Origin of the sequence: Mycolicibacterium wolinskyi str. Jessa 2025 (genome assembly GCF_049241375.1) — a bacterium.
Taxonomy (GTDB): domain Bacteria; phylum Actinomycetota; class Actinomycetes; order Mycobacteriales; family Mycobacteriaceae; genus Mycobacterium; species Mycobacterium wolinskyi.
The window spans coordinates 2,139,733-2,195,025 of the sequence record NZ_CP185960.1 but is presented as its reverse complement, the minus strand read 5'-3'; the positions used below and the strand labels follow the sequence as shown (position 1 = coordinate 2,195,025).

Genomic DNA, 55,293 nt, shown 5'->3' with positions numbered 1-55,293 from the left:
CGCGGCGGAAGGTGAACGGCTTGGACAGCATCCGGCGGAACCGGGTGTGCTCCTCGGCATCTGAGGTGAACACCGAACGCGGCCGTTTGTCGACCGTGGCGAGCATGTGTTCGTTCCAGTGCGGGAATCCCGAGCGACGGTCGTCGACGCTGACCCTGGAGTCGGAGAACAGCGTGCGGGCCTCTTCGTGTCCGGTGATGAGCCACGGGGTGTCGCCGTTCCAGATCCGCACGCGGAACAGGCCTTTGGGGTTACCGAGCATCGGCTGCGGCGGCGCGAACGGGCACCGCGCGTCGCGCTCCATCGGGTAGTCGGGGATCTCGGTGTGTGTCAGCGTTTCGGTCATCGTGTCGTTCATTCCTCGATGTCTATGGCCAGGGCTGGGCAGGCCGCCGCGGCGCGACGGGCGTTGTCGGCTTGGTCGGGCCCGGGGCTGTCGTCGAGCAGCACCACGACGCCGTCCTCGTCACGCTGGTCGAACAGGTCGCCGGCATTGAGCACGCATTGCCCGGACGAGACGCACTTTTCCTGGTCGACGGTGACTTTCATGGCAGATCGCCTTGTTCGGTGACGGGCGCCAACCAGAGACCGACGATCGCGTCGATCAGGCCGGAGGCCGCGCCCTGCCACGATGCCCTCGGCACGCTCGAGCCTTGGGCCAGCGCACGTTCCCGGTCGGCGCAGCTGTGCATCAACAAATTTCGGGCCATGATGTTGCGTTCGGCGCGGATCTCGGCGGGCAGATCCGGCAGGCAGTTGTTCATCCCGTCGATGACCTGCACCAGCGACGGCGAGCTGAGCGCGTCGCGGACCACGATGTTGTGATACGCCGGGTCGGTCATCACCTGCGCGGCGAACCGCGCGTACCACGTCGGATTCCCCAGTGCGGCAAGGTGATCGGTCAGTGGCTGGACTAGGCAGCTGACCCAGTCCCGCAAGTCGGCCGAGTCACCGATGGTGTCGACCATCCGTTCGCGCAGAAACTCTATGGGTCCGCGATGTTTGTGTTCGATCGCGCGCACCAGATCGGTCTTGGTGCCGAAGTGGTAGCCCACCGCGGCGTTGTTGCCCTGCCCGGCCGCCTCGCTGACCTGCCGGTTGGACACCGCGAATACGCCGTGCTCGGCGTAGAGCCGTTCCGCCGCCTTGAGAATCGCCTCCTGGGTACTGCTGGCCCGGTCGGCCCGAGCCATCCGGCTGGCTGTCGTCACCGTTCCAGTGAACCGTGTCACACCCTTTAAGTCAAGCGACTGATTTAAGTGAGATGCGCGCTTGGCCGGTTTCTCGTCGAGACTGCGTCGAGGGTCGCTCCGATGCGCGGATCGCGACCGTGGACGCAGTCTCACCCGGTCAGCGCGCGGGCTTCTCTTTCCGGACGAGAACCTTGCCCGCAACGGTGCCCCCGTCGATCGGCAGCACTGTTCCGGTGACGTAGCGCGAGCGGTCGGTGGCGAAATACAGCGCCGCCTCCGCCACATCCTCGACCGTCCCTTCGCGTTTGAGCGGGCGATCATTGCGCATCTGGGCGCGAATCCCTTCCTCGAACTCCTCGAGGCGTTGCCGGTCTTCCGCAGAGGCCGATTTGGCGACGATCGCGGTCCGGATGTTGCCGGGGGCGATCGCGTTGACCCGGATCTCGTAGTGCGCGAGTTCGATCGCCGCAGACTTGGTGAACTGTATGACGGCGGCCTTGGACGCGCGATACGTCATCACTCCCCCGCCGGCCTGGATTCCGCCGATCGAGGTGAGATTGAGGATCGAGCCCCCGCCGTGTTCGGCCATGTGCCGTGCGGCATCGCGGGTACCCGCCATCACACCGAGCACGTTGACTCCCATGACCCGATGAAAATCGGCGAGGTCGTCATCGAGGAAGCGACGATGCATCGTGCCGGAGATGCCGGCATTGTTCACCATGACGTGCAGGCCGCCGAATCTTTCGACCGCGGCGTCTACGAGCGCGGTGACCTGTTCGGGATCCGATACGTCGGTCGGCAGGAACGCCGTGTCACCGCCCAGCTCCTCGACGAGGGCCGCGCCCCGGTCCTTTTCGACGTCACCGATCAACACCGCGGCCCCCTCGGCGACGAACCTCCGCACGAGGCCTTCACCCAGGCCGGCCGAACCGCCGGTGATCACCGCGACTTTTCCTGCCAGTTCATTGCTCATGTAGGCCGCAAGCCCTTTCTCATCGGCCGCACCGGGGGCGACGCTTCGACTCAACCCCCTCGAAGGAGTTCAGTCAAGCGACTGATTTAACCGAGAAAGATTGGCCCTCTTGCCTCTTGACGCCGGGCACGAGCCGGGGTCAGAATTCCTACACCGTGTAGGAAATGGGGGAAACATGAGAAAGTTCCGCGATAGGGCATTGAGCGCGTTTGCCGGCAGGTTCGACTGGCTGTCACTACCCACCGCAGAACCCGCCGAGGACTACGGGTTCTTCGGGCCGGGCTCGGTGACCTGGAAGGTCTGGAGCTACCCGACCTCACTGTCGATCGGCTTCCAGCGCGCCGTCGTCATCGAGGAACTCGACCCCGCGCTCGTCGCCGCGGTCGACCGGACCCAGGGCATCTACCAACGACCCCGAACTCGATATGACCGCACGTTGCGCTACTTCGCCATGGTCGCCTTCGACGACGGCGTCTCGACGACGCAGGCCGCCGACGTGCTGGTGAAGATCCACTCGAAGGCCGTCGGCACCGATCCGGTGACCGGACAGGCCTACGACGCCAACAATCCGGCCTCACAGCTGTGGATCCACCTGACGGCATGGCATTCGATCCTGTGCGCGTACGAGAAGTTCGGTCCCGGAAGGCTTTCGCCCGAGGAAGAAGAGCGGTACTGGGCCGAGTGCGCACGTGCCGCCGAGCTGCAGACTTTCGACCCGGCCGACGTGCCCCGCACTCGCGAGGGTGTCCGGGAGTACTTCGAGCAGATGCGCCCGCAGCTCATCGGCTCCGACATCGCCCAGAAGGCCATGCGCCATCTGCTGCGTGCGGACGTGATGTTGCCGCAGATGCCCCTCCTGCTCCGGCCGGCCACCCTGGTGATCACGGCGATGCTGCGCCGCGCGACGTTGTCGACGATGCCGCGCTGGATGCGAAAGATGGGTGGGCTGAGCACTTCCCGGCTGCTGGACGCCGCGATCGTACCGCCGATGAGTGCGGCATTCACGGTCATCTCGATGAGCACGCGGCTTCAGCTGATCCTGCTGCGGCTGATCTCCCCGGCAACACTGCCCATCGGCACGCGGGTGCTGCGCGAGATCCCGCCGCACTGCCGTGTCACCCTGACGCCACGCGAAGCCCAGCAGCAGTACGGCTACAAGATTCCCGCCCAGGCCCACCTCGAATTCCGGGAGCGGCAGCTGGCCCGGGTGTTCGGCGAGGGGCGGCCGCCAAGCGAGCAGGGCCTCATCGAATCCGAGCCCATCCTGGGTGCGATCGGGTGATGTCGCTGCTGCGCAGGGTTCTCGACCACCACCTCAGTGTCCGCCAGCTCACCTATGTGGCCACGACGCTGGCGGTGCCGTACCTGGCGGTCGGGGTGGTCTGGGCGTTCGGCCGGCACGAGCATCTGGAAAGGCTCACCGGCCTGGACCGGTTCTTCTCTATCCTCGGAGAGATAGTGGCCTGGCCGGTGCTGGTCATAGCCGATGTCCACCTGACCTGAGGATCACCCTGACCACCGAGACCGCCAAACGCACCCGCGCCGAGCACCTCGGGCCGGATCGTCGCCGCCCGCAAGTACTCGACGCCGCGCTCGAGATCGCCGCGAGCGACGGCGTCGCCAACGTGACCATGGGTGCGGTGGCAGCACGGCTGGGTGTCACGCGGCCGGTCGTCTACGCGTGCTACGGCGGGCGTGGCGAACTGCTCGCCGCGCTGCTGGAGCGCGAAACCGAGGTCACGCTGGCGAATCTGCTCGCCATGCTCCCGCCGGAACGCACGGGTTCGGTTGAGCAGATGTTCGTCGACGGGTTCTGCGCGCTGCTCACCACGGTCCGCGAGCGTCCCAGTGCGTGGCAGATCATGTTCACCGTTGACCTCGACCCGGTGCTCGACGCCGCGATCGTGCGTGGCCGGGCCCAGATCGGCGAACAGGTGGCCGCGGTGATGCGCCCACTGATGCAGCGCTGGCAGGTCGAAGACATCGACGTCGTGCTACCGCCGCTGTCCGAGGTGTTCCTCGCGATCTGCGAGTCGGCAATCCGCATGTTGCTCAATGACCCCGACCATTGGACACCCGAGCGGCTGGCCGCGATCGTCGGCCCGGCCGCCTATCGCGCGATGCGGGCGCGTTGACCGGCCAGGAATTCCGACAGCAGGCCGTTGACGGCATGAGGCTGCTCGATCTGCGGGCAGTGGCCCGCGTTCTCGATGACCGCTGATCGCGCACCGGTGATCTGCGCTGCGATCTCGGCGGCCCAGCCGGCGGGCAGCAGCTTGTCGGACGCGCCCTCCACGATCAACGTCGGCACACCGATGCGTTCGTAGGCACGGGCCGACGACGGGGCCGGCGGCGGATCCAGCCCGGGACGGCGGAAGCGGGCTGCTGCCAACGCTTCCCACGCACCCGGTGCGATGCTCGACTCGTATCGCCTGCGCACGTACTCGTCGTCGGCGGGATACGCCGGGTCGGCGAACAACGCCGCGACGATGCGCCGCATCCCGTCGAACGTCGCGTCGTAGTCGTAGAGGGCGGCCATGTGCTCGTTGCGCTGGATCTCGCCGCCACCGCAGATCGCGACGAGCGATCGCACCGGAAGCCGGGGAGCGTCCGAGGTCGCGTCGACGAGCAGGTTGATCGCGCCCATCGAGTTGCCGACGAAATGTGCCGTGTCCACGTCCAGCTCGGCGCAGAACCGGGCGATGTGGCGGATCCGCATCCCCCGGCCGTCGTTGAAGTCGACGACCTTGGCGCTGCCGCCGAAGCCCAGCATGTCCGGCGCCAGCACCCGGTAGTCCTCGGCCAGGGCGTCGATGGTGCGCTCCCAGCCGAGTTCGGCGTTCACCCCGAACTCACCGCCGTGCAACAGGATCACGGTGTCGCCGGCACCGGCTTCCAGGTAACTGGTCGCCAGGCCGTCGATGTCGACGATGTGACGCCGGTACGTCACGTGGTCGCCCCGCTCGACCGCGCGAACGTGAGCACCTGGTTGGCCAGCATGTCGAGCTGGTCGCGCACCGGCCCGTCCGCCAATTCACCGGTGTCGGACCAGATCTTGTCCGCGGAGTTGATCGCCACCCCGAGCGGGGTCGGCCACGCCCGCAACGCATGTCCGATCGAGCGCAGCTGGCCCAGGGTGCCCACCGCGGCCTGCCACCCGTACGCACAACTGATGCAGCCCCACGGTGTGTTGTCGAGATAGACGCGCGGATCCTCGCGAAGATCCTCGATGTAGTCGAGTGCGTTCTTCACAAGCCCGGAGATCGCGCCGTGGTAGCCCGGCGAACCCACGACCACCGCGTCGGCGTCTCGCAGCGCCTTGACCAACTCGAGGGCCGCCGGGGTGCGGTCCAGCGAATGTGGCGCGTACATCGGCAGATCGAGATCGGGTCCGGCGAACATGCGGGTCGTGCCACCCTGACGCTCGACCGACGACAGGCAGTACCGGACCGCGCGCTCGGTCGACGAATCGGCGCGCAGTGTGCCGCCGAGGCCGACGACGAACGGAACCTTCTCAGTTGACGTCATGGTCTCCTCATTTGATCGCAATGGGATTCACCGGTGAACCGACCGCGCCGATCACGCGCAGGGGCGGTGCGATGAGCTGGAATTCGTACACGCCGTCGGTTGCGCAATCGGCCGCCAACGCGGTCAGGTCCCAGTATTCACCGAACATCAGCCCCATGTCCCGCAGGCACAGCATGTGCATGGGCAGAAACGTTCCCTCCACCCCGTTGGCCGGATCGGGATCCTCGACCATGAGGTTGTCGGCGGCGACGGCCGCGACCTCGTGGTCGTGCAGCCACGACGCACATGTCCAGTCCAGGCCGGAGCCGGGTTCGGTGCCGTCGCCGGTCGACAGGAAGCGCGTCCACCACCCGGTGTGCACCACCACGATGTCGCCGCACCCGATCGTGACGCCTTGCGCGGCGGCCACCTCGTCGAGTTCGCCCGGAGTCACGGGCTTTCCGGGTTCCAGGTATACGTCGGCTCCCCGGTGACGCACCACGTCGAGCAGCACACCCCGGCTCGTGATGCCCTTGCCGTCCACCTTGTCGATGCCGCAGCGGTAGGCACCGAAACTCGTCACCGAGTCGGCGGGAAATCCGTTGTAGAGCTTGTCCTCGTAGTACACGTGCGACAACGCGTCCCACTGGGTGGCGGCCTGCAACGGCATCACGATCATGTCGTCGTTGAACCGGAACGGATTGTCGGCGAAGTACGCGCTGACCTGGTTGGCCACCGAGTTGCGCAGCCACTGCGGGCCATACTCGGCCAGCGTGTTGGCGTCACCGCCGTCGACGGTCATCACGTGGGTCGGGTTCTGCCGGAACTGGAAGGCGCCCTGCGGGCCGCCGGAGCCGAAATCGCCGCCGAGCGCAAACACCTTGCCCTGCTTGACCAGTGCGGCGGCCCCGGCGACCTTGTCGGCGGTGATGAAGTTCAGCGTTCCGAGCTCGTCGTCGTCACCCCAGCGGCCCCAATTGCGCACGTCATCGGCGACGCGGCGGAACTCGCTCATGCTTGCGGGCACACTCAGCTCCTCTGCGTAGCGTCGGCGGCGGCGATCACGTCGGCCTCGCGCTTGGCGAGGATTCCGCCGTCGGCCCAGATCACTTGGCCGGTGACGTAACTGGCGGCCGCGCTGCCCAGGAACAGCAGCACCGCAGCCTGCTCCCCGGCCTCGGAGTTGCGGCCCAGCGGAGTGGTGAACGAGTCGAGATACTGCTGCCCGTATGCCGACCGCAATTGGTCGAGGATGGGCGTCTCCGTCACGCCCGGTGCGGTGCAGTTGACCCGGACACCCCGGGCACCGAGTTCGACGGCCTTGGACATCACGTAGAGAATCGTCGCCTCCTTGGAGAGTCGGTAGCCGCCATCGGCCAGCGCCTCGGGGTGCTCGCCACACCAGCGCAGACCCTCGTCCACCGAGGCGGTGTGCAGCAACCCCGCTGTGGTTGAGCGGTTTTCGCGGTATGCCGACGCCGCGAGCGAGGACACCATGGTGATCGACCCGTCGTGGGCAACGCGGTCGACCATCGCCTCGGTGAACTGTCGCGTGCCGAGGAAATTGATCCGCACCACCAGCAGCGGGTCACCGATGCCCGACGACACGCCCGCGACGTTGAACAGTGCGTCCACCGGTCCGTCGACCGCGCCCGCCGCGCGGTCGACCGCCACCGGATCGGCGAGGTCCAGCTCGATGAACGTGTCGGGCATCTGTTCGGGCGCACGGACATCCAGGCCCGTCACCCGCGCCCCGAGGCCACGCACCTGCCGCGTGACCTCGGCTCCGATACCCGACGCGCAGCCGGTGACCACGACGTGCTTGCCGTCGTAGCGCACGAGCTCGCTGAGTGGGGTCACGCTCAGCCGGCCTGCTCGCGCGCGACCTTCTCTTGCTGGGCGGCCTTGACACGGCCCTCGTTGATCTCGGCCATGGCCTCGGGGATCTCGCCCGCGGTGAACTTGCCGCCGCGGCCGGTCGGCAGGCCGCCGAACGCATACGTCTCGTCGAACAGCGGGGCGTCCGACCGCTGCCTGCGCGCCTCGACCTTCTCGATCACCGGTTCGAGCCGCTTCGCTTTGTCCGCAACCGCTTTCGCGTCGCGCTCGATGAACTCCGGCAGGATCTCCTTGCCCATGATCTCGATGGATTCCATGGTGCCTTCGTGGCTGCGCGGGTTGAGCAGCAGGATGATCTCGTCGACACCGCTGGCCTCATAGCCGCGCAGGAACTCGCGGACGGTGTCGGGTGACCCGATGGCGCCGCGCCCGGGGCCGTAGGCCAGCGTCGGATCGTCGGCGACCGCCTGCTCGTAGCGCTCCCACACCTTGGTGCGGCCGGGGGTGTGCATACCGGTCAGGTAGTAGTGCATGATGCCGAACGAGAAGAACCCGCCGCCGATGCCGAGCCGCTTGAGCGCCTCGTCGTCGGACTTCGCCACCATCATCGACAGGTCACCGCCGATGGCCAGGATGTTGGGGTTGATGACGGGGGTGACCGGCGTGCCCTGCTCCTCGAATTCCTTGTAGTAACCGTCGACGCGGTCCTTGAGCGCCTCAGGCCCGGTGTAGGCGAAACTCAATGCGCCGATGGCCTTCTGGGCGGCCATCTGCACCGATGACGGGCGGGTGCAGGCCACCCAGACGGGCGGATGTGGCTTCTGCAGCGGCTTGGGGATGACGTTGCGGGCCGGCATCTCGACGTGCTCACCCTTGAAACCGCTGAACGGCTCCTCGACCATGCAGCGGATCGCGACCTCAAGGGCCTCCTCCCACTGCGCACGCTTGTCGGCCGGATCGATGTTGAAGCCACCCAGCTCGGCAACCGAAGACCCTTCGCCGGTACCGAATTCCACGCGTCCGTTGGACAGGTGGTCGAGTGTCGCGATGCGTTCGGCGATGCGCGCCGGGTGGTTGATCGGCGGCGGCAGATGCATGACACCGAAGCCGAGGCGGATGTCCTTGGTGCGCTGGCTCGCCGCCGCCAGGAACATCTCCGGTGCGGTCGAGTGGCAGTACTCCTCGAGGAAGTGATGCTCGGTCAGCCAAACCGTCGAGAAGCCGGCCTTGTCGGCGGCCTCCACCTCGGTGAGCCCGTGCTGGAACAGCTGATGTTCGTCGTCTTCCGACCACGGCCGAGGCAGCGGGAACTCGTAGAACAGCGAAATCTTCATGCGTTAACCCTCCTAGGAAATCCGGTGCTGAAGTGAGTCGGTCTCGTGCGACTTGTGGCTCACGGCCTGCGCCGCAGCGTGTTTGGCAGCGATGTAGCCGAACGTCATGGCCGGGCCGATGGTCGCCCCCGCTCCCGCATAGCTGCGGCCCATGACCGCCGCCGACACGTTCCCGACGGCGTAGAGGCCATCGATCGCGGTCTCGTCGGCACGCAGGACCCTGGCGTGCTCGTCGGTGCGCAAACCGCCCGACGTGCCGAGATCGCCGAGAATGATCTGGAATGCGTAATACGGCGGCTTGCCGAGCGGGCGCAGGTTCGGGTTCGGCAGCGTCGGATCGCCGTAGTAGTTGTCATACGCGCTGTCACCGCGGTTGAAATCGTCGTCGTGCCCCGCGTGCGCCAACTGGTTGAACCGTTCGGCGGTGGCCCGCAGGTTCTCGGCTGGCACGCCGATCTGGCGAGCCAGCTCCTCCCAGCTGTGGGCCTCTTTGACGACACCGGATTCCAGCCATGCCTTGGGCACCTTGCGCCCGGTCGGAACGGGGGCGAACGGGATCTTGGGGATGGGCAGGTGACCGGCCACGACGTACCGGTGGAACGAGTCGATGTCGGTGATCAGCCAACACGGAATGTGGGTCACCCCGGACTGCTGGCCCTCGATCATCGCGTGCGCGAAATCCATGTACGGGGCGGCCTCGTTGATGAACCGCCTGCCCGCACCGTTGACCACGAACTGCGACGGCATCATCCGCTCGTTGAGCATGAACTGCAGGCGGCCGTCGGGCCAGCAGATGGCCGGGAACCACCATGCCTCGTCGAGCAGATCGGTCGACCCGCCGACTTTTTCACCGGCCCGGATGCCGTCGCCGGTGGCCGCCGGGTTGCCGAAACTCCAGTCTTTTTCCAGCACCGGCAGATGTTCCTTGCGCCACGCCATGTCGTGGTCGAAGCCGCCGGAGGCCAGGATGACACCGTGCCGGGCCCGGATCCGCAGCGGCCTACCGTCGCGCTCGACGACAGCGCCGAGCACGGCGCCGTTGTCCCCCGTGATCAACTCGGTCATGGGGGCGTTGAGCCACAGTGGAATTCCGTGTTGCTTGAGCGCCAGCCGCATCCGCGCGGCCAGTGACTGCCCGATGGCGGCCATGCGGTCCCCGAAGACCCTGGCCCGGAACATCCGCCAGATGAGCTTCACCAGTACGGCCTTGCCGCGCCAGTTCTGCCTGATCTGGTAGAACAACCGAAGGTCTTTGGGCGCGAACCAGATTCCCCTCGGCGCCAGGGCCAGCGGCGTCAACAGGTTGCGTTCTTCGTCGCCGAGCTTGCGCAGGTCGATCGCCGGGACGTTGATCGTGCTGCCCTGCGCTGACCCGCCGGGCAGCTCCGGGTAGTAGTCGGCGTACCCGGGCTTCCAGACGAACTCGAACCAGTCGCTGGTGCGCTCCAGGAAGTCCATCATCTCCGGGGCCGTGTCGACGTAGGCGCGCAGCCGCGCGTCACTGACCGTGCCTTCGGTGATCGACTTGAGGTAGGTGAACACGCCGTCGGGTGACGGCACGTATCCGGCTCGGCGCTGTGCGGGCGCCCCCGGTACCCAGATGCCGCCGCCGGACAGGGCGGTGGAACCGCCGAACTGTGGTGACTTCTCGACGACGAGGGTGTCGAGCCCGGAAGCGTCGGCGGTCAGGGCGGCGGTCATGCCGCCACCGCCCGAGCCGACCACGAGCAGGTCGACGGTCTGGTCGTACGTATCGGTCATGCGTTGGATACCGCCGTTCTGATTGCGAAGCCTGCGATCAATTCCGGTGCTGCGCGGTAGAAGTGGTCGGCGGTCCGATACGGCCCATTGGCGGCGAGTGCCGCGAACGCCGCGACCCAGGTTCGGATCTCGTGCGCCGAGTTGCCGCCTTCCCCGGCGATGAACTCGTTGGACCACCCGTCGAGCTCGGCGAGCCTGCCCTCGTCGAGAATCTCCAGCAGGCTGTGGTCCCAGTCCGGGTTCAGCGGGCGTAGCGAACTGTCGCCGTGCGCGAAGTCATGCGCGGCCTGGCTGACCGCCGCCTGCCGCGCCATCCGCTGTTCGGGCGTCATCGGCACGCCGTGCACGATCCGGTCCAGTGCCGCGGGCGGCGCGGTGGCCAGGGTGGGGACCGGTGGGTCGTGGGATAGTCCACCGGATCCCAGCACAAGCACCCGCTTGTTCAGCGTGGCCAGGTAGGACCCGACCGCGGCGCCCAGCGCGCGCGACCGGGCGAGCGGCCCGAGCGGCGTGGCGACGGAGTTGATGAAGATCGGCACGATGGGGCGCGCGGTCGCGTCGCCGAAAAGCTCCTGCAGCGGCTGCACGGTGCCGTGGTCGACGTCCATGCTGGACGAGATCGCGATGTCGACACCGGATTCCCACACCGCCCGTGCGCATTGGTCGGCGATGTCGGCGTCGACGTTGAGCGGCCCGGCGTGGGTTCCGTAGTCACCGACTCCCGATGCCGCGGTGCCGATGCAGAACGGCGGCATGAGCCGGTAGAAGAAGCCGTTGTAGTGGTCGGGTGAGAACGTGACGACGAGTTCGGGATCGAAGTCCGCCACGAACTTTCGCGCGCCGTCCAGTGCCGTCGTGATCTCGTCAAGGAGTTCGGCCGACGGTCCCGGAAGATTCAGCAGTGGGCTGTGGGACATACAGCACAGGGCTACTGGCACCGTTATCTCCTCCCTTGGTCAGATGCAGAACGTCGAACAGCGCGGTGCTCAGTTCCGGTGCCCGCTGGGCGATGTCGGCCCCCGCGATACACCGGTCGGGACGAAGCACCAGAACGGATTCGGTGTGGGCGTCGAACCAGCCTTTCAGCGCGCCGGTGCGGTCACCGACGATGACGACCTCCGGGTCGTCGTGCCCGGGCCAGTGCAGCTGCGTCGACGGCCGCGCGGCGATGAAGCTCGCCCCCAGCGCTTTCCAGCGGTCGAAGGCCTCGGCACCGAGCAGCGTGCGTGGATTGTTGTTCCAGCACAGCACCGCGAACCCGGGGCCGATCACGTCGTCGAGCAGCACGTTGGACTGTGTTCGGGTGTCCACGCGCGGCTGGATGAACAGCGTGCCTGCGGGTGCGGTCGGGGTCGGCGGTTTCGCGTGGTAGACCGCGCCCTGGTCGTAGCGGGGCATCGGCTTGAACCGCATCTCCAGCACGTAGCGCTTGAGCGTCGGCACGACCGACGCACCTCGAATGACCTTGTCCCGCAGGGCCGCGACGCGGCGGTTGGTCGGCGAGATCACCCGGCCGACCATGGTGGACAGGTCGATCATCGCGCGCGCGTGCTTGCGACGCTCGGTGTCGTAGCTGTCGAGCAGCGCATCTCCGGCGTGCCCGTTGACCACCGCGGCGAGCTTCCAGCCGAGGTTGGCCGCGTCCCGGATACCGCTGTTGTACCCCTGGCCCTGCCATACCGGCATGAGGTGCGCGGCATCGCCGGCCAGCATCATCCGGCCCTTGCGGAATGCGCCCGCGATCCGGGAATGGTGCGTGTAGACGCGGCGGCGGATCACGTCCACCTTGTCGGGGTGCGGGACGAACGGGGCCAGAAGCCGCGCGACGAACTCGGGATCCTCGGCCTGCTCGTCGGTCTCGTCGGCGTGAATCATGAACTCGAAACGCCGGATACCGTGCGCGATGGAAATCGAGGCATACGGCCGCTCCGGATCGGCGCCCACCTCGCTGTTCGGATGGCCGAGCGGGTCGTTGGCGAGGTCGATGACCACCCAGCGGGTGGCCGAGGTGGTGCCGTCGAACGACACCCCCATCAGGTGGCGCGTCGCACTGCGGCCACCGTCGCACCCGACCAAGTAGCGCGCGCGGACGGCGGGGACGGCGCCGGCGAACTCCACCGTGACCCCGTCATCGCATTCCCCGGCAGACTCCATCCGCCGGCCCCAGGCCACCTCGACATGGCCGAACCGGTCGAGCCCGGCCAGGAGTTCGGCGTCGACCATCGGCTGGACGAACCCATTGCGTTTGGGCCAGCCGAACCGTGCGTCCGGGGGCGCCATTTCGGCGAGCAGACGCCGATTGCGGTCATAGAAACGCAGAATCTGATTCGGCACGGTGTGGGGCAGGATCGCGTCCACCAGACCGATCGACTGGAACGTGCGCAGGGATTCGTCGTCGAGACCCACGCCGCGCGGATAGTCGATGAGGCTGTCGCGCTCCTCGACCACGAGCGTCGAGACGCCCTGCAGGCCAAGAATGTTCGCGAGCGTCAGGCCGACCGGGCCGGCGCCGACGATCACGACATCGACTTGAGTTGCGGTCACGCGCGCCCCAGCAGGAAGTCGAGGTGCAGCCGGTTGAACGTCGCGGGGTCCTCGTACTGGGGCCAGTGACCGCATCCGGGCATCACCTCGAACCTGGCACCGGGGATCATCGACGCGATCCGGCGTCCCTCCGCGACGTCGGCGGTCGGGTCGTCACTCGTCCACACCACCAGGGTCGGTGCGGTGATGGACCCGTACTCCTTCTCCCCCAGTAGATTTCGCGCCCTGATCTCGGGATCCTGCAAGGCCATGATGTCGCTCATCGCCGAGACGAACCCGGGCTGGCGGTAGACGCGCTGACGGCTCGCGACGATGTCGTCATAGTCCTTGCTCTTGTCGGCCATCAGCCATTTGATGCGTGCCTGCACGGTCTCCCAGGTCGGGTTCTCGGCCGCGGCCATCGACAGGGTGATGATGCGTTTCATCACCTCGGGGTCGGCCTGCGACCCGCCCGCGGTATTGAGCACGAGCCGGTCGATCCGGTCGGGATGGTCGGCCGCGGCGCGGGCCGCCACCCAACCACCGAGCGATTCGCCCGAAATATGAGCGCGCGGTGCGCCGATCGCGTCGAGAAAGCCCACCAGATGCGCGACGTAGTGCGCCACTTCCAAGGGATGCCCCGGCTTGTCGGTGTAGCCGTGTCCGAGCATGTCGATCGACCACGTCGAGAAGTGCTCGGCATGGGATTCGAGATTGCGCACGTATGCCTCGGCGTGACCGCCGGATCCGTGCAACAACACCAGCGCGGGAAGATTCGGATCACCGGCATGGAGGTACCGCGTGCGCACCCCGCCAACGTCCAGGTAGCCCTGCGAGAACGCGACGCCTTGCAGATCACTCCACACGCTCTCGAACTCGACGGCAGTGCTTGTCATGGTCCCCTCTCTGGAGATCGACAGGAGAATTTCATTCTCCAATTTTGTAAGCACTTTGCTCATTTATCGCACAACTGCGTGCATTATTATCAGAGCATCACTCTCGTAGATCTATCTGTCAAGGAGGGGCGCGATGCCGGCGAAGGCCAGCCAGTCGAGCACTGACGGCGCACCCAACGGCGCTCCGGGTTCACAGACCCTGGCGCGTGGGTTGAGCGCACTTTCGGCCATTGCCAGCGCACCAACCGGTTTGACCGTCCAACAGGTTGCCGACCACCTCGGGGCACACCGGACGATCGCGTATCGGCTGCTCGCCACGTTGAGCCAATTCCGTTACGTGGCAAAGGGCGAGGACGGCCGCTACCGGCCGGCGGCGGCACTGGCCGTACTGGGCTCGTCGTACGACAACAACCTGCGCCAGCTCAGCGTGCCGCGGCTGCGGGCCCTCGCCGATGAACTCGGCACGACGGTCTCGCTGTTGGTCGCCGAGGGCGACCAACAGGTGGCGATCGCGGTCATCGTGCCGACCCAGGTGTTCTACCAACTGTCGTTCCACGAGGGCAGCCGCCATCCGCTCGACCGCGGTGCAGCGGGGGTCGCGTTGCTGGCGAGCATGCCGCCGCGGCCCGGTGAGCGCGACCTCGTCCGTCAGACGCGGGAACAGGGTTGGGTGATCACCCACGGCGAGATCGAGCCGAACACCTACGGTCTGGCGGTGCCGGTGCGGAGACGCCCGCCGTCACCGCCCACATGCATCAATCTCATCTCGCACCGCGAAGACGTCGTACTCGACGGCAAGGACGCGGTGGTCCGGGCCGCACACGAACTCTCGGCAATCCTGCACTGAAAGGCTATGCGCACATGACCGATCGGGACGTCTCGTTCGATGACGAAGTCGACGTCGTAGTACTCGGCAGCGGCGGAGCCGGGCTCACCGCCGCGCTGACCGCCGCAGTCAGCGGCGCGTCGGTCGCGGTGTACGAAAAAGCGCCGACCGTCGGCGGGACGACCGCCGTGTCGGGCGGAATCGTCTGGATCCCGGCACACGACCGCGCCGACGAACCGCTGCCAGTCGACGATGCGCTCGCCTACCTACGCGCCCAATCACTCGGCTACATGGATGCCGAACTGGTCGAGACCTTCGTCCGCACGGGTCCGGCCATGCTCGACTTCGTCGAGGCACACAGCGAGCTGCGGTTCGCCGTCGCCGAAGGATTCCCCGATTACAAGCCCGAGCTTCCCGGCGGACGGCCCGGTGGCGGTCGTTCGTTGAGCGCAGGCCCGGTCGATCTGGCGCGGCTCGAGGAATGGCGAGACCGGATCACCTCGTTCCCAGCGGATTTCAGCAATGTCGGCATCGACGCGGAGACCAGGGCCCGCATTCACGCGGCGTTCGACGATCCCAACGCCGACCTGTGCGTCGCGGGCACCGCGCTGATCGCCGGGCTGTTGCGCGGGCTGCTCGATCGTGGGGTCAAGCCGGTCACCGGAGCGCGGGCGATCGAACTGCTCGCGGACTCGACGGGAATCACCGGCGTGCGAATCAGCGTTGACGGCACCGACATTCGCGTGCGGGCCCGCAGTGGCGTCGTGTTGGCGACCGGTGGCTTCGAATGGGATCCCAAGCTCGTCGAGGCGTACCTGCGCGGACCCATGCACGGGCCGGTATCGCCGCCGAACAACACCGGGGACGGGCTGCGCATGGCGATGGCGCACGGGGCCGACCTCGCGAACATGGGTGAGGCGTGGTGGGTTCCGGTCGTGCAGATTCCCGGCGACACCATCGGCGGCCATCCCCGCAGCCGCAGTGTGCGACTGGAGCGCACCCGCCCGCGCAGCATCATCGTCAACCGGGCCGGTAAACGGTTCGTCAACGAGGCCGGTGAATACAACTCGATGGCCGGCCCGTTCCAGTACCTCGACCCGAAAGCCGGTTACGCCAACGATCCGGCCTGGATCGTGTTCGACTCCGTGCACCTGCAGCGCTACGGGTTCCTGGGAGTCGAACCGGGCGAGCCTGCACCGGAGTGGTTCTGCGAATCGGCCGATCTCACCGAGCTCGAGGCCAAGACGGGTATCGACGCCGAGGGGCTCGCCGCCACGCTGCGGCAGTGGAACGCCAACGTCGCGGCCGAGGTGGATCCCGACTTCGGGCGCGGCTCGAGCGCCTACGACGGGTACTGGGGTGACACGACGGCGGCCACCCCGGCCGGTCAGACGCTCGGGCCGATCGACACCGCGCCGTACTACGCGGTGCCGGTCAAGGTGGGCGCGATGGGCACCAAGGGTGGCCCGCGTACCGACCGCGACGGCCGTGTCCTGCACGTGAGCGGCGCTCCGATACCGGGTCTGTTCGCCGCGGGCAACGCCATGGCCGGGGTGACCGGCAAGGCTTACGGCGGCGCGGGTGGCACGCTCGGGCCCGCGATGGTGTTCGGCTATCGCAGCGGCTTCGCCGCGGCCACCGGCAAGTCGGTGAGCTGAACGGTTACTGTCGTGTCGTGATCTGGACGCCGCGCAGCCCCGCGCAGACCCGCATTCTCGATGCGGCGCTCGAGCTCATCGCCGAGCACGGGGTGGGCGGTACCTCGCTGCAGATGATCGCCGATGCGATCGGGGTCACGAAAGCCGCTGTCTACCACCAGTTCAAAACCAAAGAAGCGATCGTCATCGCGCTGACCGAGCGCGAACTCGGGCAACTGGAGGAAGCACTCGAAGCCGCCGAGGCCGAAGGTTCGCCGACCCGCGCCCGTGAGGTGTTGCTGACCCGCGTGATCGACATGGCCGTGCAGCGGCGCCGCGCGGCGAGCACGCTGCAGTTCGACCCCGTCGTGGTGCGCCTGCTGGCCGAACACGAACCGTTCCAGCAGTTCATCGACCGGTTGTACGCCGCGATGCTCGGCGATCAGTCGGGCAGCACAGCGCGCGTCCACGCCGCGATGTTGTCCGGCGTCATCAGCGTCGCCGTCATGCACCCACTCGTGGCCGATATCGACGACGACACGCTGCGCACCGAACTGGTGCAGACGATGCGGCGTATCCTCGCGCTTCCGGAATCATCCGACTGAGCCGGCAAACAACTGCTCTGCGGCGGTATAGGCGTCGCTGGAACCATCGGCGACGGCCGCCGCAAGCCGGTCCAGTTCGGTGTGGTTGCTCAGCAATGTCTGCGCGAGCGAGAGGATCTGGCTGCGGGCCCGGGCCTGACGCCGCTGCGCGGTGTCGGCTCGGTGGTGGGCATCGATCGCCTCGACCAGTTCGGTCAGCCCCTCCCCCTGTGCCGCAACGAGTTTGAGGACCGGGGCACTGGTCTCGGCGCGCAGATCGCGAACGGTCTGGTCGGCACCGTCCCGATCGGCTTTGTTGACCACCACCAGATCGGCGACTTCAAGCAGACCGGCCTTGGCGGCCTGCACTGCGTCACCGGCGCCGGGGTTGAGGATCACGACGGTCGGGTCGGCGATCGCGGCGATCTCGATTTCCGACTGCCCCACACCCACCGTCTCCAACACGATGACGTCGTAGGACAACGCGGCCAACAGCCGGATCGCGGCAGGCACCGCGGCGGCCAGCCCGCCGAGGTGCCCGCGCGTGGCCATCGAGCGGATCAGGACGTCGGGATCGTTGATGTGCGCGGCCATCCGAATGCGATCACCGAGCAGCGCGCCGCCGCTGTACGGCGATGACGGGTCGACCGCGAGCACCGCCACCCGCAGCCCGCGCGCGCGATACGCCCCGACCATCGCCCCGACCGTGGTCGACTTTCCGGCACCGGGCGGGCCGGTCACGCCGATGACACGTGGCGCCGCCGGCTCGAGGTGGGTGAGAACCTCAGCGCGACGGTCACTTTCGACCAGGCTGAGCAATCGCCCGACGGCGCGCATCGATCCGTCTCGTGCCGCGCTGATGAGCTCTTCGATGGTCATGCGGCCTGACTCTACGGAGCAGTGCCCCACGCCGCCGCTCCGTCCACCTCGATGACCGTCGCCGATCCCATCCCCCCGCCCGCACACATCGCGGCAACGCCGATGCCACCGCCGCGGCGACGCAACTCGTGCACGAGGGTCACCAGCATGCGGGCCCCGGTCGCGGCCACCGGATGGCCGAGCGAGCAACCGCTGCCGCTGACATTGACGATCGCGGGATCGATGTCGAGCAGCTTGATCGTGGCCACACACATCGACGCGAACGCCTCGTTGATCTCGAACAGGGTCACGTCCGACAGTGAAAGCCGCGCGCGGCCAAGCGCTTTGGTGATGGCCTCGACCGGGGCGAGGCCGGTCGAAGCCGGGTCGACGCCTACGGACGCCCACGCCTTGATCGTGGCCAGTGCCGGAAGGCCGAGCTTGTCGCTCGCGACGGTCAACAGCGCCGCCCCGTCGTTGGCGCCGCACGCGTTGCCCGCGGTGATGGAGAAGCCCTCGATCTCGGGATGCAGGGGTTTGAGGGCGGCAAGCTTCTCCAGGGTGGTGTCGCGGCGCGGATGTTCGTCGGTGTCGAAGAGCCCGTGCGGGGTTTCGATCGCGACGATCTCCTCCTTGAACCGGCCCTCGTCGATCGCCGCGATGGCTTTCTGGTGAGAGCCAAGCGCCCACTCGTCCATATCCTCGCGGCTGACACCGGCCTTGACCGCTGCGTTCCAGCCCACCGTGATCGACATGTCCATGTTCGGCGCGTCCGGCCGGTCGGGATGGGTCGGCGGGAACCACCCCGCCCATTCGGCATCTTTGGCGCTGCTCGTCGCACGCATGAACCGCGGCGAGGTCGACGCCGAGTTCACGCCGCCGGCCAGGATCAACTGGTCCATCCCGGCCCGGATGCTCGCGGCCGCGCTCTGCACGGCAGCCTGCCCGGCCGCGCAGTGCCGGTTGTTCGACAGGCCCGGCACCGACGTCAAGCCCGCGGTGATCGCGGCGTGCCGGGCGATCACCCCGCCGCCGTAGAGACCTTCGCCCAGGATCACGTCGTCGATCGGCGCGGTGATGTCGGCAGCCGCGGCGCGCACCACGTGATCGGCCAGCGCGTAGGCGTCCGTATCGCGCAGCGTGCCCTTCTTGGCGGTGCCGATGGGCGTGCGCAGCGCGGACACGATGACGGCTTCAGGCATTGATCACTCCCTGGTTCACCCGGTATGAGAATGATATTCTCTCAGTCCGAGAGTCCGCGTTGCAAGAAGGGGAACCATATGCAGATCACCGGTAGCTCCGCGCTCGTCGTCGGTGGCGCAGGTGGCCTTGGCGAGGCGACCGTCCGCCGTTTGCACGGTGCGGGCGCGAAGGTGGTCGTCGCCGATGTCGCCGACGAGAAGGGCGCCGAACTCGAAAAAGAGCTCGGCATCCGTTATGTCCGCACCGACGCCACCTCGGAAGAGTCGGTGCTCGCCGCGATCGCCGAGGCCGAATCGCTCGGCCCACTGCGCATTTCGGTCGACACACACGGCGGCCCGGCCAGCGGCGGCCGGCTGGTCGGCAAGGACGGCTCGCCACTCGACCTCGACGGTTTCAAGAAGACCATCGAGTTCTACCTCACCGCGGTGTTCAACGTGATGCGGTTGTCGGCCGCCGCGATCGCCAAGACCGAGCCGCTCGACGAGGGCGGGCGCGGCGTGATCATCAACACCGCGTCGATCGCCGGGTACGAGGGGCAGATCGGTCAGCTGCCGTACTCGGCGGCCAAGGGCGGTGTGCTGGGTATGACTCTCGTTGCCGCGCGCGATCTTTCGCCGCTGGGCATCCGGGTCGTGACGATCGCGCCGGGCACGATCAACACCCCGGCGTACGGCAAGGCGGCCGACCAGCTGGAGCAGTACTGGGGTCCGCAGGTGCCCTTCCCGAAGCGCATGGGCCGCTCGGTCGAGTACGCACAACTGGCGCAGAGCATCGTCGAAAACGACTACCTCAACGGCGAAGTCATCCGCCTCGACGGGGCGCTCCGGTTCCCGCCGAAGTGATCCGGGCGTGACGTCGCTCGCCGGCAAGGTCGCATTCGTCGCGGGCGCCAGCCGTGGCATCGGCGCGACGGTCGCGGCCGCGCTCGCGGCCGAGGGCGCCGCTGTCGCGGTGGCCGCACGTTCCGAGGAGCGAGGCAAGCTGCCCGGCACGATCGGGTCGGTAGCGTCGGCGATCAACGACGCCGGCGGGCGTGCGCTACCGGTGGCATGCGATGTCACCGACGAGGATTCGGTGAACAAGGCTGTCGCCGCGACGGTTTCGGCGTTCGGCGGCATCGACATCCTGGTGGCCAACGCCGGGGTGCTGTGGCTCGGACCGATCGAGACCACGCCGCTCAAACGCTGGCAGCTGTGCCTCGACGTCAACCTCACCGGGGTGTTCCTGGTGACCAAGGCCGTGATCCCGCACGTGCGGGCCCGCGGTGGCGGGTCGCTCATCGCGATCACCACCACCGGCGTCGACATGATCGAACACGGTGCCAACGCCTACTGGGTGTCCAAGGCCGCCGCCGAGCGGCTCTACCTCGGGCTCGCGGCCGACCTGCGCGCCGACAACATCGCAGTCAACTGCCTCAGCCCGTCCCGCGTCGTCCTCACCGAAGGCTGGCAAGCCGGCGGCGGCGGGCTTCAGATCCCACCCGAGATGGTCGAACCGCCCGAAGCCATGGCGCACGCCGCGGTACTGCTGGCCCGCCAGAACGCCGCCGGCGTGACCGGAACCGTGCAGCGTTCCGAGTCCCTCACCCTCTGATCACTTTGCGGGTTGCCTTGCACCGCGAGCGACCGTGTTTGTACACCGACACGCCGCCAAATGCACCGAGACGCGGTCGCTCACCCGCCACGAGCGACCGCGCAATGCCACGCCGCCTCGGTGTGTCGGTGTACAAACACGGTCGCTCGCGGTGCAAAAGGACCACCCAAAAAACAGTCAGGACTGGGGGGCGATGAGGCCGTCGACGATCTTGTTGAAGTCGGCTGTGCCGAAGGACACGTACTCCGCGAGGTTGGCGTAGTCGAGCGAGGCCATCACCCTCTGTTCGAGTTGGATGTTCATCAACCGCTTGGTCGCCTCGACCGCCTGCTTCGGCAGGTCCATGAGCTTCTTGGCGCATGCGATCGCCTCGGCCAGCGGGTCGGCGACGACGTGGTTGGCCAGCCCGAGCTCGACCGCGCGCTCGGCCTTGATCCGCACCCCGGTGAGCGCGAACTCCTTGGCTTGCAACAGGCTGATCTGCGAACCCCACACGAGCGGGCCGCCGTCGGCGGCCACCAACCCGATCTGCACATGCGGATCGGCGAAGTGTGCCGTCTCGGCCATGTAGACGATGTCGGAGAGCGCGGCAAGGCTGCAGCCGAGCCCGACCGCCGGACCGTTGACCGCGGCGATAACCGGGATGCGGCACCGCAGCATGCCGATCACCAGATCGCGCCCGTGCTTGATCGTCTTCTGGCGCAGGGCCTCGTCGCGCCGTAGCTCGTCGAGATAGTTGAAATCACCGCCGGCCGAGAACGCGCGGCCCGCACCGGTGATCACGGCCGCACGCGCGTCGGCATCCTCGTTGAGCGCCTCCCACAGATGCGCGAGACCGACGTGCAAGTTGTCGTTGACGGCGTTGAGCGCATCGGGCCGGTTCAGCGTGATGATGCGCAACCCGCCGTCGGCCTGGACGTCGATCTCGTCTGGCATTCCGTACATTTCAGACCCCCAATCCCAGGATTCGCGAAGCGATGATGTTCTTCTGGATCTGCGACGTGCCGCCCATGACGCTCTGCGCGCGGCTGTAGAGGTAGGCGCTGAGCAGCTCGGGGTCCTTCGTTCCGGTCACCGCGAGCGCGGCGTGCCCGACCGACTGCTCGACCCAGGTCATCAGCAGCTTGTCGAGCGAGCCCTGCGGGCCGTGCTTGATGCCGTCGAGCTGTTCGGACAGCCGACGGCGCACGTGCAGTCGCAGCATCTCGGCCTGAACGGCGGCCCACGCCAACTCTTCCGGCGCCCTGCCGTCAACCCGAGAGGCCATCTCGCGCACCAGTTTTCCGTAACGTGCCGAGTAGCCGAGGGTTGACGGTTCGCGCTCATGGCTGACGACGGTCATGGCCAGCCGCCAGCCGTCACCGGGCTCACCGACCATCTGCGACGCCGGCACGACCGCGCCGTCGAAGGCCACCTGGCCGAACTCGGTGGTGACGCCGTTGATCATCTGCAGTGGCCGCTGCTCGATGCTGTCCTGATGCATCGAGACGATGAACGCCGAGATGCCCTTGTGCCGCGGCACATCCCTGTCGGTGCGGGCGAGCACCAGACACCAGTCGGCGACATCGGAGTAACTCGTCCAGATCTTGTGACCGTTGATGATGTAGTTGTCGCCGTCACGCGTGGCCGTGGTGGTCAGTGACGCCAGATCCGAGCCGGCCCCGGGTTCCGAGAAGCCTTGGCACCAGCGCTCGGTCCCGTTGATCATGCCGGGCAGGAACCGCTGCTGCAGTTCCTTGCTGCCGTGATGTCCCAAACCGACGACGAGGTAGCCGAGGCTGGGCCGCGGCGGTGCACCGGCACGCGCGAGTTCCTCGTCGACGATCACGTCGTAGACGGGCGGTAATTCCTGACCGCCGAACTCCTTCGGCCACGACGTACCGAAAAAGCCTGCGGCATAGAGGGCTTGATGCCACTCCCCCTGCCGGGCCCAGTAGTCGTCACCCGACGTCTTGAACGACGCCGCGTTGTCGGCGAGCCAGGCCCGCAGCCGGTCCCGGAATGCCGCTTCCTCGGGTGAATCACGAAAATCCAAGATCGATCTCCTCCAATACGACGGGCCACAGCTCGGTCGAAGTCAGCACGCGCCGCAGATAGACGTGCGCGAGGCATTCCCAGGTGTTCCCGATGCCGCCGTGCACCTGGATCGCGGTCTCGCACACTGTCCGAGCCGCCCGGGCGCAGTAGATCTTGGCGATCCGCCCGGCCCGCACGGTCTCCTCGGCGGGCAGTTCGTCGACGGCCCAGGCGGCGTGGCGCAGCACGCTCACCGAACCTTCGATCAACGCGAGCGATTCGGCCAGCAGATGCGCGATGGCCTGATACGACCCGATGGTCGAGCCGTATTGTTCGCGCACCTTCGCGTAATCGACCGCCAGCGCGTGCGCGCCGCGAGCCGCGCCGACGAGGTCGGCACTCGTGGTCGCCAGGGCCAGCGCGTGCCAGCGCAGCGCGGCGTCGGCCGACAGCTCGGTCAACGCCGCGGGTGACTCGTCGACGCCGACGGTGCTGCGCGTCAGGTCGACGCCAGGGGCAGCGGCTTCAGCCGTCCCGACCGCGATCTCGCGGCCCAGCCGGCGGCCCAGATCGTCGGCGAGCACCGGGCCGAGGAACGGCACGTCGACGAGACCGCGCGCGAATTCCTCGGCGACGATCGCCACCTCAACCCCGGAGGCTCCGTCGGCCCGCAGCGTGCGCCACTCGGTGGCGGCGACGGTGCTCTCCAACCGGGCGATCCGGCTTTCATCCGACAGTTCTTGGACCGAACCCGGTCCCAGATCGTCGGCCAGTTTCGCTGCGGCCTCTCGCAGCTGCTGCTGTTCAGCCGTCAGACGGACGTCCATGCCGCTCCTTCAGCACTCGTCGCAATACCTTTCCCGAAGGTAACCGCGGTATTTCGGTTACGAACTCCACGCGGCTGGGCCGCTTGTATGACGCCAAGCGGGCAGCGACCAGGCCGATCAATTCGTCCGCTGACACCGGCGTACTCGTCGCGACAGCCGCGACGATGGCCTCCCCGTCGACCGGGTGCGGCTCGCCGAACACCGCACAGTCGGCGACCGCGGGATGGCCGTGTAAGACGCCTTCGACCTCCGCCGGGGCCACCTGAAAACCGCGCACCTTGACCATCTCCTTCGAGCGGTCGGTAATGTGCAGATAGCCGTCGTCGTCGAGATGACCGATGTCGCCGGTGCGATACCAGTTGTCGGCGAACGCATCTGCGGTCGCGGACTCGGGCAGGTAGCCCGCCATCACCGAATCCGAACGCACCCGGATCTCGCCGTCGTCGGCGATCCGGACCTCGACTCCCCGCACCGGGATGCCGACCGTTTCGATACGGGTTCCGGTGAGCGGGTTGCACGCGATGACGGGAAGTTCGGTGGTGCCGTACGCCGTGAGCCACCGCACGCCGGCCCGCTCGGTGACGGCCTCGGCAACACTTCGGGTCACCGGCGTCGCGCACCACATGACGTACCGCAGCGAGGACAGGTCGAAGCGCTCCAGCTCCGGATGCGCAGCCAGCGCCAAAGCGATTGGTGCGACGGCCATCTCGATGGTGATGCGGTCGGATTCGATGTGGCGCAGCATCTGGTCGACGTCGAAGCGGCGGTGCAGCCGCATCCAGGCGCCGGTGTCGAGCGCCATGGCGATGTTGAGCAGGCCCAGGATGTGCGACGGCGGCGTCATGATCTGCATGCGATCGGCGGCGGTAAGGCCGAGCGCGTCCCGCCAATGCCGGATCGCGGCCGCGAACCCGCCGTGCGTGTGCCGCACCGCCTTCGGCATCCCGGTGGTTCCAGAACTGAACACGAACAGTGCGTCGGCAGCGGGGTCGGGTGGTTCGAATTGCCGCAGGCCCGGTGTGATCGGCTCGTCCAGGTGCAACATCGGCATCTGCTCGGCGAGCACTGCGTTGTCACCGACGGCGTGTGTGGCGCCGGTGAGCGTCAGGGCGTGGCCCACCTCGGCGGCCTTCCAGGCCGGGCTGATGAGAACCGCAGCGGCGCCGAGTTGCCAGATCGCGCGTAACGCCACCACGAACTCCGGCCGGTTCGACGACATGATCGCGACCCGGTCGCCGGGCTTCACACCGCGGTGCTCCAGCGTGGTGGCCATGCCACTGGTGAGTGCGTCCAGCTCGCCGAGGGTGAACTCACGGTCCTCGAAGGCGAGCGCGACATCGGTGCCGACGCCAGGAGCAATTGCGTCTTGAGTCAAGAGCCGCAACCCCTCTCCGAACTGCGCACCACGACAGCAGCGACCTGGAAACCCGACCGAGAAGATACTATCATTTCTGGAGAATGATATTCTCGCTAGGTCAGAATGATAGTGCGCAGGGGAGTCAGATGACCGCAGAAGCGACGCCCGCCGGCGAAACCGGAGGGAAGGTCACGATCGTGTTCGACCGCGAGCAGGCATCGGTGCCGCGGCGGCAGGGGGAAACGCTCCTGGAGAGCGCCCGCCGGGCCGGCATGACCCCGCCGTTCTCGTGCGAGGCCGGTAACTGCGGCACGTGCATGGCCAAGCTTCTCGAGGGCACCGCGACGATGCGGGTCAACGATGCACTCGACGACGACGAAGTCGCCGACGGATACGTGCTGACCTGCCAGGCCGTGCCGGATTGCGACAGCATCACGGTGTCCTACGACGAGGATTGAACCGCAGCCTGTTCGGCGTACTCATCGAACACCGGCGCCGGCCGGTAATCCGGCGTGTATCCGGCGACGTGAATGGGGTTGCCCACCAACCGGAAATCGCCAGCGGTGACGAGCACCTCCGGTGTGGCCGTCAGCGCCTCGGGCAGGGTGCGCACCGCCGCGGCCGGTATTCCGAGCGGCTTGAGCCGCGCCTCCCAGCCGGCTGCGGTGTCGGCCGCCAGTGCCGCGGTCACGACGTCGAGCACCTCGTCGCGCCGGGCGGCCCGCTCGGCCATGGTCGTGAAGCCCGCCACGCCGGCCTCGGCCGCGAACGACCTCCAGAAGCCATCGTGGGTGATGAACAACGCCAGGTAGCCGTCGGCCGTCGGAAAAAGTTGCGCCGGAACGTAATAGGAATGAGCACCGTTCGGGTACCGACGCGGCTCGGCCCCGTCGTTGAGAAAGGCCGACGCGCGGTAGTTCAGTTGCGACAGCATCACGTCACGCAGTGAGACGTCGACCTGGCCGCCCTGCCCGGCCACGATCATCGCCAACAGGCCCAGCGCGGCCGTCAGGCCCGTCGAGTTGTCGGCCGAAGAATATCCGGGCAGCGTCGGCGGGCCGTCGGGATCACCGGTCATCGCCGCCACCCCGGTCGCGGCCTGGATCACGTAGTCGAACGCCGGGTCGTCGCCGCCGTCCAGGCCGAAACCCGTCATGGCCACACACACGATCTTCTCGTTGTGGCGACGCAGCGCGTCATAGGTGAGCCCGAGCCGGCGGATCACCGATGGCTTCATGTTCACCAGCAGCGCGTGCGAATCTCGCACGAGCTCACCGAGTTTGGCCTGCCCGGCTTCCGACGCCAAGTCGAGGCACAGACTGCGCTTGCCCCGGTTGAGGCTTGCGAAGTAACTGTCACTGACCTGGCGCGAGATCTCACCGCCTGGCGGCTCGATCTTGATCACCTCGGCGCCGAGATCGGCCAGCATCATCGTGGCGTAGGGTCCGGCCAGCATGACGCCGACCTCGATCACGCGGATACCGGCCAGCGGGGCGGTCATCTGTGCCCTCGGCTCTTCGCGCAAGCGCTCATCGCACCTGCTTGGCGAGCTCGGCGATCACCTCACGCGTCCGGTACTTCGACGCGATCAGCTCGTCGCGGTTGTCCCCGATCGGCAGCAGCCGCACCGAAAGGTCCGTCACACCGGCGTCGGCAAAGCGGCGGAATTGCCGCAGGATCGTTTCAGCGTCGCCGGCCGCACACAGGTCGCCGACATTGCGGGCGTCGCCGCGATCCAGCAGGCGCTGGTAGTTCGGTGAGGTCTCGGCCTCCGCCAGGATCCGGTTGGCGCGCTCCTTCGCGGCGTCGATCTCCGAGTTGGCACACAGGCACACCGGGATTCCCGCCACGATCCGCGGTGCCCGCCGACCCGCGTCGGCGGCGGCCTTGGTGATCTTGGGTGCGATGTGCTCGCCGATGGCTTTTTCGTCGGCCATCCACAGCACGGTGCCGTCGGCGAGTTCGCCGGCGATCTGCAGCATCACCGGACCGAGCGCCGCGACGAGCACCGGCATGGGGGTCTGCGCCGCGAGCGCGGTCGGATTGTGGACGGTGAACGTGTCGTTCTCGACATCGACGGGCCCCGGCCCGGCCAGCGCGGCGTTGAGCACTTCGAGATAGTCACGCGTGTAGGCGGCCGGCTTCTCGTACGGCAGGCCCAGCATGTCGCGGATGATCCAGTGGTGTGACGGCCCGACGCCGAGCGCCAGCCGTCCCTCCGTCACAGCGTGGACGGACAATGCCTGGCGCGCCAAGGCAATCGGATGCTGGGCCTGCAGCGGTACCACCGCGGTGCCCAGTTCGATCGTCGACGTGTGCGCGGCCATGAGCGTCACCATCGTGAGCGCGTCGAAGTCGTCGGGCACCTGCGGCATCCATGCGCTGTCCAGGCCCGCGGCCTCGGCCCACTGAATGTCGGCCGCGAGCTTGTTGACCTTGCGGGCCATGTCGCCGCGCTCGGCCCCGATCATCACGCCCAATCGCATGTCAGCTCACCTTCTCGGTCAGGGCACGGACCTCGGTCACCAACGTGTCCAGGCCGGTGCCGGTCGGAAACACCGCGGCGGCTCCGGCGTCGAGCAGCTTCTGCACATCGCCCTGCGGGATCGTGCCACCCACCACGACGGCGATGTCACCGGCATCGGCGGCCCGCAACGCCTCGACCGTGCGGGTCGTCAGCGCCACGTGCGCGCCCGACAGGATCGAAAGGCCCACCAGGGCAACGTCTTCCTGCAGCGCGATCGAGACGATGTCCTCGATGCGCTGGCGGATACCGGTGTAGATGACCTCGAATCCGGCGTCGCGCAATGTGCGGGCGACGATCTTGGCACCCCGGTCGTGCCCGTCGAGACCGGGCTTCGCGACCAATACTCGTGTCGGCATCGCTAGAACACCACCGGTTGCTGGAACTCGCCCCAAACCGCCTTGAGCGCCGACACCATCTCCCCCACCGTGCAGTAGGCGTTGGCGCAGTCGATCAGCTTGTGCATCAGATTGTCGTCTCCCTCGGCCGCTGCGGAAAGACTTGCGAGCGTCTGTTTCACGAGCGCCGAATCACGCTCGGCCTTCACCTTGGTCAGCCGCTTGAGTTGCAGGTCGCGACCTTCGGCGTCGAGTTCGTAGGTCGCGATCTCGGGCGGTGGTTCATCGGCGACGAATCGGTTGACCCCGATAACGGCCCGCTCCCCCGATTCGATCTCCTGGTGGATCTTGAACGCCTCGTCGGCGATCAGACCCTGCAGATAACCGTCCTCGATGCAGCGCACCATGCCGCCGTGCTTGTCGAGATCGTCCATGATCTCGATGATCTTGGCCTCGGTGGCATCGGTGAGTGCTTCGACGAAGTACGACCCGCCCAGCGGGTCGGCCACCTTGGCCACGCCGGTCTCGTACGCCAGGATCTGCTGCGTGCGCAGCGCGAGCGTCGCCGACTCCTCGCTGGGTAGCGCGAACGGCTCGTCCCAGGCGGCGGTGAACATCGACTGCACGCCGCCGAGTACGGAGGCCATCGCCTCGTAGGCCACCCGCACGAGATTGTTCTGCGCCTGCGGGGCGTAGAGCGACGCGCCGCCGGACACGCAGCCGAACCGGAACATCGACGCCTTGTCGGTCGTCGCGCCGTAGCGTTCGCGCACTATCGTGGCCCAGCGCCGCCGGCCGGCACGGTATTTCGCGATCTCCTCGAAGAAGTCGCCATGGGTGTAGAAGAAGAACGAGATCTGGGGCGCGAACTTGTCGATGCTCATCCGCCCGCGCTCGACCACGGTGTCGCAGTAGGTGACCCCGTCGGCCAACGTGAACGCCATCTCCTGCACGGCGTTGGCCCCGGCATCGCGAAAATGCGCGCCCGCCACCGAGATCGCGTTGAACCGCGGTACTTCCGCGGCACAGAACTCGATGGTGTCGGCGATCAGCCGCAGCGACGGTTCCGGCGGCCAGATCCAGGTTCCGCGCGACGCGTATTCCTTGAGGATGTCGTTCTGGATCGTGCCGGTGAGCTTCTCGCGCGGCACGCCCTTCTTCTCCGCGGCAGCGACATAGAACGCCAGCAAGATCGCCGCGGTGCCGTTGATCGTGAAGCTCGTGCTGATCTTGTCGAGCGGGATGCCGTCGAACAGGATCTCGGCGTCGGCCAGCGTGTCCACAGCGACGCCGACCCGGCCGACCTCTTCCCCGTACTCCTCGTCGTCGGAGTCGTACCCGCATTGCGTGGGCAGGTCCAGCGCGACCGACAATCCGGTGCCGCCCTGGTCGAGCAGGTAGCGGTAGCGGCGGTTGGATTCCTCTGCGGTGCCGAAGCCCGAGTACTGCCGGAACGTCCATGTCTTACCGCGGTAGCCGGACGCGAAGTTGCCACGCGTGAAGGGATAGGTTCCGGGCGCCGGCGGATCGCCGGCCCGGTCATCCGGTCCGTAGACAGGCTCCAGCGGGATGCCCGATGGGGTCTCTACCCGAGGGTCGTCTTGCTCGCTCATCACTCGATAACGTACTTGCCAAAAATGAGAATGCCAATACCGCGCGGTGGAAATGTGCGCCGTGTACAGGCCGGAAGGCTTTGACCCGCCTGGCCGACGAGGCGCGGACCGTCGCCCGAAAGATCAGGTCGGCACCGATTCCCGGAACCACGCAGCTTATGATTACGTCACTTGCCAAAAATGAGAATGGCAATACCCTTTGGGTAGCGTGGCAACAAGGAGGCCCATGTCCAGCCAGCAGGAGTCATTCACCGACCGCACGCTGGTCGTATCGGGCGGCAGCCGCGGCATCGGGAAGGCCATCGCGCTCGGCGCGGCCCGCCGCGGCGCGAACGTCGTACTGCTGGCCAAGACCGCCGAGCCTCATCCCAAGCTGCCCGGCACCGTCCATACCGCGGTGGCCGACGTCGAGGCCGCGGGCGGCAAGGCCGTCGCCGTGGTCGGCGATGTGCGCAAGGAAGAGGACGTCGCGCGCGCGGTCGACACCGCGGTCGACCACTTCGGCGGGGTCGACATCGTCGTCAACAACGCGAGCGCGATCGCCACCGAACCGACCGAGACGTTGTCGGTCAAGAAGTTCGACCTGATGATGGACATCAACGTGCGCGGCACGTTCCTGTTGACCAAAGCGGCATTGCCCCATCTCAAGAAGTCCACGAACGCGCACGTGCTGACGCTCGCCCCGCCGCTGAACATGAACCCCTACTGGCTGGGCGCCCACCCGTCGTACACGCTGTCGAAGTACGGGATGACGCTGCTGTCGCTGGGCTGGGCGGCCGAATACCCGGGCATCGGATTCAGTTGCCTGTGGCCCGAGACCTACATCGCCACCGCGGCCGTCACCAATCTGGCCGAGGGCGACAAGATGACGTCACGTTCCCGTGACCCCGAGATCATGGCCGACGCGGCCGTCGAGATCCTGTCGCGGCCGGCCGCCGAGGTCACCGGCCAGACCTTCATCGACTCCGAGGTGCTCAACGCCGCAGGCGCGACCGACCTGTCCCGCTACGGTGGCGGGGACGACCCGATCATCGACATCTTCATCGACGCACCTGGACAAGGCCTATGAGTATCTCGCTGCTGCTCGAGATGGCGTCGTCGGGCAACCCGGACCGCACCGCGGTGGTGTCCGACGACATCCGCGTGTCTGTCGGCGAATTGAGCGAACTGGCCGACGGCGGCGCAGGCACGATCGCCGCATCGGGCGCCGCACACGTCGCCTATGTGGGCACCGGCGGCGTGCTGCTGCCGCTGCTGCTGTTCGCCTCGGCCCGTGCCGGTGTGCCGTTCACGCCACTCAACTACCGCCTCAGCGCCGAGGGCCTGCGCGAGCTGATCGACCGCCTGCCCGAACCCTTGGTGGTGGCCGACGCCGAATACGCCGACGTGGTCGCCGGGGCGGGTAAGCAGGTGATCACCTCCGAGGAGTTCCTGGCCGCCGCGCGTTCGTCCGAGCCGGCAGCGGAGTTCGCCGACCCCGACGCCGTCGCAGTCGTGCTTTTCACGTCGGGCACGACATCGCGACCCAAGGCCGTCGAGCTCACCCACAACAACCTCACCAGCTACATCACCGGGACCGTCGAATTCGATTCCGCCGCACCCGAAGACGCCGCCCTGATCTGCGTTCCGCCGTATCACATCGCGGGCGTGAGCGCGGCCATGTCGAATCTCTACGCCGGGCGCAAGATGGTGTACCTCCGCAACTTCGACGCAGGCCGGTGGGTCGAACTGGTTCGGGCCGAAGGCGTCACGTCGGCGACCGTCGTGCCGACCATGCTGGACCGCATCGTGACCGCGCTCGAAACGGCGGGGACCGAGCTACCCTCGCTGCGCAGCTTGGCATACGGCGGCTCGAAGGTGGCGCTGCCTTTGGTCCGCAAGGCTCTGCAGCTGCTGCCGGGGGTCGGCTTCGTCAACGCCTACGGGTTGACCGAAACCAGTTCCACCATCGCGGTTCTCGGCCCCGACGATCACCGGGCCGCGCTGGCGGCGGACGACGCCGCCGTCGCGCGCCGACTCGGATCGGTCGGTCAGATCGTGCCCGGTATCGAGGTGCAGATCCGCGCGGACGACGGCACCGTGCTGGGTCCCGGCGAGACCGGAGAGCTGTTCGTGCGTGGCGAGCAGGTGTCGGGCCGGTACACCGAGATCGGTTCGGTGCTCGACGCCGACGGCTGGTTCCCCACCAAAGACGTTGCGATGCTCGACGAAGACGGCTACCTGTTCATCGGCGGCCGCTCCGACGACACGATCATCCGCGGCGGCGAGAACATCGCGCCCGCCGAGATCGAAGACGTCCTCGTCGAACACCCGGACGTGCGCGACGTGGCCGTCGTCGGGCCGGAGGACCCGCAGTGGGGTCAGATCATCGTGGCCGTCGTGGTGCCGGCCGAGGGCGCCGCGCCAGATACGGATGAGCTGCGGGAGCACGTGCGCAAGCAGCTCCGCGGATCGCGGACACCCGACCGGGTGGTGTTCCGCGACGAACTGCCCACCAACGCCACCGGCAAAGTGCTGCGCCGTCAACTCGTCGACGAACTTCAGCCCATCGCAAAGGAGTCAGCATCGTGATCAAGAACGGCACCCGCCTGCAGAGCCAGGTGTGCGATACCCAGGTGATCGTCGTGCGCAGCGCCGACAGTCTCGACGACCTGCGCGCCGGTGGCGTCGCGATGGTCCCGCTGGACGCCGAAAAAGATTCTGGCGCAACACTCGATCCCGCGTTCGCCGACGGCAATCTGATGGGCAAGCGCTATGTCGACGACAACGGCGCCGAGGTGCTCGTCACCAAGGCCGGCGCAGGCACATTGTCGATCGGGTCCACCGCACTGAGCCTCAAAGAGGCCAAGCCACTGCCGGCCAGCGACTAACACGGCGACATGGGCTCGCGGGTGTCGCCGCTGCGGGTCGCGGTGGCCAGCTTCATCGGCACCACCGTCGAGTTCTACGACTTCCTGATCTACGGCACGGCGGCGGCGCTCGTCTTTCCCAAGCTGTTCTTCCCGCAGGCCTCGCCTGCCGCCGGAGTTCTGCTGTCCTTCGCCACGTTCGGCGTCGGGTTCATCGCCCGGCCACTGGGCGGCATCGTGTTCGGGCATTTCGGCGACCGCATCGGCCGCAAACGCATGCTGGTGTACTCCCTTGTCGGCATGGGTGTTTCGACCGTGCTGATCGGCATCCTGCCCACCTACGCCCAGATCGGGCTGGCCGCTCCGCTTCTGCTCACGCTGCTGCGGCTGTGCCAGGGGTTTGCCGTCGGCGGTGAATGGGGCGGTGCGACACTGATGGCCGTCGAGCACGCATCGGCCGGACGGCGCGGCTTCTACGGCGCGTTCCCGCAGATGGGCGCGCCCGCCGGGACCGCATCGGCCACGCTCGCGTTCTTCCTGGTGTCACAGCTGTCCGACGACCAGTTCCTGGCGTGGGGCTGGCGGGTACCGTTCCTGTTCAGCGCGGTACTCATCGTGATCGGCCTGGTGATCAGGCTCAAACTCACCGAAAGCCCCGAATTCGTCGCGGTTGTCGCGGATTCAGCGGTCACCAGGATGCCCATCGTGGCGGCGTTCCGCCGGCACTGGCGCCAGATCGTCCTGGTCGCCGGCGCCTATCTGTCGCAGGGCGTGTTCGCCTACATCTGTGTCGCGTACCTGGTGTCGTACGCGACCGTGGCGGCCGGAATCGACCGGACGGCAGCACTTTTCGGCGTGTTCGTCGCGGCGTTGGTTGCCGTCGTGGCCTATCCGGTGTTCGGCGCGTGGTCGGATTCCGTCGGCCGTAAACGGCTGTTCCTGATCGGCGTCGTCCTCATGGCGCTTTCGGTGTTCCCGGTGTTCGCGATGATCGACACCGGCAGCCCGGTGCTCTTCGGCGTCGCGCTGGTGCTGGTGTTCGGCCTTGCGATGGCTCCGGCCGCCGGAGTCACCGGAGCGTTGTTCAGCCTCGTGTTCGACACCGACGTGCGCTACAGCGGGGTGTCGATCGGCTACACCCTGTCACAGGTGGTCGGCTCGGCGTTCGCACCGACGATCGCCGCGGCGCTGTACGCATCGACCCGTTCCAGCGACGCGATCGCGTGGTATCTCGTTGCGGTCTCGGTGATCTCGGTCGTCAGCGTCAGCCTGTTGCCGTCCGACCGCGTGCGCGCCGAGGTTACTGCGCAGAAGGTCGGGTGACCGCCCGGCCGGTACCCGGCCCACGTGGCCGCATGATGAGCGCGGCGACGTGATAGTCGCACCGCGTTTGGCCGTGATTGGCGTAACCGTGCGGGCAATCCGCGGCGAAGTAGATCGAATCACCCGCCGACAGGGTGACCTCGTGGGGTCCCACCGTCATGGTCAGCGTTCCGCTCTGCACCGCGACGAACTCGTGCGAACCTGACGCGTACGCGGGGAATGTACCGGCATCGCAGCCGGGGGGCAGCGTGCTGCGAATCCACTCGAAGTTCACGCCCGGCACGACCGGGCTGAGGATGGTGCGTTGCCACCCGCCCGGCTCGTCGACGCGATCCTGATCGGCGGCGCGGCGCACCACGATTCGCGTGGCGTCGGGCTCGGCGACCAGATCCGCGAGCGTGACACCGAGACCGCCGGCGATTCGGTCCAGGACCAAGACGGTCGGAGCCTTGTCGCCGCGCTCCACCGACGACAACATGCTGACACTGACGTCGCAGCGATCGGCAAGCTCGCGCAACGTCAGCCCGCGGTCGGCACGCAATGACTGAATCCGCTCACCCAGCACCGCAAGATTCACGTATACTATTGTACGCAATTAATTCGCTATAGCGAACAGAAGACCTGAGGCGATGAGACAACGCCGATTTCGTCCCTTCTACGGCTGGTTGATGCTCGGCGGGCTCAGCGTCACCGAACTCGTGTCGTGGGGTGTGCTGATCTATGCGTTCTCGGTTCTGATCGTGCCGATGCGCGCCGAACTCGGGTGGTCGCTGGCCGAACTCAACGCCGCGTACGCAACGGGCGTGTTCATCTCCGGACTGCTCGCAATCCCCGTAGGGCGCGTTCTGCAGGTACACGGAGCGCGCGGCGTGATGACGGCGGGCACCGTCGCCACCGTGGTCATGTTGCTGTTGTGGTCCGCGGTCGATTCGGTGCCGGTGTTCTACGCCGTCTTCTTCATCGGCGGTTTCGCGATGGCCACGACGTTGTACGAACCGGCATTCGCGGTGACCGCGGCCTGGTTCGACCGACTGCGCCCGCGCGCCGTCCTCATCCTCACGGTGTTCGGCGGATTGGCCAGCGTCATGTTCGTACCGCTGACCGCCGTTCTGGTCGACACGTTCGGTTGGCGACAGTCCCTTGTGGTGTTGGCCGGCATCGCCGCACTCATCGGATTTCCGGTGCACGGCATGCTGCTTCGCCGCAGACCGGCCGATCTCGGCCTCCACCCTGACGGCGCCCGCGTGCCACGGCCACCCCAACCGCACCACGTCGCCGGAAGCTCACGGGTGGCGTTGCGCAGCAAGTCATTCCGGTGGATGACACTGTGCCTGGTGATGAGCACCGCCGCGAAGTTCGCGGTCAGTGTGGTGCTTGTCGCCTTTCTGACCGACCGTGGCTACTCGTTGTCCACCGCCGCGCTGGCCGCAGGCAGTGTCGGGTTGTTCCAGGTGGCAGGCCGGCTGATCGTCATCGCCTTACGTGGCCGGATGTCACAGCATCTGATCACCGCACTGCTGTTCTTCGGCCAAGGCGTGGCGATCGCCCTGCTGCTGTTCGTGACGGGTACGGACGCGACGGCCACCGTCACCGTCGTGGTGTTCGTGGTGTTGTTCGGTCTCGGATTCGGACTGGAAGCGCTGGTGCGCGGCACGCTGGTGGCCGAATACTACGGCCCCGCGAACTATCCGAGTATCAATGGCGTGCTCGGCGCATTCGTCGTCGCCGCACGCGCGGCAGGCCCGCTGCTTGCCGGTGTCGCAGGCACCGGATTCGGTGGCTTCCAATCGGTTTTCGTGACGGCCGCGGCGCTGTGCTGCCTCAGCGCGTGGACGCTCGTCCTCGCCCAGCGCGCACGCCGTGCGGAGGTCACCGCCCTGGCGGACGGCCGACCGGAGCCGTAGACCTACGCGTGACGGCTGGTCACTCCCCCGTCGACCACGAGATACGTTCCGGTGACGAACGACGCCTTCGGCGACATCAAGAAGGCCACCGCGGCGGCGACCTCGTCGGGCTGGCCGAGCCGGCCCAGCGGTGCGGCCTGCTCGAAGCCGACGCGGACCTCCTCGACGTCAAGGGCGATCTGGAGCATCGGCGTCTGGATGAAGCCCGGGCATACCGCGTTGACGCGAATACCCAAGGGCCCCAACTGCGCAGCCATGGACCGCGTCATGCCGAGCAACCCGGCCTTGGACGCGCAGTAGGCCGGTATGAACGGGTTGGCCGAAAGTCCCTCGATGCTGGAGATACCGACGACCGCGGGCGCTGCACCGTCGCTCGCGGACTTCTGCAGATGCGGCAGCAGCAATTGCATGAGCAACGCCTGCGCACGCAGGTTCACATCGAGCACCGCGTCCCAGGATTCCTGCGTGTAGGCGCCCACCGGTTCGGGGATCACGCGCCCGGCGGCATGCACCAGACCATCGATCCCGTCGAGCGCACCGGCGGCCTCGTCGACCGCGGCGGACAGCGCTTCGGTATCACAGACGTCGACCACGGCCCAGGGCATCCCGAATTCCTCGGCCACCGAACGAACGTCGGGTGCGATGTCCCACAACGCAACCCGACGGCCATCGGCGATCAATGCCGCTGCGCTGGCCCGGCCTATCCCGGACGCCGCACCCGTCACCACCACACCCGCCATGCAGACCTCGCTTCACCGATCGAGTAGATACGGCTCGATCTTGCCTGCCCGCCCCGGAGGACGGGGGCGGTTCAGAGGGCGGATTTCACCCGTTCCACGATTCGGGAGGTCGAGACGCCGTAGCGGTCGTAGAGGGTGGGCAGCGCTCCGGCGACGAGGAATTCGTCGGGCAACGCGATCGGCGACACCTGACGCGATACGCCGTTGCGTACCAGGGCCGACGCGACCGATTCGAACAATCCGCCGACGACCGAGTGGTTCTCGAGCGTGAACACCAGGCGGTCCTTGGCGATCTCGGCGAGAATCGTGGCCTCGTCGAGCGGTTTGATCGTCGGTGCGTGCACGACCGCGACACCGATGTTGTCGGCCTCCAACTGTGCCGCGGCCTGCAGCGCACGTTCGGTCATCAGACCCGACGAGATGAACAGCACCTCGTTGCCGTCGCGGAGTTTGGCGGCCTTACCGAGCTCGAACGTGTAGTCGTACTCGTCGAGCACGGTCGGCACGGCGCCGCGCAGCAACCGCAGGTAGGTGGGTCCGGGGCTCGCCGCGAGCTGCGGCACCGCCTGTTCGATGTCGACGGAGTCGCACGGGTCGACGATCGTCAGATTCGGCATGCCGCGCAGGATCGCGATGTCCTCGGTGGCCTGGTGGCTGGGACCGTAACCGGTCGTCAGACCGGGCAGCGCGGCGACGATGTTGACGTTGAGCATGCGTTCGGCGATGTCGAGGCAGATGAAGTCGTAGGCCCGCCGGGTCGCGAACACCGAGTACGTCGACGCGAACGGGACGAACCCTTCCTCGGCGAGCCCGGCGGCCGCGCCCATCAGCACCTGCTCGGCCATGCCGACCTGATAGAACCGGTCCGGCATCGCATCGCGGAAGATGTGCATGTCGGTGTATTTCGCGAGATCGGCGCTCAACCCGACGATGAGCGGGTTGTCCTTCGCGGCGGCGAGCAGCGCATGCCCGAACGGCGCGCGAACGACCTTGTCGCCCTCGGCAATCGAGGCGATCATCGCGTCGGAGGTGAGCCGCTTCTTCGGTGTGGCGGTGGTCATGATCGGAACCCCTCATCGAGCTGTTGGTGAGCAAGCGCCCATTCCTGCGGGGCGACCTGCATGAAGTGCAATTTGTCGCGGCTCTGCAACATCGCGACGCCCTTGCCGAGGATCGTGTCGCAGATCAGCGCCTTGGGCTTGCCGCGGCGTGCGCGCAGATCCTCGAGAGCCTCGACGATCGCCGGGATGTCGTGGCCGTCGACGCGGCGCACGTCCCACCCGTTGATCGTGAACTTGTCGTGCACCGGTTCGGTGCCCAGCATCGACTGGGCCGGACCGTCGGCTTGCTGGTTGTTCATGTCGACCACGGCAATGAGGTTGTCGAGCTGGAAATGCGCCGCGGTCTGGACGGCCTCCCAGGTGGAGCCCTCGTCGAGTTCACCGTCCGACAGGATGTTGTAGACGAACGCGGGATTGTCCTTGCGGCGCAATCCCAATGCCTTTCCTACCGCGATGCCGAGCCCGTGGCCGAGCGAGCCGCCGGAGATCTCCATACCGGGCGTGTATCCGGCCATGCCGGACATCGGTAGCCGGGAGTCGTCGGTGGCGTAGGTGTCGAGTTCCTCCACGGGGATGAACTTCGCCTCGGCCAGCGCCGCGTACAGCGCGATCGCGTAGTGGCCGATCGAGAGCAGGCACCGGTCGCGCCCCTCCCAATCCGGTTCCGCCGGGCGCAGATTCAGCTGGTCGGTGTAGAGCACCGCCAACACGTCGGCGATGTCGAGGGCCTGGCCGATGTAGCCCTGGCCCTGGACCTCGGCCTGGGTCAATGCGTAATGGCGGATGCGCAGAGCGGCTTCGCGGATGCGGTGCACCCGCTCGGGCGCCACGGCGGGGTGATCAGTGAGTGTGGTCATGTCGGTCACGCAACCTGTACTTGAGGGGTGGGGGTTTCGGACGTTGCCTTTGCCGGTGCGGTCTCGCGGGTGCGCACGGCCAGCGCGGTGGAGATGATGCCCATCGCGACGAACAGCAGTGCCGGGCCGAGCCAGCCCATCGCGCCGTAGACGAGCGTCGCGACGAAGGGCACGAAGCCGACGATCACCGATGCACCGTTGTAACCCAACGAGATTCCCGAGGACCGGACGTTGGCCGGGAACTGCTCGGAGAACCAGCTCGATTCGACCGCGAAGATCGGATCGTGACTGAGCAGAAGTGCGAGCGCCACCGCGACGACGATCATGATGAAGGCACCGGTGTTGATCAGCAGGAACATCGGGATGCCGAAGGCGATGGTGAAGACCGAGCCGATGAGGAAGACCGGCTTGCGGCCGATGCGGTCGCTCAGAGCGCCGAACAGCGGCAGGCTCGCGACACCGAGTGCGGAGCCGACCAGCGTGCCGGTGAGAACGTCGGTCTTCGACGAGATCGAGGCGAGGCCCACGTAGGACAACACAAAGCTGGTGGCGACGTAGTAGCCGCCGGTCTCGGCGAGCCGCAGGCCGATGATCCGTAGGATCATCCGCCAGTCCGACCGGATGACCTCGAGCGCGGGCTGGCGGTGAATCTCGTTGGCGTCCTTGATCTTTTCGAACGCCGGTGATTCGCTGACGCCGAGCCGGACGTAGATGCCGACGGCCACCATCACAGCCGACGCGAGGAACGGCGCGCGCCAGACCCAGTCGCCGTCGAACAACGCGCTCGACAACAGGAATGCACCGTTCGCCAGCACGAGCCCGAGCGGGATGCCGATCTGTGGGATGGCCCCGAAGAACCCGCGGCGATGTGCCGGGGCGTGTTCGACCGCCATCAGCACCGCGCCGCCCCACTCGGCACCGAATCCCACGCCCTGCACCATGCGCAGCACGATCAGGAGAATCGGTGCCAGAACGCCGATCTGGTCATAGGTGGGCAGCACACCGATGAGCACGGTGCCGATGCCCATGACCACCAGCGACCAGAACAGCACGGCCTTGCGGCCGAACCGGTCACCGAAGTGGCCGGCCAGGTAGCCACCGACCGGCCGCATGACGAACCCGACGGCCAGGGTGGCGAAGGATGCCAGCACGCCGACGATCGGCTCGTCGGCGTGGAAGAACACACTGCCGAAGTAGGCGGCCGCGGCAGTGCCGTAGATGAAGAAGTCGTAGCTCTCCACCGCGGAGCCGATCATCGAGGCGATCGACACACGGCGTGGATTGTTCACCGGCGCAGGGGATTCGGTGGTGTCGTTCGGTGGTGCGGTCATCGTATTCCTGGGTCGAAGGGACGTGGCATGCGGTTATTCGTAGGTCTCGATGACGCGGCTGTCATCGCGGAGTCCGAGGCCGAGCTCGCCGGCCTGCTGATAGCGGGAGCGAGCGACGTCGAGCAGCGGAACCGGAGCGCCCGCGCGGGCGGCCGCATCGGCGACCAGGCCGCTGTCTTTGACGAAGATGTTGATGGTGCTGGTGACCGGCGCGTCGGTGGCCAGGAGCATGCGCGGGCCGCGGTCCGAGAGCATCCACGAACCGGCAGCACCGTGCTGAACCAGGTCGAGTACGGCGGCTTTGTCCAGGCCCAGCGCATCGGCGAGGTGCAACGCCTCGGCCGCGGCCACGATGTGGACCGAGCACAGGTGTTGGTTGACCACCTTGATCGCCTGCCCGCCGCCGAGATCGGAGCCGATGAACCGGACCGTGCCGAGTGTGTCGAGCACATCGCGCACCGCGTCGACGTCGTCTCGGGCGCCTGCCGCGAAGATGACGAGTTCGCCGGTCTGGGCCCGGGCGACTCCGCCGGTAACCGGGGCGTCGACGACACGTGCCCCGGCGGCCGCCAACCGCGCAGCGGCAGCAGTCAGCGCGTCGGGACCGATCGTCGACATCACGATCCAGGTCTGGCCGCCCAGTTCCTGCCCCGCCTCCGACACCAGGGTGTCCAACTGCTCTGGCGTGGCCACCATGACCACGACGATCGGCGTTTTCGAGGCGAGGCCGATGGCGGCGACAGCGTCGATCCCGGCTTCGGCGGCCCGTTGCCGCGCCGGCTCGAACGGGTCGACACCGACGACCCGATGGCCGGCCTTCGCGAGCACTGCGGCCATGGGAAGGCCGATCGCGCCCAGGCCGACGAACGTGACGGAACTCAACACTGCCTCCACATTGGTCGAACCAAATTGGTTGAACCAATACGGTATGGCGTGGGTCACTTCATGTCAACCCGGTTGCCGAGCACACGGAAGGACGGCGCTGAAGTGCGGGATTCCCGCTGCGGCCGACAACCGCGCGACCGGTCACTCCGCTACAGTGGAGACGCCGGTCACATTGGTCGGCCAATCGTGGAAGGTGAACGATGGACGCCCTGGAACGCGTGGTCGAGCAGATCATGAGTTCTGCGACGCGCACCTCGGACGGCTCGATCGCGCGGCTGCCCACCGAACGTCAGCTCGCCGAGACTCTTGGCATCAGCCGTGGAGCACTCCGCGAGCAACTCGCCGCGCTGGAGTCTCTCGGTCTGGTGACGCGCACGCAGGGCAGCGGAATTCACCTCGCCCCGACCAGCCCGACGCCCGTGCGGTTGTACTTCGATCTGAGCGTGCGGCTCGGCCTCATCACGACCGATCAGCTCGAGCGCGGCCGGGAGATGTTGGAGGAGACCGTCGTTCGTGCGGCTGCAGTCAGGGCGACGCCTGCCGATCTGGCCGAACTCGAAGGTTACGTCGAGCAGATGGTCGACGGTTCTTCATCAGGCGACCACCAGAAAGCCGATGCCGCCGATTACAACTTTCATCGCTGCCTCTACCGGATCGTCGACAACCCGGTGTTGAACCTGATCGCCGACGGGCTGGTGGACGTGTTGCGCGAACTGCTCACCCAGCGACGGGTTCGCGCCATCAATTCCGAGGAGCCCGACGAGCACGGGCATTACCGGACCGATCTCATCCATCAACAGATCGTCGGCGCACTGCGGTTGCGTGATCCGGACCTCGCGGCGGCGACGATGGCGGCGCACTTCGAACAGTGGCGCCATATCACCGACGAGCCAGCCGACGCGGACGAACCGGGCGTACGCGCGGCCGGGTAGCTCTGCGATGTCGTCGGTCTTGCCGGGCCGACTACGCGATGTCGGCGATCGCGGCAGCGGTGTGCAGGTCGGCGTAGGCCGCCGAATAACGCTGTGCCAGTGCAAGCGCGATGTCGGGCCGTTGCCACAACTCCCCCGCGCTCGCGGTGCACAGCCATAGCGTCAGGCCGTGCGCGACCGAGGCGCGGTACCGCAGCCAGATCTCGTCCATCGAGGGCAGCTCGTCGGCCGGCAGCCCGAGCGCATCGCGATACTCGACGAGCAGCGCTTGTTCGCTGCTGCGCCGGTCGGCAATCGTCAACGCGCCCTGCAGGAAATAGCCGAGATCGAGCGACCAGTTGCCGCGGCGGGCCACCTGCCAGTCCAGGAAGCCGACCTCCCCGCTCGGCAACAGATAGGTGTTGCCGATGTGCGGGTCACCGTGCAGCAGCGTCTGCGGTGAACGGGTGAGGCTACGGATGTAGGGCTTCCAGATCTCGTCGATGAGACCCTCGATGGTCAGCGCCATGACCTCGTCGGGGGCATCGTCGCCCAACCGCTCGAGCGCGGCAGGCAACGGTGCGATCTCCATGCCGCCCCACGGCAGGAACGGTTCCAGCCAGCCGAGCGCCGGATTGTCCGAAAGCCGTTTATCCCAGTACTTTCCGTGCATGCGCGCCAGTCCGCACACTCCGCTGGCCGCCTCGTCGACGGTTAGCGGCCGGGTCGCATCGCGCGGATCTGCCCCGCGCGCGGTGAGGTCCTCCATGACCAGCAGGAAATCCTCGTCGGCCTCGTCGATCGGCGCGGCGTACACCGTCGGGTGCTCAAGCGGCAGATCCACGCCGCAGTTGAACAGCCGCGGCTCGTGCAGCAGACCACTCGTCATCTTGATGAGGATCTTGTGGTCGGGGTCAACAGCTTTCGCGAACACGGTGGTCGGGCCGATGCCCGAGGAGTACGTCACCGCGAGGCGGGCACGGCGGTTGGTCCCGTCGTCGCGCATGTCGATCCTCACCGCATCGACGACGGCGTCCGGATGGTGCCCGGACAACGCCGCGGTCATCCAGCCAGGGGTGATCTCGTCCCAGTCCTTCGGGACGGTCAGACTGGCGGTCACCTCACGAACGCCGGCATCGAGTCCCAGCCACGGACCGTGGAAGTCGGTGACAAGGCCGCGTTGTCCAAGTCGACCTCCCATTCCGGGAAGCGCTTCAGGATCTCCTCCAGCGCAATCCGTCCCTCAAGGCGCGCGAGCGCCGAGCCGAGGCAGAAATGGGTGCCCACACTGAACGCCAAATGCTGGCGTGGTTCGCGGTGGATGTCGAAAACCTCTCCGTCCGGCGGGAATTGGCGACTATCGCGGACCGCGGCACCGATGAGCATCATCATGACACTCCCCTCCGGCACCGTCTGGCCGTAGTACTCGACGTCGCGGGTGACGTAGCGGGCGACGTGCGGTGCGGGCGGCTCGTACCGCAACAGCTCCTCGATGGCCTGCGGGATGAGGGCCGGGTTCTCGACGAGCTGGCGCCGCTGGTCGGGATGTTCGGCCAGAACCTTTGCGGCCCAGCCGATCAGCCGGGTCGTGGTTTCATTGCCCGCACCGGCCACGACGTTGATGTAGATGAGCAGTTCCTCGCGGGTGAGGTGACGCGTCACACCGTGCTCGTCGGTGAACTCGACGTTGAGCAGCTCGGTCATGATGTCGTCGGAGGGATTGTTCTTACGCCAGTCGATGTAGGTCTCGAAGATGGACCCGTCGACCAGCCCCTCCTGAGCCGCCTTCATGGGCTTTCCGGCTTCGGTGCGCAACTGTTCGTTGGCGTGGTCGCGGATCATCTCCTGGTCATCTTCCGGAATGCCCAGCAGCGCGCTGATGACCCGCATCGGCATGACGGCGCCGAAGTCGGTGATGAAGTCGAACTTTCCGGCACCCACGAGCGGATCGAGCGACTGTGCGCAGAACTCCCGGATCTTGGGTTCGAGCGCGTTGATCTTGCGGGGCGTGAACATCCGCGACAACAGCTTGCGGTGGGTCGTGTGGATCGGCGGATCCTCGAAGATCAGTGCCCCCGATGGGATGTCGATGTTGGCCTTGATCAACTCGATGATCGCGCCGCGGGCTGAGCTGAAGGTCTCATGGTCGATGAGCGCTTTGTTGACGTCGGCGAAGCGGCTAAGCGCATAGAAGTCGTGCTGCTCGTTGTAGTACAGCGGTGCTTCTTCGCGCAGACGCGCGAACGTCGGGTACGGGTTGGCGTTGATTTCGACGTCGTAGGGGTCGAAGTACACGTTCCGGGTGGCGCTGGCTGTCACGAAAATCCGCCTCTCTGTGTCCGAGAGCGGAGTTTACACACGGATGGTTATGCGCGTAAGTGACTTGGTCGGATCAACGTCGGCGAGGACGGAATCTAAGTGGAATCGCGCACGATGAGGGTCGCCACACCGGCGCTACTGGGTTCCTGGTCGGCGGGATAGCCCAGCTCAGACATCATCGCCGCGACCGCGACGTCGACGATTGCCTTGGCGTCGAACGACACCGACGTGAGCGGTGGCGCACTGACCGCGCCCAGTTCGATGGCGTTCACGCCCATCACCGCCATGTCTTGTGGACACCGCAACCCGGCACGACGGAGTCCGTGCAGCACGACGAACGCCGTCTCGTCACTCTGCGCGCAGATCGCGGTCACGCCGTCGGCGGCCCAGCCCGAAACGATCTCGGCGGCATTCGAACCGTCGGCGGCGAAGCTGGCCACACCGATCTCCGGCAGCCCTCGGCGTTGCGCGGCCGCGCGCAGACCCACCAGCCAGTAGTCGCCGAGCGGCCGCAGTTCCTCGTCGGTTGTGTAGGCGAACGCGAGCCGGGTGTGGCCCCGTGACGCCAGGTGTTCGACGCGCATCTCACCGATGCTGCGATCCAGCGCGCCGATCGCATGCAACTGCGAGCTGCCGAGGTGAATCTGCGGTATGCCCGCCGCGGTGGCCGCCGCGAGCGCATTGCCGGTCAACGGGAACGTGCTGGTGACGGCCACCGGATTGAGGTCGGCGATGGCGTCGACGACGTTGCGGTCATCGTCGGTCTCGAACTGAAGGGACAACACGATGCCGTGCCGGGCGAGCGCGGTGGTGAGCCGGCTACCGACTTCGATCGGCAAGTTGCCCAGCGACAGCCGGCCGACGATGTAGAGCACCACGCCACTGCCGCCGACCGCGAGGTTGCGTGCCGCGAGGTTGGGCCGATAGCCGAGCTGGGCCGCGGCGTTGCGCACCGCGGCCTGGGTCTGTTCTGAGATACGTTGCCCTTCAACGTTGTTGAGCACATAGCTGACCGTCGCGGTCGAGACGTTGGCAAGTCTGGCGACGTCGGCCTTCGTCGGTCGCCCCTTGGTGGTGCTCACGGTGACATCGTGGCACGTTGCTCGTCGGCCGCGGGTTCCAAACCGGGCAACGGGCGCGCCGCACTTTCGCGCAGCGTGAACACGGTGGTGACCGAGACGATCGCGGCGGCGATCAGATAGAGCGCGGGCGCCAGATGGTTGCCGGTCGCGGCCGTCAACCAGGTGACGACGTACGGTGTGGTGCCGCCGAACGCCGCGACGGCGATGTTGTAGCCGATCGAGAAGCCGCTGTAGCGGACCCGGGTCGCGAACAGTTCGACCCCGGCCGTCACCGCCGTCGCCACGTACACGGATTCGATCGCGGCCAGCAGGCAGTGCCCGACGATCGCCGCCACGACCGAGCCCGAATTCATCAGGAGGAACAGCGGGTACGCGAAGACCATGAAGCCGACCGAACCGGCGATCAGCAGCGGCTTGCGCCCGATGCGGTCCGACAACGCCGCGAGCGGCAAGATCAGGATGAGCGCGGTCAGGCTGGCCAGCGTGATCGAGACGAACGACTCGGTCTTGCTGAACTGCAGGGACTTGATGAAGTAGGTCGGCACGAACGTGAACACGACGTAGTAGCCGACATTGAAGACGATGAACATGCCGATGACTTGGAGTATCGGCTTTCGTGCGGTCCGGACCGCTTCGCGCAGTGGCGATTTGGCGACCCGGTCCGATTTGTGGAGCTTGGTGAACTCCGGGGTGTCGTCGAGTCGCAGCCGGATGTAGAGGCCGACCAATCCGAGCGGTGCGGCGATCAGGAACGGGATTCGCCATCCGTAGCTGTCCATGGCCTCGGGTGACAGTGACGCCGCCAGCAGCGTGACGGTGATCGAGCCGAGCAGGAAACCGAGCACACCCGACCATGCGATGAACGTGACCGTGAGGCCGCGTCGGCGTTCGGTGGCGTACTCGGCGAGATAGACTGCGCCACCGCCATATTCACCGCCGGCCGAGAAGCCCTGCAGGCAGCGCAGCAGCAACAGCAGCAGTGGCGCGGCGACACCGATCGTGGCGTAGGTGGGCAGCAGGCCGATGCCGAGTGTGGCCGCCGACATCAGCAGGATGACCACCGCCAGCACGCGCTGGCGGCCCAGGCGATCGCCGAGCGGGCCGAACACGAACCCGCCGAGCGGGCGCATGAAGAATGCCGCGGCGAAGATCGCGAACGTGTTCAGCAGGGCGGCCGTCTCATTGCCGGCCGGGAAGAAGTTGGCGGCGATGTAGGTCGCCAGAAAGCCGTAGATGGCGAAGTCGAACCATTCCACGGCGTTGCCGATGGAAGCGCCCGTGATGGCCTTGCGGACCGCGGCCTCGTTCCCGGTGGCTGTCACAGAAACCCGCCTCTCGTGATGCGAGAAGGGAGTTTACCGCCTTGGTTATGCGCGTAAGCGGCTTCGGCGGGATGCCTTGCGGCGCCATTGTCACGCTGGAGTGGCATTCGGCTTCGACAGCCACTCCAGCGTGACAAACGTCGGCAATCCCGGGGTCAGACCGCCGCGAGCGTCTCCGCGGTGAGGAGCGCCTGGGCGACACCCGAGACGATCGATGCCAGGCGAATGGCCTCGAAGATCGTCGACCGGGACACCTCGGCGTCACGCAGCACGGTCTCGTGTGCGGCGAGGCAATGCCCGCATCCGTTGATCGCCGACACCGCGAGCGACCACAGCTCGAAATCGGCCTTCTCGACGCCCGGGTTGGCGATGATGTTCATCCGCAGACCGGCCCGCAGATCGTCGTAGCGACCGTCCAACTGGCCCTTGGTGCGGTAGAAGACGTTGTTCATCCCCATGATCGAGGCCGCGCCGAGTGCGGCGTGGTAGGCCTCCGCGCTGAGCACGTCGAGTGCGTCCTCGGAGATCTCGCGCAGCAACTGCTGGGACTTGGTCGCGGCGGCCGTCGCCACGAGCGCACCCCACAGCTGCTGTTCGGTCAGCTCGGTCGACTTGACGATGCTGCCGAAGTTGAGCTTGAGATCCTTGGCGTACTCCGGGAGCGCTTCCTTGATGTTGTCGATGCTCATCGTCAGACCGCCTCGGCCAGAAGCTCGCCGGCCTTGATCGTCGGATCGCCCTTCTTCCAGTTGCACGCGCACAGCTCATCGGACTGCAGCGCATCGAGCACGCGCAGGACCTCGTCGACGTTGCGACCCACCGAACCGGCCGTCACTGACACGAACTGCACCTCGTTGTTGGGGTCGACGATGAAGGTCGCGCGGTCGGCGACGCCGTCGGCGTTGAGCACGCCGGTCGCAAGCGCGAGTTCACGCTTGAGATCCGAAGCCATCGGGAAGGGCAGCTTCTTGAGATCCTCATGCTGAGCGCGCCACTGGAAGTGCACGAACTCGTTGTCGACCGACACACCGATGACCTTGGCGTCGCGGTCCTCGAAGTCCTCGTTCAGCTTGCCGAACGCGGCGATCTCCGTCGGGCACACGAACGTGAAGTCCTTGGGCCAGAAGAAGATGATCCGCCACTTGCCGTCGTGGTCCTTGTCGGTCACGCGGGTGAAGTAGTCGTCGGGCTGCTTGGCGTCGACTTCGGAGAGATCTCCACCGATGACGGCGGTCAGGTCATATTCCGGAAACTGAGCACCAATCGACAAAATTGCCATCGCAACATATCCCATCGTCTTGATTTTCTGGAATCATTCCAGAATTTACGATCTTGATTCTGGCTGGTGAAGGGCCATTGTGGCAACCGAATCGAGCCGTGATTGTCCGCACAAACGGATCGGCGTGCGCTCGGCGTCACGGCGAGAACCGTGATGTCGCCGGAGACGACGAGATCGGCGCGCGAGACGAGTCGGGCCACAAGCTCGTCGGAAGTGTTCATACCGGTGCCATTGTCGCCCCGGTGGAATGCGGGACACCGGCGGGAGCGGGTAGAACTGGCATGGGTGAACGCAGGGAAGGCGGATCAGTTGGGGCGGCTTTGCTGGTGGGTCAGCCTGGCGTGTTGCGCGGTCCTGCTGGCGGGGTGCGGCAGCGGCACAGTGGTTCAGGGTAAGGCGACCTCGATGTTGTTCGATCCCAACCGTGTCGGCGGCTTGCCGGTGACCGAGGGCCACAGCGGGGTCCGTCCCGATGCGCCGGCGCCGGCCCGTAGCGCCGAGAACACCGACGGGGGCCAGATCGACAATCTGGCGCTGCTGGCGATCGACGACATCGAAGACTTCTGGTCGCAGAACTACGGAGGCGGGTCGCTGTTCGGCGAGTTCACGCCCGTCGAGCGCGTGGTGTCGTTCAACTCCGACCAAGAACCGGGGCTGGAGATCTGCGGCCAGAACACACAGGGGCTGACGAATGCGTTCTATTGCACGAACGCCGACGTGATGGCGTGGGACCGCGGTGTGGCGATCCCGGTCGCGGCACAGTATTTCGGCCAGATGGGCGTCGTCGGCGTGATGGCCCACGAGTACGGCCACGCCGTTCAGCACCAGGCCAGACTCGTCGACCGCTCGACGCCCGTGCTGGTGTCCGAGCAGCAGGCCGACTGCTTCGCGGGGGTGTATCTGCGCTGGGTCGCGGCGGGGAACTCACCGCGCTTCGAGCTAAGCACCGGCGACGGACTCAACCACGTGCTCGCCGGCCTGATCTACATCCGCGATCCGTTGATGACACAACTCAACGCGGTCATGACCGGCAACGAACACGGGTCGGCACTCGACCGCGTCAGCGCGTTCCAGATCGGGTTCAGCGGCAACGTCGACCAATGCGCGGCGATCGACATGACCGAGATCAAGAAGCGGCGCGGAGACCTCCCGAAGTTCCTCGACTCCGAGTTCTTCGGCCAGACGCAGTCCGGCAACACCACGATCACCACCGACCTGCTCACCGATCTGATGGAGGTGCTCGGGCAGATCTATGCTCCGGCCACTCCGCCGAAGCTGAGCACCGAACCCGCCGAATGCCCCGACGCCAAACCCTCGCCGCCGGCGTCGTACTGCCCGTCGGCCAACACCATCACGGTGGACCTGCCTGGCCTGAAAGCCCTCGGCGAGGCCAAGAACGAAAACGACGAACAGGAACTGCTGCAGGGTGACAACACCGCGATATCGGTGCTGACGTCGCGCTATGCGCTCGCCGTACAGCACCAGAGAGGGCTCGCGATCGATACGCCGGTGTCGGCCATGCGCACCGGATGCCTGACGGGCGTGGCGCAGGCCAAGATGGCCGAACCCGACCAGGCGATCCGGCTGTCTGCCGGCGACACCGACGAGGCGATCAGCGGCCTGCTCACCAATGGGCTGGCCGCCAGCGATGTCAACGGCGCGCTCCTGGGGGCGGGGTTCAGCCGGATCCTCGCGTATCGGTCCGGCCTGCAAGGTGACGACGCCCAGTGCTACCAGCGGTTCCCGTGAGCGCAGCGGAGGAGAAACGATGAGCGGTCCCGAGCAGCCCTGGTGGGTCAGGCCCGGCGGCGCGCCGCCGCCAGGTGCCCCGTCGGGTCGCCCGCCGGCGTGGCAACCGCCGCGACCCACCGGCCACCGACCGCAGCACGCCGCACCGCGGCCCGCCCCTCGGCCGCCTGCGCCGGTCCCTCCCCCACCGCAGCACCCGGTTCGCACCCCGCCGCGCGGCCGTTCGCGTCGCTGGCTCATCGCCGGGGCCGCGGCAAGCGCAGTCGTGCTCGTCGCCGTCGGGCTGGCGGTCTGGCAGTTGGGCGAGTCGAGCGGTACGCGCCTCGACGTCCGACAAGCGGAAGCCGGCGTCGCCGAGATCCTGTCGAACCCGATCCACGGGTACGGGGCCAACGACGTGGCAGCCGTCGCGTGCAACAACGGCCGCAACCCGGAAGTGAAGGTCGGCGCCACCTTCACGTGCGCGGTGGACATCAACGCCACCGTGCGGCAGGTGACCGTCGAATTCATTGACGACAGCGGCACCTATGCCGTCGACGGGCCGCGATAACGCCTCAATCTGTAATCAAGATCACAAATATGCCGAAGCGGTGACAACTGTCATGCCGCTCCGGTTCCTTGGTTACTTAGCACCACTACTAGTGTCTGTGCTATGGGTCGGGATGCCTTGGGTAACACTGCCGTTGAGTCCAGCATTGAGGACTATGTCAATGCCGACGGCACCATCGTGGTGCCCGACGGCGTGACGCTGACGTCGTTCCTGGATCGCAACCGCGCGAGGTTCGGCGATGCACCGTCGTACCGCTTCGTGGATTACTCGACCGATCCCGACGGGCGCGTGATCGAGCTCAGCTGGAACGGGCTGTGGTCGCAGGTGTGCTCGGTGGGTGCACGCCTGCAGCAGGTCACCTCGCCCGGCGACCGGGTCGCGATTCTTGCGCCGCAGGGCGTCGATTACGTGTCGGCGTTCTTCGCCGCCGTGCACGCCGGAAATGTCGCCGTCCCGCTGTTCGCGCCGAGCCTTGCCGGCCATGCCGAACGGCTGGCCGCCGTGCTCGCCGACGCCAAGCCGACCGTGGTGTTGACGACGACCGCCGCGTCGGAGTCGGTGCGCAATTTCCTGCGCACCCTGCCGGCTGCGGAGCGGCCACGCATGATCGCGGTGGACGCGGTTCCGGATTCACTCGCACCGATGTTCACCGAGGTCGCCCGCGACACCGACGACATCGCCTATCTGCAGTACACGTCGGGTTCGACCCGTACCCCGGCCGGCGTGGAGATCACCCACCGCAACGTGTGTACCAACGTGATCCAGATGATTCTCGCCGGCGACCTCGAGATGGGCATCCGCGGCGTGAGCTGGCTGCCGCTGTATCACGACATGGGCTTGATCATGATCATGTTCCCAGCACTGTGCGGCAACCACATCACCCTGATGGACCCCATGGCGTTCGTGCGCAGGCCCTACCGCTGGATCAAACGCCTCGCCGAGGAGGCCGCCACCGGGCCGACCCTGGCCGCGGCGCCGAACTTCGCATTCGAACTGTGCGCACAACGCGGGCTGCCCCCGACGGGCGAGTCGATCGACTTGAGCAATGTCGTCACGCTGCTCAACGGGTCCGAACCGGTGACCATGTCCTCGATCGAGGAGTTCACGACCGCGTTCGCCCCATACGGGCTGCCCGCGACGACCGTCAAACCGTCCTACGGCATGGCCGAGGCCACGCTGTCGGTGGCCAGCATCGCCCCGCACGAGACCGCCAGCGTCATCTACCTGGATCGCGAGCAGCTCAACGCCGGGCAGGCGGTCATCGTCGACGCGAGCGCCGAGGGTGCGGTCGCGCACGTGTCGTGCGGCCGCGCGATCCCCAACCAATGGGTCGTGATCGCCGGGCCCGATGGCGACGAGATGGCCGACGGCACGGTCGGAGAGATCTGGCTGCACGGCAACAACGTCGGCCGCGGCTACTTCGGCCGTCCCGATGAGTCGCAGCGAGTGTTCGGTAACAAGCTGCAGACCCGCCTCGAGACGGGCAGCCACGCCGAAGGCGTCGGCGACGACGGATTGTGGTTGGCCACCGGCGATCTGGGTGTCTACGTCGACGGCGACCTGTACGTGACCGGCCGGATCAAAGACATGATCATCATCGACGGCCGCAACCACTACCCCACCGACATCGAGACCACGGTCAGCCTGTCATCGCGTGCGGTGCGCTCGGGATACGTCGCGGCCTTCTCGGTACCCGGCGAGCGCGGTGAGCAACTCGTGGTCGTCGCCGAGCGCGCGGCGGGTGCGGGCCGCGCCGAGCCCGGGCCGATCGTCGATGCGATCCGGTCCGCGGTGTCGCGTCAGCATCAGGTCCGGGTCGCCGACGTGCGGATGGTCGCGGCCGGTGTCATCCCGCGCACCACGAGCGGGAAACTCGCGCGCAACGCGTGCCGGAACGAGTACCTGGCCGGCGAGTTCGAGCGGTAGCGCTCGGGCTGGGTCGGTTTGATCACCTCCCGCGGATTGGAGATGCCGCCGGACCAAGCTGGTCCGCGGTACTGAGTGCGCTTCAAAGCACTTATAAATACAGGCTTGCTTTGACCGCCCATGAGCTAATACTGGTGAGGCGTGGTCGCGAATTACCGATGACCTGGAAGCTAGCGCCGGCATTACGATGCCGAGGACCTGTGGCGAGGTGGACTGGTTGGTGTGACGCTCGCTGGCAAAGCTGCGGTAGCCTCGATTGTCGGCGAGTTAGTGTGTTGGGGGATTGACATGGCAAACGAACTGAACGCGAACGCTGACGGTCTGCGCGCGGCGGCTGCGAGTAGCGGTGTCACAGCCGCGGCTCTCACAGGCGCAGTCCTGGGCGGACCTTCCGCGTCGCAGCCCAGCGGTGCGGGCGTTGCCGTGGTCAACGCTGCGCTCGTCGTGGTGCAGGGCCGCCAGTCGAGGCGGATGAGCGAGCAGGCCGACGACTTGTCGGTGAGCGGTGCACGTTACGACACCACCGACGAAGACGGCTCCGACGCCATCACGACGGTGAGCGTGTGAGCGCAGTCCCTTCGGGTTCTGGCGGCGCTCTACCTTCGCGCTCGGGGCTCGAGGAGTGGAGCACCTCTCACCTGTCCGACGCCGCCGCGGCCTGGCGCTCGGCCGCCGCCGCGTCCTCGGAGGCATTCGACCAGCACCGGAAGAACATCGTCTCGCCGGGAGGCACCACGTGGGAGGGCGACGCGAAGGACGCCGCGCTGACTCGGGTGACCGTTGACATTGGTGTAGTCGGCAGTCAGAACGGCGCGCTGCTCGAGGCTGCGGGCATCGCCGAGAACGGTGTCAACGACATCAACGCGGCTAAGCGCGAAGCACTGGACGCGATCAACGCAGCCGAGGAAGACGGGTTCACGGTCGGCGAAGACTTATCGGTCACCGACGGACGTCGCTATGACGTCAACACGGTTGTCGAGCGGAACAAGGCCGCCACTGAGCACGCAGAGGACATTCGCTGGTACGCCGAGCGACTGATGCAGACCGATACCCTCGTCGGACAGCGGCTACAGACGAAAGCCGGTGAGCTGGAAGGGATCCGGTTCGACGGTGACGACCAGGGAGGGGACGCCACGGTCCACCTGGTAGACAACACAATCAAGCTGAACCCCGAGGACGATAAACCAGGCAACGAGGACGAGCAACCGCATCCTGGCCTTCCGATTCCCGAACAGAAGAGGTCGATCGAAGGGTCTCGGGGGACTCCGCAAAGCAAAGACATCCTCAAGCCGCCGGATGGGCGGCACGAAAAGCCACCACCAGGGACCAAAGTGGGCGCGTGGGGCGAAGATATCAGGGTCAATAAACCCAAAGGTCCCCTGATCGCCAAAGGCGAGACCGGTGAACACGGAGGTGCACTCTGGGAGAAGGTTGGCGGCGCTGAAGGGCCGGTGGGGGAATACGACTGGCGCGCAGAGGTGCTCGGGGCCCATGGCGAAGCCGGCTACGAATTGCGCAAAGACGGGGCGACGGGATCGGCACAGGGACGCGCAAGCCTGGCGGAGGGCGAAGCCAACGCCACGACGAATCTCGGTCCTGTCGAAGTAAAAGGCCATTTAGATGGCGCGATCGGTGCGCGAGGAAGCCTTTCCGGCACCGCAGGCCCGTCGGGAGGTCAAGTTGGCGGCGATGTGGCAGCTGGGATCCACTCGTCGCAAAAGATTGAGTTTAATTCACATGGCGTTGGCATTACCGGTGGCATCACGGAAATCGCGGGAGCTGGTGCAGCAAGCGACTTCCACGTCGGAACGACCGATGACGGCAAGTTCGCTATCGGAGGACATTACGGCCGAGCGTGGGGCTTCGGCGCTACGGCGCTGTTTGAGGTAACCATCGACCCGAAGGAAGTGACTGGAAACCTCAAGAAGCTGTTGGAATGGTTCGCGGGATAGGCCGATAATGACGACGCACACTATTCGCTTCGATGCAGACGTCCCTGTCGGATGGTCGAGTGTAGATCCCGCACAGTTCGGCAGCGGGAACGCATCAGCGGTATTCGTTCGGACTGCGGATCATTACACTCACCAGACACCAGTTATCGTCATCACCGAACACCTCCTCCCTTCTTCCGATATTGACCTCAACGAGTTTGCATTCGAGTATGCCGAACGCAAACGAGCCAGCACGATCGCATTGGAGATCACAAGGTCGGGATATATAACGAAGGAGTCACCCGCCGAATTCGGCCAGGACATGCAGTTCATTCTGGTTAGCGGTGCTGCAGTCAAACTAACTCACATGACAATTGCGACACCAACAACAGAAGGTAAAACACACATTCTAGAGATCACTTTCAGCGCATCCACACAACAATACTCCTCGTGCAGTAGTGAATTTGCCGAGTTCCTGAAGTCTCTACGAGTCGTCACCGGCTAGACAATGCGCGAGTGCTTAGATTCTGACCATCCAATTCGGGCAGCAAGAGAGGCACGAATCACGACTTCGCCTAGGCTAGTGCGATGGAAAGAGATTTCCGTTGATGAAAAAGATAAACCGGCGCTCTATCCGTAGCCGTCCTGCAAACATCCGGCCCCAGAGGGCAGGACTTATAGCGACGCTAGTTACACTCAGGGGCCTAGTGCTGGGCCTTGTTGGGACTGCTCAGCGGCGCATCATAATCTACAGCTGGAGATAGTCGCATAACGTTGGCGACGACGTGCGATTAAGATACCGGGCATTGCCTGTGACATCGAGAGCACTACCCGATCGGAGAACTTGATGACTTCCGCTGGCCCTTCCCGTCCGGCGCTGTTCGTAGCAGCCTTGGTAGTAGGCGTCGCACTATCGAGCGTTCCTGGATGCTCCGTAACTGTCGGCGGGAAGAGCACGCCTGGGGACGCAACACCGAAGATTCCCCAAGCCGAACTTGAAAGCGGTGTGAAAAAAGCCATCACGGAGAAAACGGGCGCTCCGATCGAGTCGGTCTCGTGCGACGGCCCATTGGAAGGGATTGTTGGCGCAACTGAGCGGTGCATCGCTTCGTTCGCGACGAAAGACGGTCTACGTGCAGGCGTAACGGTCACCACGACATCCGTAGACGAGTCGGATATTAAATATGACTTCAAGGTTGACGACAAACCAGCCGGATAATTGGCCGACTGGCAATCGCATGGTTGGAATACGAATGTTTGCCCGCACGTGTCCGTCCAGTTATCAATCAATTTTATCGGCTTCCTCGGTGCGATCTCGTGCCAGCGTTAACGAGGTACTGAGGACTTCACAAAGGGCCGCCACCCTGTCGGAGTTGCACTCACGGCGTGGTCAGCAGCAACTTCAGAACAACGAAATCCCGTGCGATGCAGGTAATAATGCAGGAAGGACTCGGTGAGCGCCTTTCGCGACGCTGTCGCAGCTGCTACCCAAGACACCCCCTACAGGGTGATCGACACCAAAAAAGGCTTCGATGTGCAACTCGACGTCGACAACGCTCAGTGGTGGGGCCTGTTCCACCACACAGGATTGACGTCGACGTTTCGTTGGCGGGTAGTCGAGCACGCCTCGTATTTCACGATCACTGACCGAAAGGTCCGACTGAAATTTGCGGCTGGAGTTCCTCGGTTCGCCTTCTCGTGGGAGATGCAAAGCGGACGGATACCGGCGTTCACTCGGGAGAAAATCTGGACATTGACCGACCGTGGCCGCATTGAGGCCGTTGGCAATTACCGGTTCAACTCAAGAGAAGGCAGGGATTTGATCCGGTTGGTGGCACAGAGGCTCGGCCTGAAGGAGCGCCAGCCATGGTC

Annotated in this window: 58 protein-coding genes (2 of these 58 cut by a window edge); 23 read left to right on the top strand and 35 right to left on the bottom strand. The window is 66.4% G+C overall.

From position 1 onward, the window contains the following. From ACOI2T_RS10965 to ACOI2T_RS10950, 4 genes are all read right to left on the bottom strand, one after another. On the bottom strand, positions 1-346 hold the 5' end (the start) of the coding sequence (locus ACOI2T_RS10965; protein ID WP_409501225.1) for a cytochrome P450. The gene continues 872 nt to the left of window position 1, outside the view; only the first 346 of its 1,218 coding nucleotides appear in the window; it begins with the start codon at positions 344-346; its stop codon lies beyond the left edge, outside the window. Between the two features lie 8 nt (positions 347-354). After that, a complete protein-coding gene (locus ACOI2T_RS10960) occupies positions 355-549 on the bottom strand; it encodes a ferredoxin (RefSeq protein WP_409501224.1) in 195 nt (64 codons plus the stop codon). Further along, a complete protein-coding gene (locus tag ACOI2T_RS10955) occupies positions 546-1,193 on the bottom strand; it encodes a TetR/AcrR family transcriptional regulator (protein ID WP_409501875.1) in 648 nt (215 codons plus the stop codon). Before ACOI2T_RS10955 ends, ACOI2T_RS10960 begins: the two co-directional genes overlap by 4 nt. Positions 1,194-1,350: 157 nt before the next feature. Then, positions 1,351-2,166: an SDR family NAD(P)-dependent oxidoreductase gene (locus ACOI2T_RS10950; protein WP_085143788.1), complete on the bottom strand. Its 816-nt coding sequence runs from the start codon at positions 2,164-2,166 to the stop codon at positions 1,351-1,353. 175 nt (positions 2,167-2,341) lie between these two features. On the opposite strand from ACOI2T_RS10950, the gene ACOI2T_RS10945 reads away from it, so the two are divergent. From ACOI2T_RS10945 to ACOI2T_RS10935, 3 genes are all read left to right on the top strand, one after another. Further along, the gene (locus ACOI2T_RS10945; protein WP_409501223.1) at positions 2,342-3,448 is read left to right on the top strand and encodes an oxygenase MpaB family protein; all 1,107 of its coding nucleotides are present in this window, start codon (positions 2,342-2,344) and stop codon (positions 3,446-3,448) included. Then, positions 3,448-3,669 (top strand): hypothetical protein, encoded by a 222-nt coding sequence (locus ACOI2T_RS10940; protein WP_409501874.1) that lies wholly within the window; start codon positions 3,448-3,450, stop codon positions 3,667-3,669. The genes ACOI2T_RS10945 and ACOI2T_RS10940 overlap by 1 nt, the downstream gene beginning before the upstream one ends. Positions 3,670-3,797: 128 nt before the next feature. Beyond that, complete coding sequence (locus tag ACOI2T_RS10935; protein WP_234816775.1) at positions 3,798-4,301, top strand: TetR/AcrR family transcriptional regulator; 504 nt, start codon at positions 3,798-3,800, stop codon at positions 4,299-4,301. On the opposite strand, the gene ACOI2T_RS10930 is transcribed toward ACOI2T_RS10935, so the two are convergent. Genes ACOI2T_RS10930 through ACOI2T_RS10890 form a run of 9 tightly spaced genes read right to left on the bottom strand, consistent with a single transcriptional unit; the run spans position 4,277 to position 14,026 of the window. Further along, positions 4,277-5,116, bottom strand: coding sequence for an alpha/beta fold hydrolase (locus tag ACOI2T_RS10930; protein WP_409501222.1), 840 nt, complete (start codon positions 5,114-5,116; stop codon positions 4,277-4,279). The genes ACOI2T_RS10935 and ACOI2T_RS10930 overlap by 25 nt on opposite strands. After that, complete coding sequence (locus ACOI2T_RS10925) at positions 5,113-5,694, bottom strand: NADPH-dependent FMN reductase (protein ID WP_409501221.1); 582 nt, start codon at positions 5,692-5,694, stop codon at positions 5,113-5,115. The genes ACOI2T_RS10930 and ACOI2T_RS10925 overlap by 4 nt, the downstream gene beginning before the upstream one ends. A gap of 7 nt (positions 5,695-5,701) precedes the next feature. Next, entirely contained in the window at positions 5,702-6,688 is a 987-nt protein-coding gene (locus tag ACOI2T_RS10920) for a cyclase family protein (RefSeq protein WP_409501872.1), read from the bottom strand. A 14-nt stretch (positions 6,689-6,702) separates the two neighbouring features. Then, positions 6,703-7,533, bottom strand: a complete 831-nt coding sequence (locus ACOI2T_RS10915) for a coniferyl-alcohol dehydrogenase (protein WP_409501220.1) — start codon at positions 7,531-7,533, stop codon at positions 6,703-6,705. 2 nt (positions 7,534-7,535) lie between these two features. Further along, on the bottom strand, positions 7,536-8,846 hold the full coding sequence (locus ACOI2T_RS10910; RefSeq protein WP_409501219.1) for an LLM class flavin-dependent oxidoreductase: 1,311 nt from the start codon (positions 8,844-8,846) through the stop codon (positions 7,536-7,538). Between the two features lie 12 nt (positions 8,847-8,858). Next, positions 8,859-10,607: an FAD-binding protein gene (locus tag ACOI2T_RS10905; RefSeq protein WP_409501218.1), complete on the bottom strand. Its 1,749-nt coding sequence runs from the start codon at positions 10,605-10,607 to the stop codon at positions 8,859-8,861. After that, on the bottom strand, positions 10,604-11,524 hold the full coding sequence (locus ACOI2T_RS10900) for a 3-carboxyethylcatechol 2,3-dioxygenase (RefSeq protein ID WP_067847870.1): 921 nt from the start codon (positions 11,522-11,524) through the stop codon (positions 10,604-10,606). The genes ACOI2T_RS10905 and ACOI2T_RS10900 overlap by 4 nt, the downstream gene beginning before the upstream one ends. After that, complete coding sequence (locus ACOI2T_RS10895; RefSeq protein WP_409501217.1) at positions 11,472-13,151, bottom strand: bifunctional 3-(3-hydroxy-phenyl)propionate/3-hydroxycinnamic acid hydroxylase; 1,680 nt, start codon at positions 13,149-13,151, stop codon at positions 11,472-11,474. Before ACOI2T_RS10895 ends, ACOI2T_RS10900 begins: the two co-directional genes overlap by 53 nt. Next, positions 13,148-14,026, bottom strand: coding sequence for an alpha/beta fold hydrolase (locus ACOI2T_RS10890; RefSeq protein WP_409501216.1), 879 nt, complete (start codon positions 14,024-14,026; stop codon positions 13,148-13,150). The genes ACOI2T_RS10895 and ACOI2T_RS10890 overlap by 4 nt, the downstream gene beginning before the upstream one ends. A 133-nt stretch (positions 14,027-14,159) precedes the next feature. Here ACOI2T_RS10890 and ACOI2T_RS10885 point away from each other — a divergent pair, with 133 nt between their 5' ends. From ACOI2T_RS10885 to ACOI2T_RS10875, 3 genes are read left to right on the top strand one after another with little or no spacing between them, the layout of a single operon-like run. Continuing rightward, complete coding sequence (locus ACOI2T_RS10885; RefSeq protein WP_067847878.1) at positions 14,160-14,873, top strand: IclR family transcriptional regulator; 714 nt, start codon at positions 14,160-14,162, stop codon at positions 14,871-14,873. A 14-nt stretch (positions 14,874-14,887) separates the two neighbouring features. Further along, entirely contained in the window at positions 14,888-16,510 is a 1,623-nt protein-coding gene (locus ACOI2T_RS10880; protein ID WP_409501215.1) for an FAD-dependent oxidoreductase, read from the top strand. Positions 16,511-16,527: 17 nt separating this feature from the next. Then, positions 16,528-17,094: a TetR/AcrR family transcriptional regulator gene (locus ACOI2T_RS10875; RefSeq protein WP_067858037.1), complete on the top strand. Its 567-nt coding sequence runs from the start codon at positions 16,528-16,530 to the stop codon at positions 17,092-17,094. On the opposite strand, the gene meaB is transcribed toward ACOI2T_RS10875, so the two are convergent. Next, entirely contained in the window at positions 17,083-17,952 is an 870-nt protein-coding gene (meaB, locus tag ACOI2T_RS10870) for a methylmalonyl Co-A mutase-associated GTPase MeaB (protein WP_409501214.1), read from the bottom strand. The genes ACOI2T_RS10875 and meaB overlap by 12 nt on opposite strands. An 11-nt stretch (positions 17,953-17,963) precedes the next feature. After that, positions 17,964-19,133, bottom strand: coding sequence for a thiolase family protein (locus ACOI2T_RS10865; RefSeq protein WP_409501213.1), 1,170 nt, complete (start codon positions 19,131-19,133; stop codon positions 17,964-17,966). Positions 19,134-19,211: 78 nt separating this feature from the next. Between ACOI2T_RS10865 and ACOI2T_RS10860 the strand changes: the two genes are divergently transcribed. Continuing rightward, the gene (locus ACOI2T_RS10860; RefSeq protein WP_409501212.1) at positions 19,212-19,976 is read left to right on the top strand and encodes an SDR family NAD(P)-dependent oxidoreductase; all 765 of its coding nucleotides are present in this window, start codon (positions 19,212-19,214) and stop codon (positions 19,974-19,976) included. Between the two features lie 7 nt (positions 19,977-19,983). Then, entirely contained in the window at positions 19,984-20,727 is a 744-nt protein-coding gene (locus ACOI2T_RS10855) for an SDR family NAD(P)-dependent oxidoreductase (protein WP_409501211.1), read from the top strand. A gap of 177 nt (positions 20,728-20,904) precedes the next feature. On the opposite strand, the gene ACOI2T_RS10850 is transcribed toward ACOI2T_RS10855, so the two are convergent. The 4 genes from ACOI2T_RS10850 to ACOI2T_RS10835 are packed head-to-tail and all read right to left on the bottom strand — an operon-like array spanning position 20,905 to position 24,945. After that, positions 20,905-21,672 (bottom strand): enoyl-CoA hydratase/isomerase family protein, encoded by a 768-nt coding sequence (locus tag ACOI2T_RS10850; RefSeq protein WP_409501210.1) that lies wholly within the window; start codon positions 21,670-21,672, stop codon positions 20,905-20,907. 1 nt (position 21,673) lies between these two features. Continuing rightward, a complete protein-coding gene (locus ACOI2T_RS10845; protein WP_409501209.1) occupies positions 21,674-22,762 on the bottom strand; it encodes an acyl-CoA dehydrogenase family protein in 1,089 nt (362 codons plus the stop codon). Further along, positions 22,749-23,570, bottom strand: coding sequence for an acyl-CoA dehydrogenase family protein (locus ACOI2T_RS10840; protein WP_409501208.1), 822 nt, complete (start codon positions 23,568-23,570; stop codon positions 22,749-22,751). Before ACOI2T_RS10840 ends, ACOI2T_RS10845 begins: the two co-directional genes overlap by 14 nt. Further along, the gene (locus ACOI2T_RS10835) at positions 23,548-24,945 is read right to left on the bottom strand and encodes a class I adenylate-forming enzyme family protein (protein WP_409501207.1); all 1,398 of its coding nucleotides are present in this window, start codon (positions 24,943-24,945) and stop codon (positions 23,548-23,550) included. Before ACOI2T_RS10835 ends, ACOI2T_RS10840 begins: the two co-directional genes overlap by 23 nt. Before the next feature lie 128 nt (positions 24,946-25,073). On the opposite strand from ACOI2T_RS10835, the gene ACOI2T_RS10830 reads away from it, so the two are divergent. Next, positions 25,074-25,385 (top strand): 2Fe-2S iron-sulfur cluster-binding protein, encoded by a 312-nt coding sequence (locus tag ACOI2T_RS10830; RefSeq protein WP_067858061.1) that lies wholly within the window; start codon positions 25,074-25,076, stop codon positions 25,383-25,385. Here ACOI2T_RS10830 and ACOI2T_RS10825 read toward each other — a convergent pair. From ACOI2T_RS10825 to ACOI2T_RS10810, 4 genes are read right to left on the bottom strand one after another with little or no spacing between them, the layout of a single operon-like run. Next, positions 25,370-26,428 carry a CaiB/BaiF CoA transferase family protein gene (locus ACOI2T_RS10825; RefSeq protein ID WP_409501206.1) on the bottom strand — a complete coding sequence of 353 codons (1,059 nt, stop codon included), beginning with the start codon at positions 26,426-26,428 and terminating at the stop codon, positions 25,370-25,372. The two genes, ACOI2T_RS10830 and ACOI2T_RS10825, sit on opposite strands and share 16 nt — an antisense overlap. A gap of 28 nt (positions 26,429-26,456) precedes the next feature. Beyond that, entirely contained in the window at positions 26,457-27,413 is a 957-nt protein-coding gene (locus ACOI2T_RS10820) for an LLM class F420-dependent oxidoreductase (protein WP_067858067.1), read from the bottom strand. Between the two features lies 1 nt (position 27,414). Then, complete coding sequence (locus ACOI2T_RS10815) at positions 27,415-27,810, bottom strand: cobalamin B12-binding domain-containing protein (protein WP_067858070.1); 396 nt, start codon at positions 27,808-27,810, stop codon at positions 27,415-27,417. Positions 27,811-27,812: 2 nt separating this feature from the next. Further along, on the bottom strand, positions 27,813-29,402 hold the full coding sequence (locus ACOI2T_RS10810; protein WP_409501205.1) for a methylmalonyl-CoA mutase family protein: 1,590 nt from the start codon (positions 29,400-29,402) through the stop codon (positions 27,813-27,815). A 226-nt stretch (positions 29,403-29,628) separates the two neighbouring features. Between ACOI2T_RS10810 and ACOI2T_RS10805 the strand changes: the two genes are divergently transcribed. The 4 genes from ACOI2T_RS10805 to ACOI2T_RS10790 are packed head-to-tail and all read left to right on the top strand — an operon-like array spanning position 29,629 to position 33,574. Next, on the top strand, positions 29,629-30,471 hold the full coding sequence (locus ACOI2T_RS10805; RefSeq protein ID WP_409501204.1) for an SDR family oxidoreductase: 843 nt from the start codon (positions 29,629-29,631) through the stop codon (positions 30,469-30,471). Next, entirely contained in the window at positions 30,468-31,973 is a 1,506-nt protein-coding gene (locus ACOI2T_RS10800; RefSeq protein ID WP_409501203.1) for a class I adenylate-forming enzyme family protein, read from the top strand. The genes ACOI2T_RS10805 and ACOI2T_RS10800 overlap by 4 nt, the downstream gene beginning before the upstream one ends. Continuing rightward, a complete protein-coding gene (locus tag ACOI2T_RS10795; RefSeq protein ID WP_409501202.1) occupies positions 31,970-32,272 on the top strand; it encodes a hypothetical protein in 303 nt (100 codons plus the stop codon). Before ACOI2T_RS10800 ends, ACOI2T_RS10795 begins: the two co-directional genes overlap by 4 nt. A gap of 9 nt (positions 32,273-32,281) precedes the next feature. Then, positions 32,282-33,574 carry an MFS transporter gene (locus tag ACOI2T_RS10790; RefSeq protein ID WP_409501201.1) on the top strand — a complete coding sequence of 431 codons (1,293 nt, stop codon included), beginning with the start codon at positions 32,282-32,284 and terminating at the stop codon, positions 33,572-33,574. Here the strand turns inward: ACOI2T_RS10790 and ACOI2T_RS10785 are convergent. Then, positions 33,552-34,151: a helix-turn-helix domain-containing protein gene (locus tag ACOI2T_RS10785; protein WP_409501200.1), complete on the bottom strand. Its 600-nt coding sequence runs from the start codon at positions 34,149-34,151 to the stop codon at positions 33,552-33,554. The two genes, ACOI2T_RS10790 and ACOI2T_RS10785, sit on opposite strands and share 23 nt — an antisense overlap. Before the next feature lie 52 nt (positions 34,152-34,203). On the opposite strand from ACOI2T_RS10785, the gene ACOI2T_RS10780 reads away from it, so the two are divergent. Continuing rightward, positions 34,204-35,478 carry an MFS transporter gene (locus ACOI2T_RS10780; RefSeq protein ID WP_409501199.1) on the top strand — a complete coding sequence of 425 codons (1,275 nt, stop codon included), beginning with the start codon at positions 34,204-34,206 and terminating at the stop codon, positions 35,476-35,478. 2 nt (positions 35,479-35,480) lie between these two features. Here ACOI2T_RS10780 and ACOI2T_RS10775 read toward each other — a convergent pair whose 3' ends face one another. From ACOI2T_RS10775 to ACOI2T_RS10755, 5 genes are all read right to left on the bottom strand, one after another. Further along, entirely contained in the window at positions 35,481-36,218 is a 738-nt protein-coding gene (locus ACOI2T_RS10775; RefSeq protein WP_067858095.1) for an SDR family NAD(P)-dependent oxidoreductase, read from the bottom strand. Positions 36,219-36,289: 71 nt separating this feature from the next. Then, positions 36,290-37,279, bottom strand: coding sequence for a transketolase family protein (locus ACOI2T_RS10770; protein ID WP_409501198.1), 990 nt, complete (start codon positions 37,277-37,279; stop codon positions 36,290-36,292). Beyond that, the gene (locus ACOI2T_RS10765) at positions 37,276-38,136 is read right to left on the bottom strand and encodes a transketolase (RefSeq protein ID WP_067858216.1); all 861 of its coding nucleotides are present in this window, start codon (positions 38,134-38,136) and stop codon (positions 37,276-37,278) included. The genes ACOI2T_RS10770 and ACOI2T_RS10765 overlap by 4 nt, the downstream gene beginning before the upstream one ends. A gap of 5 nt (positions 38,137-38,141) precedes the next feature. Continuing rightward, on the bottom strand, positions 38,142-39,467 hold the full coding sequence (locus ACOI2T_RS10760) for an MFS transporter (RefSeq protein WP_409501197.1): 1,326 nt from the start codon (positions 39,465-39,467) through the stop codon (positions 38,142-38,144). A 33-nt stretch (positions 39,468-39,500) separates the two neighbouring features. Then, complete coding sequence (locus ACOI2T_RS10755; RefSeq protein ID WP_409501196.1) at positions 39,501-40,349, bottom strand: NAD(P)-dependent oxidoreductase; 849 nt, start codon at positions 40,347-40,349, stop codon at positions 39,501-39,503. A 203-nt stretch (positions 40,350-40,552) separates the two neighbouring features. Here ACOI2T_RS10755 and ACOI2T_RS10750 point away from each other — a divergent pair, with 203 nt between their 5' ends. Beyond that, positions 40,553-41,284, top strand: a complete 732-nt coding sequence (locus ACOI2T_RS10750; RefSeq protein WP_067858103.1) for a FadR/GntR family transcriptional regulator — start codon at positions 40,553-40,555, stop codon at positions 41,282-41,284. A 31-nt stretch (positions 41,285-41,315) separates the two neighbouring features. Here the strand turns inward: ACOI2T_RS10750 and ACOI2T_RS10745 are convergent, their stop codons facing one another. The 6 genes from ACOI2T_RS10745 to ACOI2T_RS10720 all read right to left on the bottom strand — a co-directional run bounded on the left by ACOI2T_RS10745 (position 41,316) and on the right by ACOI2T_RS10720 (position 47,265). Continuing rightward, positions 41,316-42,329, bottom strand: a complete 1,014-nt coding sequence (locus ACOI2T_RS10745) for a phosphotransferase (protein WP_409501871.1) — start codon at positions 42,327-42,329, stop codon at positions 41,316-41,318. Positions 42,330-42,379: 50 nt separating this feature from the next. Further along, a complete protein-coding gene (locus ACOI2T_RS10740) occupies positions 42,380-43,582 on the bottom strand; it encodes a cytochrome P450 (protein ID WP_409501195.1) in 1,203 nt (400 codons plus the stop codon). Positions 43,583-43,677: 95 nt separating this feature from the next. Further along, positions 43,678-44,664, bottom strand: coding sequence for a LacI family DNA-binding transcriptional regulator (locus ACOI2T_RS10735; RefSeq protein WP_067858109.1), 987 nt, complete (start codon positions 44,662-44,664; stop codon positions 43,678-43,680). Further along, positions 44,661-45,986 carry an MFS transporter gene (locus tag ACOI2T_RS10730; protein ID WP_409501194.1) on the bottom strand — a complete coding sequence of 442 codons (1,326 nt, stop codon included), beginning with the start codon at positions 45,984-45,986 and terminating at the stop codon, positions 44,661-44,663. Before ACOI2T_RS10730 ends, ACOI2T_RS10735 begins: the two co-directional genes overlap by 4 nt. A 155-nt stretch (positions 45,987-46,141) precedes the next feature. Beyond that, positions 46,142-46,675 carry an alkyl hydroperoxide reductase AhpD gene (gene ahpD / locus ACOI2T_RS10725; RefSeq protein WP_067858115.1) on the bottom strand — a complete coding sequence of 178 codons (534 nt, stop codon included), beginning with the start codon at positions 46,673-46,675 and terminating at the stop codon, positions 46,142-46,144. A gap of 2 nt (positions 46,676-46,677) precedes the next feature. Continuing rightward, positions 46,678-47,265, bottom strand: coding sequence for a peroxiredoxin (locus tag ACOI2T_RS10720; RefSeq protein ID WP_409501193.1), 588 nt, complete (start codon positions 47,263-47,265; stop codon positions 46,678-46,680). A gap of 405 nt (positions 47,266-47,670) precedes the next feature. On the opposite strand from ACOI2T_RS10720, the gene ACOI2T_RS10715 reads away from it, so the two are divergent. The 8 genes from ACOI2T_RS10715 to ACOI2T_RS10680 form a co-directional block, all read left to right on the top strand. Continuing rightward, on the top strand, positions 47,671-49,014 hold the full coding sequence (locus ACOI2T_RS10715) for a neutral zinc metallopeptidase (RefSeq protein WP_409501192.1): 1,344 nt from the start codon (positions 47,671-47,673) through the stop codon (positions 49,012-49,014). Between the two features lie 19 nt (positions 49,015-49,033). Continuing rightward, positions 49,034-49,564, top strand: coding sequence for a DUF4333 domain-containing protein (locus tag ACOI2T_RS10710; RefSeq protein WP_409501191.1), 531 nt, complete (start codon positions 49,034-49,036; stop codon positions 49,562-49,564). Between the two features lie 102 nt (positions 49,565-49,666). Next, the gene (locus tag ACOI2T_RS10705) at positions 49,667-51,490 is read left to right on the top strand and encodes a fatty acyl-AMP ligase (RefSeq protein WP_409501190.1); all 1,824 of its coding nucleotides are present in this window, start codon (positions 49,667-49,669) and stop codon (positions 51,488-51,490) included. A gap of 288 nt (positions 51,491-51,778) precedes the next feature. After that, the gene (locus tag ACOI2T_RS10700; RefSeq protein WP_409501189.1) at positions 51,779-52,057 is read left to right on the top strand and encodes a hypothetical protein; all 279 of its coding nucleotides are present in this window, start codon (positions 51,779-51,781) and stop codon (positions 52,055-52,057) included. Beyond that, positions 52,054-53,442: a hypothetical protein gene (locus tag ACOI2T_RS10695; protein ID WP_409501188.1), complete on the top strand. Its 1,389-nt coding sequence runs from the start codon at positions 52,054-52,056 to the stop codon at positions 53,440-53,442. The genes ACOI2T_RS10700 and ACOI2T_RS10695 overlap by 4 nt, the downstream gene beginning before the upstream one ends. Positions 53,443-53,449: 7 nt before the next feature. Continuing rightward, entirely contained in the window at positions 53,450-53,926 is a 477-nt protein-coding gene (locus tag ACOI2T_RS10690; protein ID WP_409501187.1) for a hypothetical protein, read from the top strand. A gap of 342 nt (positions 53,927-54,268) precedes the next feature. Beyond that, on the top strand, positions 54,269-54,640 hold the full coding sequence (locus ACOI2T_RS10685; protein WP_409501186.1) for a DUF4333 domain-containing protein: 372 nt from the start codon (positions 54,269-54,271) through the stop codon (positions 54,638-54,640). Between the two features lie 234 nt (positions 54,641-54,874). Further along, positions 54,875-55,293, top strand: the 5' portion of a protein-coding gene (locus ACOI2T_RS10680; RefSeq protein ID WP_409501185.1) for a hypothetical protein. Its footprint extends 91 nt past the window's final position; 419 of the gene's 510 nt are visible here — the first part of the coding sequence; it begins with the start codon at positions 54,875-54,877; its stop codon lies off the right edge, out of view.

What these genes read in the sequence shown, in the direction of transcription:
- ACOI2T_RS10885 (WP_067847878.1), top strand. Translation starts at nt 14,160, where the DNA reads ATGCCGGCGAAGGCCAGCCAGTCGAGCACTGACGGCGCACCCAACGGC.
- ACOI2T_RS10890 (WP_409501216.1), bottom strand. Translation starts at nt 14,026, where the DNA reads ATGACAAGCACTGCCGTCGAGTTCGAGAGCGTGTGGAGTGATCTGCAA.
- ACOI2T_RS10865 (WP_409501213.1), bottom strand. Translation starts at nt 19,133, where the DNA reads ATGCCTGAAGCCGTCATCGTGTCCGCGCTGCGCACGCCCATCGGCACC.
- ACOI2T_RS10860 (WP_409501212.1), top strand. Translation starts at nt 19,212, where the DNA reads ATGCAGATCACCGGTAGCTCCGCGCTCGTCGTCGGTGGCGCAGGTGGC.
- ACOI2T_RS10760 (WP_409501197.1), bottom strand. Translation starts at nt 39,467, where the DNA reads ATGACCGCACCACCGAACGACACCACCGAATCCCCTGCGCCGGTGAAC.
- ACOI2T_RS10705 (WP_409501190.1), top strand. Translation starts at nt 49,667, where the DNA reads ATGGGTCGGGATGCCTTGGGTAACACTGCCGTTGAGTCCAGCATTGAG.
- ACOI2T_RS10815 (WP_067858070.1), bottom strand. Translation starts at nt 27,810, where the DNA reads ATGCCGACACGAGTATTGGTCGCGAAGCCCGGTCTCGACGGGCACGAC.
- ACOI2T_RS10905 (WP_409501218.1), bottom strand. Translation starts at nt 10,607, where the DNA reads ATGACCGATACGTACGACCAGACCGTCGACCTGCTCGTGGTCGGCTCG.
- ACOI2T_RS10820 (WP_067858067.1), bottom strand. Translation starts at nt 27,413, where the DNA reads ATGCGATTGGGCGTGATGATCGGGGCCGAGCGCGGCGACATGGCCCGC.
- ACOI2T_RS10910 (WP_409501219.1), bottom strand. Translation starts at nt 8,846, where the DNA reads ATGAAGATTTCGCTGTTCTACGAGTTCCCGCTGCCTCGGCCGTGGTCG.
- ACOI2T_RS10950 (WP_085143788.1), bottom strand. Translation starts at nt 2,166, where the DNA reads ATGAGCAATGAACTGGCAGGAAAAGTCGCGGTGATCACCGGCGGTTCG.
- ahpD (WP_067858115.1), bottom strand. Translation starts at nt 46,675, where the DNA reads ATGAGCATCGACAACATCAAGGAAGCGCTCCCGGAGTACGCCAAGGAT.
- ACOI2T_RS10940 (WP_409501874.1), top strand. Translation starts at nt 3,448, where the DNA reads ATGTCGCTGCTGCGCAGGGTTCTCGACCACCACCTCAGTGTCCGCCAG.
- ACOI2T_RS10800 (WP_409501203.1), top strand. Translation starts at nt 30,468, where the DNA reads ATGAGTATCTCGCTGCTGCTCGAGATGGCGTCGTCGGGCAACCCGGAC.
- ACOI2T_RS10700 (WP_409501189.1), top strand. Translation starts at nt 51,779, where the DNA reads ATGGCAAACGAACTGAACGCGAACGCTGACGGTCTGCGCGCGGCGGCT.
- ACOI2T_RS10945 (WP_409501223.1), top strand. Translation starts at nt 2,342, where the DNA reads ATGAGAAAGTTCCGCGATAGGGCATTGAGCGCGTTTGCCGGCAGGTTC.
- ACOI2T_RS10850 (WP_409501210.1), bottom strand. Translation starts at nt 21,672, where the DNA reads ATGTACGGAATGCCAGACGAGATCGACGTCCAGGCCGACGGCGGGTTG.
- ACOI2T_RS10710 (WP_409501191.1), top strand. Translation starts at nt 49,034, where the DNA reads ATGAGCGGTCCCGAGCAGCCCTGGTGGGTCAGGCCCGGCGGCGCGCCG.
- ACOI2T_RS10900 (WP_067847870.1), bottom strand. Translation starts at nt 11,524, where the DNA reads ATGTCCCACAGCCCACTGCTGAATCTTCCGGGACCGTCGGCCGAACTC.
- ACOI2T_RS10840 (WP_409501208.1), bottom strand. Translation starts at nt 23,570, where the DNA reads ATGGACGTCCGTCTGACGGCTGAACAGCAGCAGCTGCGAGAGGCCGCA.
- ACOI2T_RS10780 (WP_409501199.1), top strand. Translation starts at nt 34,204, where the DNA reads ATGAGACAACGCCGATTTCGTCCCTTCTACGGCTGGTTGATGCTCGGC.
- ACOI2T_RS10920 (WP_409501872.1), bottom strand. Translation starts at nt 6,688, where the DNA reads ATGAGCGAGTTCCGCCGCGTCGCCGATGACGTGCGCAATTGGGGCCGC.
- ACOI2T_RS10825 (WP_409501206.1), bottom strand. Translation starts at nt 26,428, where the DNA reads ATGACCGCCCCGCTGGCCGGTATCCGCGTGATCGAGGTCGGCGTCATG.
- ACOI2T_RS10750 (WP_067858103.1), top strand. Translation starts at nt 40,553, where the DNA reads ATGGACGCCCTGGAACGCGTGGTCGAGCAGATCATGAGTTCTGCGACG.
- ACOI2T_RS10830 (WP_067858061.1), top strand. Translation starts at nt 25,074, where the DNA reads ATGACCGCAGAAGCGACGCCCGCCGGCGAAACCGGAGGGAAGGTCACG.
- ACOI2T_RS10765 (WP_067858216.1), bottom strand. Translation starts at nt 38,136, where the DNA reads ATGACCACACTCACTGATCACCCCGCCGTGGCGCCCGAGCGGGTGCAC.
- ACOI2T_RS10715 (WP_409501192.1), top strand. Translation starts at nt 47,671, where the DNA reads ATGTTGTTCGATCCCAACCGTGTCGGCGGCTTGCCGGTGACCGAGGGC.
- ACOI2T_RS10775 (WP_067858095.1), bottom strand. Translation starts at nt 36,218, where the DNA reads ATGGCGGGTGTGGTGGTGACGGGTGCGGCGTCCGGGATAGGCCGGGCC.
- ACOI2T_RS10880 (WP_409501215.1), top strand. Translation starts at nt 14,888, where the DNA reads ATGACCGATCGGGACGTCTCGTTCGATGACGAAGTCGACGTCGTAGTA.
- ACOI2T_RS10690 (WP_409501187.1), top strand. Translation starts at nt 53,450, where the DNA reads ATGACGACGCACACTATTCGCTTCGATGCAGACGTCCCTGTCGGATGG.
- ACOI2T_RS10810 (WP_409501205.1), bottom strand. Translation starts at nt 29,402, where the DNA reads ATGAGCGAGCAAGACGACCCTCGGGTAGAGACCCCATCGGGCATCCCG.
- ACOI2T_RS10955 (WP_409501875.1), bottom strand. Translation starts at nt 1,193, where the DNA reads ATGGCTCGGGCCGACCGGGCCAGCAGTACCCAGGAGGCGATTCTCAAG.
- ACOI2T_RS10745 (WP_409501871.1), bottom strand. Translation starts at nt 42,329, where the DNA reads ATGACCGCGGCGTTGTCCGGGCACCATCCGGACGCCGTCGTCGATGCG.
- ACOI2T_RS10960 (WP_409501224.1), bottom strand. Translation starts at nt 549, where the DNA reads ATGAAAGTCACCGTCGACCAGGAAAAGTGCGTCTCGTCCGGGCAATGC.
- ACOI2T_RS10770 (WP_409501198.1), bottom strand. Translation starts at nt 37,279, where the DNA reads ATGACCACCGCCACACCGAAGAAGCGGCTCACCTCCGACGCGATGATC.
- ACOI2T_RS10935 (WP_234816775.1), top strand. Translation starts at nt 3,798, where the DNA reads ATGGGTGCGGTGGCAGCACGGCTGGGTGTCACGCGGCCGGTCGTCTAC.
- ACOI2T_RS10720 (WP_409501193.1), bottom strand. Translation starts at nt 47,265, where the DNA reads ATGGCAATTTTGTCGATTGGTGCTCAGTTTCCGGAATATGACCTGACC.
- ACOI2T_RS10685 (WP_409501186.1), top strand. Translation starts at nt 54,269, where the DNA reads ATGACTTCCGCTGGCCCTTCCCGTCCGGCGCTGTTCGTAGCAGCCTTG.
- ACOI2T_RS10805 (WP_409501204.1), top strand. Translation starts at nt 29,629, where the DNA reads ATGTCCAGCCAGCAGGAGTCATTCACCGACCGCACGCTGGTCGTATCG.
- ACOI2T_RS10790 (WP_409501201.1), top strand. Translation starts at nt 32,282, where the DNA reads ATGGGCTCGCGGGTGTCGCCGCTGCGGGTCGCGGTGGCCAGCTTCATC.
- meaB (WP_409501214.1), bottom strand. Translation starts at nt 17,952, where the DNA reads ATGACCATCGAAGAGCTCATCAGCGCGGCACGAGACGGATCGATGCGC.
- ACOI2T_RS10925 (WP_409501221.1), bottom strand. Translation starts at nt 5,694, where the DNA reads ATGACGTCAACTGAGAAGGTTCCGTTCGTCGTCGGCCTCGGCGGCACA.